This window comes from Novosphingobium sp. BL-S-34 (assembly GCF_056857015.1).
This window is the reverse complement of sequence record NZ_CM166472.1, coordinates 2862723-2918988: the sequence shown is the minus strand read 5'-3', so window position 1 is coordinate 2918988 and position 56266 is coordinate 2862723. Positions and strand designations below refer to the sequence as shown.

Annotated in this window: 50 protein-coding genes and 1 tRNA gene (2 of these 51 only partly in view); 18 read left to right on the top strand and 33 right to left on the bottom strand. The window is 66.4% G+C overall.

What is annotated here, in order from left to right; translation table 11 throughout:
• On the top strand, positions 1-1388 hold the 3' portion of the coding sequence (locus AC1VV3_RS13940; RefSeq protein WP_132261835.1) for a lytic transglycosylase domain-containing protein. Its footprint begins 589 nt before the window's first position; 1388 of the gene's 1977 nt are visible here — the last part of the coding sequence; its start codon lies off the left edge, out of view; its stop codon occupies positions 1386-1388.
• Positions 1389-1587: 199 nt separating this feature from the next.
• Here AC1VV3_RS13940 and AC1VV3_RS13935 read toward each other — a convergent pair whose 3' ends face one another.
• Positions 1588-2868 carry a glycoside hydrolase family 27 protein gene (locus AC1VV3_RS13935; protein ID WP_431568802.1) on the bottom strand — a complete coding sequence of 427 codons (1281 nt, stop codon included), beginning with the start codon at positions 2866-2868 and terminating at the stop codon, positions 1588-1590.
• 241 nt (positions 2869-3109) lie between these two features.
• Between AC1VV3_RS13935 and greB the strand changes: the two genes are divergently transcribed.
• Complete coding sequence (greB, locus tag AC1VV3_RS13930; protein ID WP_132261832.1) at positions 3110-3595, top strand: transcription elongation factor GreB; 486 nt, start codon at positions 3110-3112, stop codon at positions 3593-3595.
• 44 nt (positions 3596-3639) lie between these two features.
• On the top strand, positions 3640-4116 hold the full coding sequence (locus tag AC1VV3_RS13925; protein ID WP_431568705.1) for a hypothetical protein: 477 nt from the start codon (positions 3640-3642) through the stop codon (positions 4114-4116).
• Between the two features lie 126 nt (positions 4117-4242).
• Here AC1VV3_RS13925 and AC1VV3_RS13920 read toward each other — a convergent pair whose 3' ends face one another.
• Positions 4243-4911, bottom strand: a complete 669-nt coding sequence (locus AC1VV3_RS13920) for an outer membrane protein (RefSeq protein WP_314463685.1) — start codon at positions 4909-4911, stop codon at positions 4243-4245.
• A 268-nt stretch (positions 4912-5179) separates the two neighbouring features.
• Here AC1VV3_RS13920 and rlmN point away from each other — a divergent pair, with 268 nt between their 5' ends.
• On the top strand, positions 5180-6502 hold the full coding sequence (gene rlmN / locus AC1VV3_RS13915; RefSeq protein WP_314463686.1) for a 23S rRNA (adenine(2503)-C(2))-methyltransferase RlmN: 1323 nt from the start codon (positions 5180-5182) through the stop codon (positions 6500-6502).
• 200 nt (positions 6503-6702) lie between these two features.
• Positions 6703-7629 carry a formylglycine-generating enzyme family protein gene (locus tag AC1VV3_RS13910; protein WP_431568801.1) on the top strand — a complete coding sequence of 309 codons (927 nt, stop codon included), beginning with the start codon at positions 6703-6705 and terminating at the stop codon, positions 7627-7629.
• Positions 7630-7752: 123 nt separating this feature from the next.
• Here AC1VV3_RS13910 and AC1VV3_RS13905 read toward each other — a convergent pair whose 3' ends face one another.
• The 4 genes from AC1VV3_RS13905 to AC1VV3_RS13890 all read right to left on the bottom strand — a co-directional run bounded on the left by AC1VV3_RS13905 (position 7753) and on the right by AC1VV3_RS13890 (position 12560).
• Positions 7753-8493: a LuxR C-terminal-related transcriptional regulator gene (locus AC1VV3_RS13905; protein WP_132261827.1), complete on the bottom strand. Its 741-nt coding sequence runs from the start codon at positions 8491-8493 to the stop codon at positions 7753-7755.
• A 1135-nt stretch (positions 8494-9628) separates the two neighbouring features.
• Complete coding sequence (locus tag AC1VV3_RS13900) at positions 9629-10312, bottom strand: PIG-L deacetylase family protein (protein ID WP_132261826.1); 684 nt, start codon at positions 10310-10312, stop codon at positions 9629-9631.
• A 3-nt stretch (positions 10313-10315) separates the two neighbouring features.
• The gene (locus AC1VV3_RS13895) at positions 10316-11221 is read right to left on the bottom strand and encodes a methionyl-tRNA formyltransferase (protein WP_431568704.1); all 906 of its coding nucleotides are present in this window, start codon (positions 11219-11221) and stop codon (positions 10316-10318) included.
• A 97-nt stretch (positions 11222-11318) separates the two neighbouring features.
• Positions 11319-12560: a glycosyltransferase family 4 protein gene (locus tag AC1VV3_RS13890; protein ID WP_132261823.1), complete on the bottom strand. Its 1242-nt coding sequence runs from the start codon at positions 12558-12560 to the stop codon at positions 11319-11321.
• 485 nt (positions 12561-13045) lie between these two features.
• Between AC1VV3_RS13890 and AC1VV3_RS13885 the strand changes: the two genes are divergently transcribed.
• From AC1VV3_RS13885 to AC1VV3_RS13875, 3 genes are read left to right on the top strand one after another with little or no spacing between them, the layout of a single operon-like run.
• Complete coding sequence (locus tag AC1VV3_RS13885; protein ID WP_165921304.1) at positions 13046-15145, top strand: nucleoside-diphosphate sugar epimerase/dehydratase; 2100 nt, start codon at positions 13046-13048, stop codon at positions 15143-15145.
• A gap of 13 nt (positions 15146-15158) precedes the next feature.
• Positions 15159-16460, top strand: coding sequence for a DegT/DnrJ/EryC1/StrS family aminotransferase (locus AC1VV3_RS13880; protein WP_482961920.1), 1302 nt, complete (start codon positions 15159-15161; stop codon positions 16458-16460).
• Positions 16457-17305 carry a sulfotransferase family protein gene (locus AC1VV3_RS13875; protein WP_243654011.1) on the top strand — a complete coding sequence of 283 codons (849 nt, stop codon included), beginning with the start codon at positions 16457-16459 and terminating at the stop codon, positions 17303-17305. The genes AC1VV3_RS13880 and AC1VV3_RS13875 overlap by 4 nt, the downstream gene beginning before the upstream one ends.
• Before the next feature lie 49 nt (positions 17306-17354).
• Here the strand turns inward: AC1VV3_RS13875 and AC1VV3_RS13870 are convergent, their stop codons facing one another.
• The 3 genes from AC1VV3_RS13870 to AC1VV3_RS13860 all read right to left on the bottom strand — a co-directional run bounded on the left by AC1VV3_RS13870 (position 17355) and on the right by AC1VV3_RS13860 (position 22431).
• Entirely contained in the window at positions 17355-18725 is a 1371-nt protein-coding gene (locus AC1VV3_RS13870; protein WP_431568800.1) for an aromatic ring-hydroxylating oxygenase subunit alpha, read from the bottom strand.
• A gap of 272 nt (positions 18726-18997) precedes the next feature.
• Positions 18998-21466 carry a PhoX family protein gene (locus AC1VV3_RS13865; protein WP_482961919.1) on the bottom strand — a complete coding sequence of 823 codons (2469 nt, stop codon included), beginning with the start codon at positions 21464-21466 and terminating at the stop codon, positions 18998-19000.
• Positions 21467-21675: 209 nt separating this feature from the next.
• A complete protein-coding gene (locus AC1VV3_RS13860; RefSeq protein WP_243654009.1) occupies positions 21676-22431 on the bottom strand; it encodes a Crp/Fnr family transcriptional regulator in 756 nt (251 codons plus the stop codon).
• Between the two features lie 345 nt (positions 22432-22776).
• On the opposite strand from AC1VV3_RS13860, the gene AC1VV3_RS13855 reads away from it, so the two are divergent.
• Complete coding sequence (locus AC1VV3_RS13855) at positions 22777-23418, top strand: biliverdin-producing heme oxygenase (RefSeq protein ID WP_431568701.1); 642 nt, start codon at positions 22777-22779, stop codon at positions 23416-23418.
• The gene (locus AC1VV3_RS13850; protein WP_431568700.1) at positions 23405-25972 is read left to right on the top strand and encodes an HWE histidine kinase domain-containing protein; all 2568 of its coding nucleotides are present in this window, start codon (positions 23405-23407) and stop codon (positions 25970-25972) included. The genes AC1VV3_RS13855 and AC1VV3_RS13850 overlap by 14 nt, the downstream gene beginning before the upstream one ends.
• 54 nt (positions 25973-26026) lie before the next feature.
• On the opposite strand, the gene AC1VV3_RS13845 is transcribed toward AC1VV3_RS13850, so the two are convergent.
• A complete protein-coding gene (locus tag AC1VV3_RS13845; protein ID WP_431568699.1) occupies positions 26027-27034 on the bottom strand; it encodes a DNA topoisomerase IB in 1008 nt (335 codons plus the stop codon).
• Between the two features lie 180 nt (positions 27035-27214).
• On the opposite strand from AC1VV3_RS13845, the gene AC1VV3_RS13840 reads away from it, so the two are divergent.
• Together AC1VV3_RS13840 and AC1VV3_RS13835 are read left to right on the top strand one after the other, a co-directional pair.
• A complete protein-coding gene (locus AC1VV3_RS13840) occupies positions 27215-27697 on the top strand; it encodes a hemerythrin domain-containing protein (protein WP_431568698.1) in 483 nt (160 codons plus the stop codon).
• A 120-nt stretch (positions 27698-27817) separates the two neighbouring features.
• A complete protein-coding gene (locus AC1VV3_RS13835) occupies positions 27818-28282 on the top strand; it encodes a pyridoxamine 5'-phosphate oxidase family protein (protein WP_134095094.1) in 465 nt (154 codons plus the stop codon).
• A gap of 94 nt (positions 28283-28376) precedes the next feature.
• Here the strand turns inward: AC1VV3_RS13835 and AC1VV3_RS13830 are convergent, their stop codons facing one another.
• From AC1VV3_RS13830 to AC1VV3_RS13820, 3 genes are all read right to left on the bottom strand, one after another.
• Positions 28377-28763 carry a DUF2501 domain-containing protein gene (locus AC1VV3_RS13830; RefSeq protein WP_431568697.1) on the bottom strand — a complete coding sequence of 129 codons (387 nt, stop codon included), beginning with the start codon at positions 28761-28763 and terminating at the stop codon, positions 28377-28379.
• 95 nt (positions 28764-28858) lie between these two features.
• On the bottom strand, positions 28859-29266 hold the full coding sequence (locus AC1VV3_RS13825) for a response regulator (protein WP_134095096.1): 408 nt from the start codon (positions 29264-29266) through the stop codon (positions 28859-28861).
• A 108-nt stretch (positions 29267-29374) separates the two neighbouring features.
• Positions 29375-30040, bottom strand: a complete 666-nt coding sequence (locus AC1VV3_RS13820) for a sigma-70 family RNA polymerase sigma factor (protein ID WP_243654007.1) — start codon at positions 30038-30040, stop codon at positions 29375-29377.
• A 545-nt stretch (positions 30041-30585) separates the two neighbouring features.
• Between AC1VV3_RS13820 and AC1VV3_RS13815 the strand changes: the two genes are divergently transcribed.
• Entirely contained in the window at positions 30586-31380 is a 795-nt protein-coding gene (locus AC1VV3_RS13815; RefSeq protein ID WP_132261806.1) for a response regulator, read from the top strand.
• 146 nt (positions 31381-31526) lie between these two features.
• Here AC1VV3_RS13815 and AC1VV3_RS13810 read toward each other — a convergent pair whose 3' ends face one another.
• Complete coding sequence (locus tag AC1VV3_RS13810) at positions 31527-31904, bottom strand: PilZ domain-containing protein (protein ID WP_314463706.1); 378 nt, start codon at positions 31902-31904, stop codon at positions 31527-31529.
• Positions 31905-31999: 95 nt separating this feature from the next.
• Positions 32000-33661 carry a CHASE domain-containing protein gene (locus AC1VV3_RS13805; protein ID WP_134095098.1) on the bottom strand — a complete coding sequence of 554 codons (1662 nt, stop codon included), beginning with the start codon at positions 33659-33661 and terminating at the stop codon, positions 32000-32002.
• A 271-nt stretch (positions 33662-33932) separates the two neighbouring features.
• Here AC1VV3_RS13805 and AC1VV3_RS13800 point away from each other — a divergent pair, with 271 nt between their 5' ends.
• Together AC1VV3_RS13800 and AC1VV3_RS13795 are read left to right on the top strand one after the other, a co-directional pair.
• Entirely contained in the window at positions 33933-34145 is a 213-nt protein-coding gene (locus AC1VV3_RS13800; RefSeq protein ID WP_431568696.1) for a NepR family anti-sigma factor, read from the top strand.
• Positions 34138-34791: a sigma-70 family RNA polymerase sigma factor gene (locus tag AC1VV3_RS13795; protein ID WP_431568695.1), complete on the top strand. Its 654-nt coding sequence runs from the start codon at positions 34138-34140 to the stop codon at positions 34789-34791. Before AC1VV3_RS13800 ends, AC1VV3_RS13795 begins: the two co-directional genes overlap by 8 nt.
• Before the next feature lie 164 nt (positions 34792-34955).
• Here AC1VV3_RS13795 and AC1VV3_RS13790 read toward each other — a convergent pair whose 3' ends face one another.
• From AC1VV3_RS13790 to AC1VV3_RS13775, 4 genes are all read right to left on the bottom strand, one after another.
• Positions 34956-35822, bottom strand: coding sequence for an NAD(P)-dependent oxidoreductase (locus AC1VV3_RS13790; RefSeq protein ID WP_431568694.1), 867 nt, complete (start codon positions 35820-35822; stop codon positions 34956-34958).
• A 130-nt stretch (positions 35823-35952) separates the two neighbouring features.
• Entirely contained in the window at positions 35953-36555 is a 603-nt protein-coding gene (locus AC1VV3_RS13785) for a superoxide dismutase (RefSeq protein ID WP_132261797.1), read from the bottom strand.
• A 317-nt stretch (positions 36556-36872) separates the two neighbouring features.
• On the bottom strand, positions 36873-37160 hold the full coding sequence (locus tag AC1VV3_RS13780) for a hypothetical protein (RefSeq protein WP_132261795.1): 288 nt from the start codon (positions 37158-37160) through the stop codon (positions 36873-36875).
• A gap of 106 nt (positions 37161-37266) precedes the next feature.
• A complete protein-coding gene (locus AC1VV3_RS13775; protein WP_054439274.1) occupies positions 37267-37536 on the bottom strand; it encodes a GlsB/YeaQ/YmgE family stress response membrane protein in 270 nt (89 codons plus the stop codon).
• Positions 37537-37731: 195 nt separating this feature from the next.
• Between AC1VV3_RS13775 and AC1VV3_RS13770 the strand changes: the two genes are divergently transcribed.
• Both AC1VV3_RS13770 and fahA read left to right on the top strand, forming a co-directional pair.
• Entirely contained in the window at positions 37732-38484 is a 753-nt protein-coding gene (locus AC1VV3_RS13770) for a TonB family protein (protein WP_431568693.1), read from the top strand.
• An 85-nt stretch (positions 38485-38569) separates the two neighbouring features.
• Positions 38570-39886 carry a fumarylacetoacetase gene (fahA, locus tag AC1VV3_RS13765; protein ID WP_431568692.1) on the top strand — a complete coding sequence of 439 codons (1317 nt, stop codon included), beginning with the start codon at positions 38570-38572 and terminating at the stop codon, positions 39884-39886.
• Between the two features lie 69 nt (positions 39887-39955).
• On the opposite strand, the gene AC1VV3_RS13760 is transcribed toward fahA, so the two are convergent.
• The 3 genes from AC1VV3_RS13760 to AC1VV3_RS13750 form a co-directional block, all read right to left on the bottom strand.
• Positions 39956-40879 (bottom strand): NAD-dependent epimerase/dehydratase family protein, encoded by a 924-nt coding sequence (locus AC1VV3_RS13760; RefSeq protein WP_431568691.1) that lies wholly within the window; start codon positions 40877-40879, stop codon positions 39956-39958.
• Positions 40879-42009, bottom strand: coding sequence for a glutamate 5-kinase (gene proB / locus AC1VV3_RS13755; RefSeq protein WP_314463717.1), 1131 nt, complete (start codon positions 42007-42009; stop codon positions 40879-40881). The genes AC1VV3_RS13760 and proB overlap by 1 nt, the downstream gene beginning before the upstream one ends.
• Positions 42010-42140: 131 nt before the next feature.
• A complete protein-coding gene (locus AC1VV3_RS13750) occupies positions 42141-43157 on the bottom strand; it encodes a DMT family transporter (RefSeq protein WP_431568690.1) in 1017 nt (338 codons plus the stop codon).
• Positions 43158-43261: 104 nt separating this feature from the next.
• Between AC1VV3_RS13750 and AC1VV3_RS13745 the strand changes: the two genes are divergently transcribed.
• Positions 43262-44590 carry a family 1 glycosylhydrolase gene (locus AC1VV3_RS13745; protein WP_431568689.1) on the top strand — a complete coding sequence of 443 codons (1329 nt, stop codon included), beginning with the start codon at positions 43262-43264 and terminating at the stop codon, positions 44588-44590.
• A 10-nt stretch (positions 44591-44600) separates the two neighbouring features.
• On the opposite strand, the gene AC1VV3_RS13740 is transcribed toward AC1VV3_RS13745, so the two are convergent.
• From AC1VV3_RS13740 to AC1VV3_RS13690, 11 genes are all read right to left on the bottom strand, one after another.
• A complete protein-coding gene (locus AC1VV3_RS13740; protein WP_431568688.1) occupies positions 44601-45530 on the bottom strand; it encodes an alpha/beta hydrolase in 930 nt (309 codons plus the stop codon).
• Positions 45531-45673: 143 nt separating this feature from the next.
• Entirely contained in the window at positions 45674-46729 is a 1056-nt protein-coding gene (gene obgE, locus AC1VV3_RS13735) for a GTPase ObgE (RefSeq protein WP_132261783.1), read from the bottom strand.
• A gap of 161 nt (positions 46730-46890) precedes the next feature.
• Positions 46891-46966, bottom strand: a tRNA-Ala gene (locus AC1VV3_RS13730).
• 221 nt (positions 46967-47187) lie between these two features.
• A complete protein-coding gene (locus AC1VV3_RS13725) occupies positions 47188-47883 on the bottom strand; it encodes a hypothetical protein (RefSeq protein ID WP_132261781.1) in 696 nt (231 codons plus the stop codon).
• Between the two features lie 163 nt (positions 47884-48046).
• Positions 48047-48787: a Bax inhibitor-1/YccA family protein gene (locus AC1VV3_RS13720; protein ID WP_132261779.1), complete on the bottom strand. Its 741-nt coding sequence runs from the start codon at positions 48785-48787 to the stop codon at positions 48047-48049.
• A 147-nt stretch (positions 48788-48934) separates the two neighbouring features.
• Positions 48935-49744: a pyrroline-5-carboxylate reductase family protein gene (locus tag AC1VV3_RS13715; protein WP_132261777.1), complete on the bottom strand. Its 810-nt coding sequence runs from the start codon at positions 49742-49744 to the stop codon at positions 48935-48937.
• A gap of 282 nt (positions 49745-50026) precedes the next feature.
• Positions 50027-50545: a type III secretion system chaperone family protein gene (locus tag AC1VV3_RS13710; protein WP_132261776.1), complete on the bottom strand. Its 519-nt coding sequence runs from the start codon at positions 50543-50545 to the stop codon at positions 50027-50029.
• A gap of 223 nt (positions 50546-50768) precedes the next feature.
• Positions 50769-52835: an SPOR domain-containing protein gene (locus AC1VV3_RS13705; protein ID WP_431568687.1), complete on the bottom strand. Its 2067-nt coding sequence runs from the start codon at positions 52833-52835 to the stop codon at positions 50769-50771.
• A 150-nt stretch (positions 52836-52985) separates the two neighbouring features.
• Positions 52986-54536 carry a cell division protein FtsZ gene (gene ftsZ, locus AC1VV3_RS13700; RefSeq protein WP_431568686.1) on the bottom strand — a complete coding sequence of 517 codons (1551 nt, stop codon included), beginning with the start codon at positions 54534-54536 and terminating at the stop codon, positions 52986-52988.
• Positions 54537-54798: 262 nt separating this feature from the next.
• Positions 54799-56079, bottom strand: a complete 1281-nt coding sequence (ftsA, locus tag AC1VV3_RS13695; RefSeq protein WP_134095109.1) for a cell division protein FtsA — start codon at positions 56077-56079, stop codon at positions 54799-54801.
• Positions 56079-56266, bottom strand: the end of a protein-coding gene (locus tag AC1VV3_RS13690) for a cell division protein FtsQ/DivIB (RefSeq protein WP_132261769.1). It continues 778 nt past the right edge of the window; the window shows 188 of its 966 coding nt (coding positions 779-966); the start codon falls outside the window, past its right edge; its stop codon occupies positions 56079-56081. The genes ftsA and AC1VV3_RS13690 overlap by 1 nt, the downstream gene beginning before the upstream one ends.

Below are 56266 nucleotides of genomic sequence, written 5' to 3'. Positions count from 1 at the left end.
GCGCCCTGTTCATGGAGCGGCTGGCGATGTTGCAGGGCTCGCCCCCGGGCACGCTGGGCCTCGTGCTGACGCCGCAGATGAACGCCGATGCCGGCTATATCTACAGCCGCGCGGTCCAGGCACGGAAGAGCGGCAATCTGCCCGGCGAAATCGCCCTGCTCTCGAATCGCCCCACGCTGACCGCGCCGGTCCCCGAGCCGGAAAAGTGGGTGCGCGAACTGCTCACCGCCGCCAAGGGCGCGGGTGCCGATTCGGCGGTGCGCATCGCCGCCAGCATCGACGACGCCTTCGCGCCCGGCACTGACATCAGCCAGCTCTCCTTCCGCCTGCGCGACGACTATACGACGCTGGTCTGGCTGGGCGGCACCAAAGCCCTGTGGCAACTGGGCGACGCGCGCCGCGCAGCGCCGCTGTTCTATCGCTACGGCGCCGCGGCGCAGACGCCCGGCACCCGGTCCAAGGGCTTCTACTGGGCCGGCCGCGCCCTGGCCCGCGCCGGAGACACCGCCGGCGCCAACCGCTATTTCCAGATGGCCGCGGCCTATCCGCACTACTTCTACGGCCAGCTCGCGCTCGAACGGCTGGGCCGCCCCCTGCCCGACCTCGACACCCGCCCCCGCGCGGTGCCGACCCAGGCCGAGCGCTCCGCCTTCTTCGCCAAGCCGCTGACGAATGCCGTGCGCGATGTCGCCCGCGACGGCGACTGGCGTACGACGGTGCAGTTCTTCCGCGAAATCTCGGACCAGGCGCAGAGCGAATCCGACCATGTGCTCGTGGCCGAACTGGCGCGGCAGATCGGCCGCCGCGACCTTGCCGTCATCCTCGGCCAGAGCGCGCACGGCGACGGCTACCAGGACTTCGGCCAGATCGCCTACCCCCTGATCCCGATGCCGCCCGGCGCCGACTTCGCCATGGCGCATGCCCTCACCCGGCAGGAGAGCCAGTTCGCCCAGAACGCGCTGAGCCATGCCGGTGCGCGCGGCCTGATGCAGCTCATGCCCGCCACGGCGCGCGAGCAGGCAGGCAAGCTCGGCATGGCCTATGATGAGAGCGCCCTGATCAACGACGCCAGCTACAACATCCGCCTCGGCGATGCCTACTTCACCCGCATGCGCAATTACTTCGGCGGTTCGCTTCCGCTGGCGGTAGGCGCCTACAACGCGGGCGCGGGCAATGTGAACAAGTGGCTGCGCGCCAACGGCGATCCCCGCACCGGCGCGGTGGACTGGATCGACTGGCTGGAACAGATCCCGATCTACGAGACCAAGAACTACATCCAGCGCGTGCTGGAAAACGCCGTGGTCTACGAATCGATGTACCCGAAGGAGTCGGGTTATCGCGGGAACACGCCGCTTACGCAGCTGATCGGGAAGCGCAGTCCGGGGTAAAGGTCAAGGGAAGAAGCAGGGGAGCATAGCCCCCCTGCACCCCCATTACTGTCGAGGTCACGCGGACCAACCGCGTCGTGCGCCCATGGTCGCAGCGGGAGACTTATTGGCTGCGCCGCAGGGAGCGCACTACGGATAGGTGGCGCGCGGCGCCGACATTCCGAGGGTCCGGGGGATCATCCCCCGGGTCTTCCTCTTCTTAAATACCCTTCACCCTGAACAACCCCGCCCCGTGCGAAGCAAGCCGCGCCGAAACCCGCCCTTCGACCGGGGCAAGATCCTTGCCCTCCCACAAGTCCCGCACCGAAGCCTTCGCGCCCAAACCAAGCAGCGAAAGCGGAACACTTACGTCGCGCTCCTTGTCCGACACATTGAACAGCGCCACGTAGCGATCCTCGCTACCCTCGGCGCGCGCTGTCCAGACCTTGGTGCCGTCGTCGAGGAACAGCGGCGTATTGTCGGTGCTCGCCTGGTTCACCGCCAGCACTTCGCGGTTGGTGAGCAGCGCCAGCGTGGGCGCGTCGAGGTGGCGCAAGTCGCCGCCCATGATCAGCGGCGAGCGGGCGATCGACCAGAGCGTCATCAGCGTGCGCTGCTCGTCCGGGGTGAAGCGGGTATCGCGGTCGCCCAGGGCGAGGCGGCCGAGCGGCAGCATGTCGGCATCGGGCCAGGAGCCGGGACCGCGGAACGGCGTCCAGTTCTCCAGGCGGGTGAACTGCGCGTAGAGCTGCGCCCATTCGTCCCAGAAGTCGTCGGAGATGCGCCACATCTGCGCGTGCTGGCGAACGTGGGCGCCGCGCAGGACGGGGGTTTCGCCCGGCGAGAGGCTGAGCACGATGGGGCGGCCGCAGCGGGCGATGGCCTTGGCGGCCGCCTCGATCTCGGGCGCGTGTGCATCGTAGGGGCGGCTCATGTCGTCCATCTTGACGAAATCGACGCCCCACGAGGCATAGAGCTTGAAAATGCTGTCGTAGTAGTCCTGAGCGCCCGGCTTGCTCATGTCGACACCGTACATGTCCGGGTTCCACGAGCAGATGCTGGAGGTGTCGGCAATGTCCTGCGCGCGCAGCTTGGTGCCGAGCACCGGGAGGTTGAGCTTCACGGCGTGGCGCGGGATGCCGCGCATGACGTGGATGCCGAACTTCATGCCCATGGCGTGGACCTTGGCGGCGAGCGGCGTGAAGCCCTTGCCTCCCTTGGACGAGGGGAAGCGGTTGGGCGCGGGGATCATCCGGCCGTTGGCGTCCAGCGCCGGCACCGGGTTGGCGTTGTAGGTGTAGCTCTTGGCATCCGGTTCATACCACTGGATGTCGACGGTGAAGACATCGTAGCCGAAGGGCAGCAGCTTCTCGCGCATGATCGCGGCGGTTTCGAGGGCCTGTGCCTCGGTGATGGTGCCGGCGAAGCTGTTCCAGCTGTTCCAGCCCATCGGCGGGCGCGGCGCGAGCGCAGCGCCCGGTGCGGGCGCCAGGCCGGGCATCGGCGCGGCAGCGCCGACGACTGCCGGGCTTCCGGCCTCGGCTCCGGCCCTCGCGGCCAGCCCGAGCAACGGTGCGGAAGCGGCAGCGAACAGTGCGGCGCGGCGTGAAATGTCCATGACTATCCTCAAATCCCGTTAGATATTGCTCGCTCTTTTGTCGGACTAATAGGCGGCGCGCAAGCCGGTGACGAAGCGGATCAGGGACTTGGCCGGACCGGCAATGCTTTATAAGGATCGGGTCATGAAACCCGCCGGTCCTCCGATCTCGCCTTCAGGCATGGCCGCGCTGCGCGCCCGCTACGACCATCTGCTGGGCAAGGAGCGCCCGGAAATCGTCGAGATCGTGTCCTGGGCCGCGGGCAACGGCGACCGCTCCGAGAACGGCGACTACCTCTACGGCCGCAAGCGCATGCGCGAGATCGACCGCGAACTGGGCTATCTCGCCCGCCGCATGAAGGCACTGCGCGTGGTCGACCCGCGCGAGCAGACCGAGCGCGGCAAAGTGTTCTTCGGCGCCACGGTGACCCTCGCCGACGAGGACGACCTCCAGATGACCGTGACCATCGTCGGCGACGACGAGCAGGACGCCTCGAAAGGCCTGATCGGCTGGAGCGCCCCCATCACCCGCGCCCTGCGCGGCGCGGCCGTGGGAGACCTCCGCATGGTCCGCCTGCCATCGGGCGAGAAGGAATGGGAAGTGCTGGAGATCGGGTACCCGGCCCCGTGACGTCGCGATTGCGTGGGACTGCGCTGAACGTGGCGGCTCTGGCGATGGCAGGCCTCGCCCTGACGCTCTCGCCCGCGCCGGCACTCGCCCGGGAAAGCCTTGGGATCTACGCCGGCTGGGGCGCGTTCCGCGATCCGGTGATACCGCGGTGCTATGCCATCGCCATGGCCGAACCCAATGCTGCGGCGCGGGAGTACCAGCCTTTCGCGGCGGTCGGCACCTGGCCCCGGCGCGGGGCGCGCGGGCAAGTCCATTTCCGGCTGTCCCGGCGGATCGCGCAGGGCGCGCAAGTGACGCTGTCGCTCGGCGGGGAGCGCTTCGTGCTGACGGCCGGTGAAGGCGATGCCTGGGGGCGGGACGAGAAGGACAATGCCGCCATCGTCGCGGCCATGCGCTCGGCGCCGCGCATGACCGTGACGGCGCGCGACCGCCAGGGCCACCGCTTCGTCAATGCCTGGGCGCTCTCCGGCGCCGCTTCGGCCATGGACGCGGCGCTGATCGGCTGCGCGAAGCTGCAATAAGGGCGGTATGTCCGGGCTTTCCGCCCGGCTGTCCGCACTGACGGAAACCGGCCGCGCAACGGAAACGCGCCACGGAAAAGGGCGGGAACTCTCGCTCCCGCCCTCCCCCTGCAATCGCGTGTCGCCTTAGAAGCGGACGCCGACGCCGGCCATGACCTGGTGACGGTCGAGGTCCAGGTCGAAGCGCTGGCCGTCCGCGATGTCGCCGGTGTAGTCCATCTCGCCCTTCTCGTAGTTCGAATAGCGATATTCGAGCTTCACGAAGGCATTGTTGGTGATCGCCTGCTCGACACCGGCGCCGATGCGCCAGCCGTCGGCATCGATGTCGCGGTTGGTTTCCACGGTGCCGAACGTGCTGCGCACGTCGAACTTGGCGTTGGTGTAGCCGCCCTTGGCGTAGACCATCGTGGTCGGCGTGACGACATAGCCCACGCGCGCGCCGACATAGAGATCGCGGTTGGTCTTGACGTTGCCGAGGCCGAAGCCTTCGAAATCGCCATCGTCGAATTTGGTCTTGGCGGTCGACCAGGTCACTTCGGCTTCGGGACCGAAGACGAGGTTGCCCGACCGGAAGTCATAACCGGCGCCGACGCCATAGGCGAAGCCGTCGATCGACTGGTCGTTGTCGACATTGGCGTCGTCGTCGACGCTGCTGCCGGCCTTGGTCACGTCGTAACCGGCCAGCGCCTCGACGTGGAAGCCTTCGAAGGGCTGGGCCGGGCCGGTGTCCTGCGCCATGGCGGGGACGGAAGCGATAGCGGTGCCGAGGGCGAGGCAGGCGAGAATCTTCTTCATGGGATGCTCCATTCGTTGTTTTTTCCGACGGGCATCCGTTGGCGGCGACCGGCCCGTCTGGACTGGTCAAATGATCGTCATACGGGAGGAGTTTCCTGAACCTAACACAACGAAATTGCTGATGTTTTTGTGTCACACTTGATCGACGGAGCGAGGGCATCGAGCGCCAGGCGGCGGGAACCCGCGAAGCATTGCAGCGGTTCGCGCAGGCCTGCGCGAGCGCGCATCTTCCGTTTTGAGCGCGGATGCACTATATGCCCCCCCGATCATGACAGACGCGAACCAGACTCCTTCCGGCCCCTCCGGCGCCGGGCCGATGCCGATCCCGGGCCATATCGATCCCGTGCCGGTGCCCCGTCCCAACCTCGTGGAGGGGGTGACCCCGCGCGAGGACGGCCGCCTGGACCTGATCGGCCTGCCCAAGAAGCGCATCGCCGAAATGTTCGAAACGGCCGGGCTCGACGCCAAGGCCGCCAAGCTGCGCGCCAAGCAGGTCTACCACTGGCTCTACCACCGCGGCGTCACCGAGTTCGAGGCGATGACCGATATCGCCAAGACCATGCGCCCCTGGCTGGCCGAACGCTTCGTGATCGGCCGCCCCGAGATCGTCGAGGCCCAGCACTCCAGCGACGGCACCCGCAAATGGCTGCTGCGCACGGCCGACGCGCACGATTTCGAGATGGTGTTCATTCCCGACGCCGATCGCGGCACGCTCTGCGTCTCCTCGCAAGTCGGCTGCACGCTCAACTGCCGCTTCTGCCACACCGGCACCATGCGCCTGGTGCGCAACCTGACGGTGGGCGAGATCGTCGGCCAGGTCATGCTGGCGCGCGATGCGCTGGGCGAATGGCCCAAGGGCCGCATGGACTTCAGCTTCGGCGACGGCATCGACGGCGCGGATGTGGCCGACGACGAGGAGGAAGGCAGCTACACCTCGGACGGGCGCCTGCTCACCAACATCGTGATGATGGGCATGGGCGAGCCGCTCTATAATTTCGACAATGTGCGCGACGCGCTGAAGCTGGTCATGGACGGTGACGGCCTGGCGCTTTCCAAGCGCCGCATCACGCTCTCCACGTCGGGCGTGATCCCGCAGATGGCCCGCTGCGGCGAGGAAATCGGCGTGAACCTGGCGGTCTCGCTCCATGCCGTGACCAAGGATGTCCGTGACGAGATCGTGCCGGTCAACAAGAAGTACGGCATCGAGGATCTGCTCCAGGCCTGCGCCGACTATCCGGGCGCCTCGAACGCGCGCCGCATTACGTTCGAATACGTGATGCTCAAGGACAAGAACGACAGCGACGACGACGCGCGCGAACTGGTTCGCCTGCTCAAGAAGTACGACCTGCCCGCCAAGGTCAACCTGATCCCGTTCAACCCCTGGCCGGGCGCGCAATACGAATGCTCGACGCCGGAGCGGATCAAGTCGTTCTCGGAAATCGTGTTCAGGGGCGGCATCTCGGCCCCGGTGCGCACCCCGCGCGGGCGCGACATCGATGCCGCCTGCGGCCAGCTCAAGACCGCTGCCGAGAAGAAGAGCCGCGCCGAACTGGAGCGCCTCTATGCCGAGAAGGAAAAGGAACTCGGCTGAGCCTTTCGCGCGATCCACGTCCCCTCCCGAAACTTTCGGCCGGATGCTTTCGGCCGGACAGTTTCGGCATGACGCCGTGAACTCGGCATTTGGCGCGGGGCAAATCCGCCCCTAGACAGGGACGAGATCGACCGAGAGGACTTTGGATGACCGAAACCCTGCCCCCGACTTCGGCTGAAGGCGAAGAGCGCCTGCGCGGCATGGTCCGCCTGCCGGGCGGCACTTTCACGATGGGTTCGGAAAGCTTCTACCCCGAGGAAGCCCCGCTGCGGCGGGTGGCCGTCGATGCCTTCTGGATCGACGAGACGCCCGTCACCAATCGCGACTTCTCCCGCTTCGTGGAGGCCACCGGCCATACGACCGGGGCCGAGATCGCACCCGATCCGAAGGACTATCCGGGAATGCCGCCCGAGATGGCGCATGCCGGCTCGCTGGTCTTCCGCAAGAGCGCGACCCCGGTGGACACGTCCAACCCGGCCAACTGGTGGAATTTCGAATTCGGCGCATCGTGGCGCCATCCGCTCGGGCCGGGCAGCGACATCGATGCGCTGGACCTCTGGGATCATCCGGTGATCCACGTCGCTTATGCCGATGCCGAAGCCTACGCGACGTGGGCAGGCAAGGATCTTCCGACCGAGGCCGAGTTCGAATTCGCCGCCAAGGGCGGTCTCGATGATGCGGCCTATGCCTGGGGCGACGAACTCGCGCCCGAAGGCCGGATGATGGCCAATTACTGGCAGGGGCTGTTCCCTTTCGCGAACCAGTGCCTGGACGGCTGGGAACGCACTTCGCCGGTGCGCAGCTTCCCGGCCAACGGCTACGGGCTTTACGACATGATCGGCAATACCTGGGAATGGACGCGCGACTGGTGGTCGGAGCGGCCGGACGCCGGCAAGAAGCAGGGCGGCTCCTGCTGCGCGATCAGCAACCCCAAGGGCGCGAAGCTGAAGGACAGCTTCGATCCCGCGCAGCCGCAGATCCGTATCGGCCGCAAGGTCATCAAGGGCGGCTCGCATCTTTGCGCTGCGAATTACTGCCAGCGCTATCGCCCCGCCGCACGCCATCCCGAAATGATCGACACGGCGACGACGCACATCGGCTTTCGCTGCGTGGTCCGGGAAAAATAGAAATCCGATCAAGGCGCAGCGTGTAGGAAGCGGCGCTTTGGGAAGCAGCGGCCGGCCGATGGGATCGGCCGGCCAGCACTGTCATTCAGGTCCGTTGCGGCAAAATCGCGCTCGGGACGTTTCCTAGCGGGCGATGGCCAGGGCCACCGGCGCGCGGACCGTTTCCTCGACCGGCACGAAGTCCGGCGTTTCGCGGAAGTCGCCGCCGTGCGTGATGAGCCCCTGGTTCACGGCCCAGATCGCGGCCTGGGTACGGTTCTGGACCATGAGCTTGCGCAGAATGGCCTTGACGTGAACCTTGACCGTGGCCTCGCTGATGTCGAGACGATAGGCGATCACCTTGTTGGGATAGCCCATGACCAGGCAGCGCAGCGTATCGATTTCGCGATCGGAAAGCAGCTCGCTGAGCTGGACCTGCACTTCGGCCTTGCCCTCGGCAATGACCTGCTTCTGCGGCAGATGCTGCAGCAGCGCGCTGGGCAATACCTTTTCACCCTGATTAACCAATCGCAGGGATTCGATCAGGGGTTCGGAGCCGATTTCCTTCAACAGGAAGGCATGGGCGCCAAGCTGGAAGGCTTCCACCATCTGCCCGAACTCGAATTCGTCCGCCAGCAGGACCGCCCGCATGTGCGGATGGCGCTCCTTCATGGCCGGAAGGCATTCGAGCAGGTCTCCACACGTTCCCATGTCGAAAACGGTAAGACCAACGGTTGGTGAATCGCTGTCGCTGAGCACCGCGTCACAGTCCTTGAAGAACCGGGTGCACTTGAACTCGCACTTGTCGAGAATCTTGCAGATCCCTTCCCTCACGAGGGAGTTGAAACCGACAATGCTCACGCACACTTCATCAAAAGTCGACATCGTCTTTCTCTCCTGAATAACGGAAATACGGACGACCCAAGCGTATTATGATATTATTTTGGGACTGATCCTGACTCACCCAAGCGCAGGACGGAACAGTCAAAGAACTTCCCTTTCGGAAAATCCCAAATCAGAAAATCAACGACAATCGCTGGATGACCTTGCCAGAATGGCGAGCCCCCCCTTTGCATGCCCCCTATTTCCACCCACACCTTAGGTAGATCACCTTAGAACATATTGTCGTCTTCAAGTCGAGGGGGTGGTTAGGTTCTATTCGAGCCGTGAATGAGCATTCTAGGTGCCTTCGAATTCCCCCTATGATCAGTGGGATACCCCCCCTTTCCAAAAGTTCATTCTGGAGGGCAGGGAGTCAAACGTATAATTCTGGTACACTGTACCTCCAAAGAGGTAGTCTTTCGATAACTTACACCTTTTCAAGACGTTAACTTACAAAAGTTAACATACCTTCCCCTGCCAGGCACGGCTGGAGGGGATCCGCGCCAGCCTGCGGAACGGGTGCGAGCGAGGCGTCTTTTTCCGGAAGTCGAGGATTTCCGCCATGCGACTCGCGCTGCGACTGCCCAGTCGCTGCAATCCTCTGCAACCTCCTGGGATCAGGAGGTAGGGCCGGCGAATCGGTTGAGGCCCAGGGCGATTCTCTTCGCGGCTGCAGCACGAGTCTCGCGGCACTGCGGTGAGAAGCTACCGGCAACTACCTCCCCGGTTGTACAGTAAACTAACCGGGCGAATCGATTCGGAGATTTTTCGGGCTCGTTCGAGCCTTTTTACGATGCTCGATCGGGTCGGGGTGAAAGACCGCCCCAAACCGGCGTCACGACGCCGCGGCAAAGTATTCACCATCTATACATATTCGGATCGCGTCAGAAAAACCGAAGTATTCCCGCTTCAATAGCTGACGCGCAGGCCGCTTCTTGGCAAAGACCGGCCGCCCAACTGTAAAGAGCAGCTCCGCGGCGGCGGCTGGCGGCCGGCGATCCCGCCCTTGCCGGGACGGTGCGACGAGCCGCCCGCGTCTTGCGCCGGGCGGGACCCGAAGCGCGGTCACGGCTTTCAGCGTCAGGCGCGATCGAAAGATGACCTTTCGCGCGTGCCGGGAGTCGCGCCGGCCGTGGCCTCAGCGCTCTATGGCGCGAACCAGGACGAAGCCTTCGGCAGCCTCGGAAAACACGGTGGAACCCCGCAGCCGGGCCAGGGCCTCGATGGTGATGAGCGAGCGCTCGTCGGGAAAGTCGCGAACCTGGCTCTCGAACAGCGCGAAGGCATCGAGCTTGCGCTGCAGGGTGGCCGAGATGTCGATATGGACGTTGGGCACGAAAGGCGGCGTCATCGGCGCTGCGTACCAGTTGGTCTCGGACAGGGTCTCATAGGCCAGCACCCGCGTCGGCACGGTGCGGTCGCGCGGGCGAGCGGCGACCATCGCGGCCAGGAAGCTCAACTGGTGGTCCTGGTGAATGTCCCCCAGGAACGGCACGAAGAGCGTGTCCGGCGCGACTTCGCGCACCACGCGCCCGAGCGCCGCATTGAGTTCCGCAGCAGGCACCACGTCCAGCGAGGCGGCCGGAAAATCCAGCATGTGCACTTGGCTCACGCCGATATGATCGTGCGCGCGGCGCATCTCGGCCTGGACCCGCGCGACGCCGTCTTCCGAGAAGGCGGGAGGCCGCCCGCTGGTGACGACCACGACCTGCACGTCCATGCCCGCCGCCGCCATGCGCGCCATCGTGCCGCCGCAGCCGAGGATCTCGTCGTCGGGATGGGGCGCGACGACGAGGACCTTTCCATAGTGATCGAGAGCCAAGCGCTATCCTTTCAGCACGGCATGCAGGGCCGGTGGCTTGCCCTCGGCAAGCTCCCAGTCGGTCAGTTCGAGCAACCCGTCTCCGGTCTGCACGGTCAATATCCCGTCGCGGCTGGCCATGACCTGCCCCGCGATGGCGTGATGCCGGTCCGCGCCGCCCACGGGCCGCGTGGCCCAGACGGTCATCCTGCGTCCGGAAACATGCGTGAAAGCCCCCGGATAGGGCCGCCCCACGGCGCGGACGAGCCGGTCGATCCCGGCCGCGGAATCGCGCCAGTCGATCAGGCCGTCGGCCGGAGTGCGCTTGGTCGCCCAGGTCGCATAGCGCTCGTCCTGCACCTGCCTTGGCTGCTCGCCTTGCGCCAGGCGGGGCAGGAGCGCGCGCAACATCGTGCGCAGGGCATCCATGTGCTTGTCGTAGAGGCCCTGCGCCGTTTCATCGCGCGCAAGGTGGAAATAGTGCTGCCCCAGGATGTCGCCATCGTCGGTGCCCTCGGCGATCCAGAACAGGCTGGACGCGGAGATCGGCTCGTCCAGCAGGATCGTCCAGGGAATGGCGGCGCGCCCGCGCAGGCGCGGCAGCGGTGCGGGATGATAGCCGATCGCGCCTTTCGCGGCGATCGACAGGAATTCCGGACCGACGATCTGCGACCAGCCGACCACGAAGACGTAGTCGGGCCGCTCGGCGCGAACCATGTCCAGCACCTCGGCATCGTTGGTGCGCGCGATATGGGCGAGCCGCGCCCCTGCCCTTTCGGCGAATGGCGCCATGTCGACCAGGTCCGAGTGCCGCCCGTGCAGTTCGGGCGGCAAGGTGCCGACCAACGTGAGGTCCCAGCCCGGCGCCTCGGCCAGTTCTTCGACGAGCACCTGCGTGCTCCCCACGGCGCCGATCACGACAGCCCGCATTGCCTTGCCCCCGATCCTGACTTCAGAGCACTTTCGCATCGGTTAGGACACCGGATGACTCGGAAAATGCGAAAAACGAAAAACTGGAGTGACCGCTCTAACCCGCGATCGCCCGCGAAGGCCCTGCACTCTGGAGGCGCGGCCCGGCGGATTCGGGCGGCCGGTCGTCCGACGGCGCCGGTTCCGAGCGGATCGTCGCCGGCTCGTTCCAGGGTTCGCGCAGGAGATCCATCTCGTCGAGCAGCTGGTGGTTCACCTTGCGCACGTCGTAGATCTTCTCGGCCAGATCCCGTGAGCGCGCGGCCATGCTCGTCACCAGCGAGGGCGCCTCGATGAAGCGCTGCATCGCCGCCTTGAGCGCGCCCGCGTCGCGCGGTGCCACCAGGAAGCCGTTCTCGCCCTCGATGATCGGCTCGCGGCAGCCGGGCATGTCGGTGGTGATGATCGGACGGCCGGTGGCCATGGCTTCGAGGATCGTGCGCGGCAGGCCCTCGCGGTAGTAGGACGGCAGCACGAAGACCGAGCAGCTCGCGAGATAGGGCCGCACGTCGCTGGTGCCGGGGATGAACTGAACGGGGAACTGCCGCGCCAGCCGGGCGCATTCGACTTCGTCGATCCCGGTCGGATTGTCGCGCTCGTAATGGCCGAGCACGCAGAATTCGACTTCGGGATTGTCCAGCTTGAGCTGCCGGGCCGCCTCGACGAATTCGTAGATGCCCTTATCGCGCATCAGCCGGCCGACCAGCAGGAAGCGCAGGCGGTTGCGCGGCAGCGGCTCCAGCCGAAAGCGTTCGAGATCGATGCCCGAGCCTGGCACTTGCACCACGTTCTGGCGCGACGTGACGATACCGAGGTCGATCATGTCCTGCCGGTCGTCGGCATTGAACACGAAGACGCCCCGGGCGCGGCGAACCGCCTCGCGGTAAAGCCGGGTCACGGCCCAGCGCAGGCCCTTGCGGGCGCTGGAATCCTCGCTGAAGACGTAGCCCAGCCCCGACATCAGCGCGAAGAAGCGCGGCACGCAGAGCATGCGTGCGGCGATCCCGCCGTAGATGATCGGCTTCTGGGTATAGGCCAGGACCAGGTCCGGCTTTTCGGCCATCATCAACTTGACGTAAGCGGACAGCAGGGCCGCATCCTTGACCGGATTGGTGCCGGTGCGCGCCATCGGCACGATCCTGAAGCCTATGCCCCAGGCCGCGAGATCGCGTTCCACGGCGGCGTTCTGGTCAGGCGCCACGGCGACGACTTCATGCCCGTTCGCCTTCAATTCCCGCAGCAAGGCGCCCCGGAAATTGGTGAGCGAATAGGCAAGACTGGACAGGACGAGTATCTTCATTGCGTAATCGAGCCCCAGGCTGACGGATGGTGCCGCAAGGCAGCCCCCACGCCCCCGCGTGTGTGCCCCATCCCGATGTCGCCCTGAATGATGACCCTCGGACCGCCGATCGCAAGCGACTAATCGGCTGATAGCCCTTCGAGATGGCCCGCGGCGATTAAGGGATGGTTTCCGGCAAGGGCGCCCGCTCCCTTTGGATCACCCCCATGTCCGACAGTCGAAGGCGCGACCTATTCGCAAGAGAATCGGCAATTACGGCTGATGGCTTCATGCACAAGTGCGCGCCCTGAAATTGGTCAATAGATCATGAATCGATGAGGCCGGGTGCGGCCCCCCGAGCATTTTTCCGGTCCTGAAAAACGGCGCCGGAAAGAAGGAGCCGGAAAAGCCGGACCCTCGGAAACTGCCACGGGCACTGCTCCGGAACGCCGGGAGGCAGGATGCACCGGGGAAATTGGGCCCGAAAAGCTGAAAAGGTCGACGCGATGAGTCATACCGCCACGGGAAGCAGTGCCTCGACGATGAGCGTCGGCTCCGCAAACAGGTTCCTGCGCGTACGCAAGTTCGGATCGACGGGCGGGCGTTCGCGCTCTCCGTCCACGCAGTTCAGCCTGCGGCGGACTTTCCGCAATACCGTGCTGATGACGATCGACTTCATCGTGCTGTCGATCACGCTGGCGCTGGCCTTCACGCTGATCGGCAAGACCGGCTTCCCCAAGTCCGACGGCCACATGGGCGCCATCCTGGGCTTTGCCCTGGTGGTGATCGGCGTGTTCTACACCGCCGGGATCTATCGCCGCAGCTGGCGCTACTTCAGCTTCGCCCATGCCATCCAGCTGGCGATGCTGACGGTGCCGGCCTTCGCGCTGGCCTGGGTGGCGATCATGATCGTGCCCGGTGTGCGCGCCGAACGCGCGCAGCTGCTGGAGATCGCGCTGGCCCAGTGGCTCTTCGCGATGACCGCGCTGTTCTTCGTGCGCGGCGCCCGCCGTGCCCTGCGCGAGAAGATGACGCACACGGCCAAGATCCTGCCGGCGCATGTCGACAACAAGAACCTGCGCGGCGCGCTGCTGGTGGGATCGCCCGACTGGGCGCTCTCGATCATCGAGATGCTGCGCCGCGAGGCCACGCCCAGCTTCTTCGTCACCGGCGTCCTGCTTCCGGCCGACAACGATACCCTGCAGCAGATCGCCAGCGTACCGGTGCTCGGCAGCCACGACGATCTGGCCCATGCGGTGGAAACGCTGGAACTCCAGGGCCGCCGCCCTTCGCTGGTGATCGCCTGCGACGACGGCACCGACCTTTCCAACCGCGAGATGGCGCGGCTGACGTCGCGCGCGCGCAACCTCGGCCTCGAACTCTCGCGCATCCGCGACGGCTGGAGCCATATCCTCCAGCGCAACCACGGTGCCGCGCCCGACGAGCTTTCGGTGAAGGACCTGCTGGGCCGCAGCGAATTCACGCTGGAGGGCGAGCAGATCACCAGCCAGATCACCGGCAAGTGCGTGCTGGTGACCGGCGCGGGCGGCACGATCGGCGGCGAACTGTGCTGGCAGCTCGCCAGCTTCCGCCCCTCGCGCATCGTGCTGGTGGAGCATAGCGAATACCATCTCTATGCCATCGAGATGAAGCTGCGCGAGCAGTATCCCGATCTCGACGTCCAGCCCGAGCTTTGCAACATCCGCGAACGCGACGAAGTGCGCCGCGTGTTCGAGCGCCACCGGCCGGTCATCGTCTACCATGCCGCCGCGCTCAAGCATGTGCCCATCGTCGAGGCCAGCCCTTGCGCCGGGGTCCACACCAATATCCTGGGCACGCGCATCGTCGCTGACGCGGTCTGCGAATATTCCGCCAAGGCCATGGTCCAGGTCTCCACCGACAAGGCGGTGAACCCGGTGGGCATGATGGGCGCCACCAAGCGCGTGGGCGAGCTTTACAGCCAGGCGCTGGACATGTGCGGCGTGGACGATCCGGAAGCCCCGCGCTTCATGACCGTGCGCTTCGGCAACGTGCTGGGATCGAGCGGCTCCATCGTCCCGCTGTTCCACCGCCAGCTTCGCGAAGGCCGCGCGCTCACCGTCACCCATCCCGACATCGAGCGCTTCTTCATGACCGTGCGCGAAGCGGTGCAGCTGATCCTCCAGAGCAGCTCGGCCGCGCTCAGCCAGAACTCCCAGCGCGGCACGATCTTCGTGCTCGACATGGGCAAGGCGGTGCGCATCGTCGACCTCGCCTATCGCATGATCCGGCTCTACGGACTTCAGCCGGAGATCGACGTGCCGGTGGAATTCGTGGGCCTGCGCCCCGGCGAGAAGCTCTACGAGGAGCTGTTCGACATCTGCGAGGAACAGCTTCCCTCGGGCATCAAGGGCATCTTCGAGGCGCAGTCCAAGCCGATCCCCCTGCCCTTCATCTCGCGCAGCATCGACCGGCTCGCCCGCGCGGTGGAACTGGGCGACCACACCGAAGCGCGGCGGATCACGCACACCCTCGTCAAGGTGCCGAGCGGCAGTGCCGGGTTCGAAGTGGTCGAGAACCAGAGCATGATCCACCCGCACGGCACCGGCGAACCGGTCAAGGCTTGAGGAGAGCATTGTCGTGAACCTGGCTTCCCCGCCCGCCGTCGAGGATGCGTCCTCGCCGGCGGCAGACACCACCCGTCCTTTGCACGCCTCCGCGGTATCGGCCGCGACGACGACCGCGACCGAGCCGGTGCCGCCCCGGCCCGTGCGCAGCCTCTGGCCCCGCCACGAGGCCGACGAGATCGAGGCGGTCGCCCATGTCCTGCGCTCGGGCAAGGTCAATGCGCTCGTGCACGGCGGGGAGAACCGCGCCTTTGCCGCCGAGTTCGCCCGCTTCGTCGGCATGCCGGAAGGGATGTGCCTGGCCAATGGCACGCTGACGCTGGAAGTGGCGCTGCGCGCGCTTGGCGTCGGGCCGGGCCATGAAGTGATCGTCCCCGCCCGCAGCTTCTTCGCCACGGCCAGCTGCGTGCTGGCGGTGGGCGCACTGCCGGTCTTCGCGGATGTCGACCCGGTCAGCCAGAACATCGATCCGGCCTCGGTCGAGCGGCTGGTGACGCCGGCGACGCGCGCCGTGCTCTGCGTCCATCTGGCCGGCTGGCCCTGCGACATGGATGCGCTCGGCCGGATCTGCGAGGATCACCGCCTCCACCTCATCGAGGACTGCGCCCAGGCCCACGGCGCCACCTGGCGCGGCCGCCAGGTCGGCTCCTTCGGCGCGGCATCGTCCTTCTCGTTCTGCACCGACAAGATCATGTCCACCGGGGGCGAAGGCGGCCTGCTGCTGCTGCGCGACCATCAGGTCTGGCTGCGCGGCTGGGCCTTCAAGGACCACGGCAAGAGCTACCTCAAGGTCACTGACGGCGGCGGCACGCCCGGCGCCTTCCGCTATATCCACGACACGCCCGGCTCCAACTATCGCATGACCGAGATGCAGGCCGCGCTCGGCCGCTGCCAGCTCGGCAAGCTGCCGCGCTGGCTGGCCGCCCGCCGCCGCAATGCCGAGGCGCTGCTGGAAATGCTGGCCGATGTGCCCGGGCTGATCCTGCCCGAAGCGCCGGCGGAAGTGGGCCATGCCTGGTACAAGTTCTATGTCCGCCTGGAAGGCAGCGCCGACCGGGTGGAAGAGCGCCGCCGCGCGGTGCTGGCCGGTCTGCTGGCGCGCGGCATTCCCGCCGGAAGCGGATCGTGCCCCGACATGAGCCGCGAACATGCGCTCTCCGGACTGCCCGTCCGGCGCGACGGCGCGCTGGCGAATGCCGTGGACCTCGGCCGGCGAACCTTGATGTTCCCGGTCGATCACACGCTGGAACCGCAGGACATGGCAAGCATGGCCGAAGCCCTGCGCGAGGCGATGATGGAGACGACGGCACGATGATGACCCCCGAATGGCATCCCGGTTTCATCGTCATCGGCGCGGTCAAGGCAGCCACCACCTGGATCCAGGCGCGCCTTCAGGACAATCCGGCGATCTTCATGCCCGATGCCGAGCCGCACTACTTCAGTTCCGAATTCGATCGCGGCGAGGACTGGTATCGCGGCTTCTTCGCGAACCGCCCTGCGCAGGCCCAGGTGATCGGCGAGAAATCCGCCGACTATCTTGCCCATCCGCTGGCCGCGCATCGGATCGCCCGCGCGCTGCCGCAGGCGCGGCTGGTGCTGCAGCTGCGCAACCCGGTGGAGCGCGCTTATTCCGACTACAAGATGTTCTACCGCCGCGGCACCTTGAAAGGGCCCCCGGAAGAATACCTGCGCTCGATGGACAATCCCTACCCCCGCTTTCTGGAGGACGGGCTCTATGCACGCCATCTGGCGCGCTGGTACGACCTGTTTCCGCGCGAGCAGATCCTGATCTACCTCTATGACGACGTGACCGTGCAGCCCGAGCGAATCGTCGAGGCCGTGTCCGAACATATCGGCGTCTCGCCGGTCTATCGGCCGGAAGCCGCGCGGGAGCGCGCCAACAACAGCCGCGCCGCGATCCTGCCGCTGCCGCTGCGCAAGGCGCTGGCCCCGCTGAAAGACACGGTGCGCCCGCTACGCGGCACCCCGGTGTTCGAGAACGTCCGCTCGCTGCTGGCGCGGGAAATGACCTATCCCCCGCTCGCGCCGGGCCTGCGCGAACAGCTGCGCGATTTCTATGCGCGCGACGTGGAGACGCTGGAAGCGATCTGCGGGCTGGACCTTTCGCGCTGGAAAGTGACGGCGCGAACCGCCGCCTGAACGCGCAAAAAGCCCGTCGTCACCGTTCCGGCACGACGGGCTTTTTGGCTTACTCCAGTTCCAGCCGCGTCGGCGCGCCCATGCCGTCCATGAAATTGGCCAGGTTGCGGTGGAGGTTGATGACCTTCTGCTCCTGGTGCGGGTTGGGCAGCGGGCCGCGGAAGCCGCTGGACTTCATGCCCTTCTGCACGAACTGCATGTTCGAGAAGTCCTGCGCCAGCACCGAACCCCAGTTCTCGCCGATCGGGTCGGCATAAGTCCATTCGGTTTCCGGCGCCTCGCCATTAGGGAAGCGTTCGAGCGCGTAGCTTTCGAACACGCACTTGTCCGGGTCGTCGCCGTAAGGACGCACGCGGTAGCAGAGCGCGAACGTCTCGCCGTGCAGGATGTTCTGGTTGGGGAACAGGCCCCAGGCGAGACCGCCCTCCTTCTTGATCTCCGGCGGGACGTCCGGCCAGACCACCCCGCGCGCGGCATCGTCGGCACGGGCGGATTTCAGCCAGTGAGCGATGATCTCACCCGGCGTGGCGGTGTCGGGCAATTCGTCCACCAGGCGGCTGGCGGCATTCACCAGCGTTTCGGTGGAGGCGGAGTAGTTCACCGTCTCGTAGTTTTCGCGGATGAGTTCGTAGGTGGAGACGCGCGCGTCGTCGCCCTTGCCGGCGCGGGTGGTGCCGGCGCTTTCGCTCATCTGGAACTTGCTGTCGCGGGTGTCGTAGCTGGAGACCGAGTGCAGCCCGTACTGCTTCGACAGCGCGTAGTAGTCGCCATAAGCGAGCAGCTGCGTGTGGGTGCCGGCGACGTGGTAGGGTTCCAGGAACGCCTCGATTGCGGTCTTCCAGTTGCAGTCGTAGATCGCCCACTGGCGCCACTTGTAGTGCATGCCGGCCAGGTCGAAGTGATCCAGGATCTCGCCCGCGCGGCCCATCCATTCCTTCAGCGGCACCGCATCGGGGTCCATGCTGATGTAGATGTAGCCGCCCCAGGTATCGACCTGCACGTCCGACAGGCAGGTCATCTCCGGCGTCAGCTTGTTCTGCCAGTCCTGCGGGTCGAGGATGTAGGTGTTCTTGCCGTCCAGGTCGAACGTCCAGCCGTGGAAGCCGCAGACGAAGCTCTTGCGGTTGTTGCCGCGCACGTCGTGCACTTTGCCGGGCAGCATCGACGGCACCGAGACGAGCTGGCGGCCGCGGTGCGGGCAGACATTGTGGAAGGCGCGCAGGCTGCCGTCGTCCCCCCGCAGGACGATGATCGATTCGTCCGCGACGTCGTACGTCATCCAGTCGCCGGGATTCGGCAGGTCGCTCTCGCGCTCCACCATCTGCCAGACCTTCGGCCAGAGCAGTGTCTTTTCGGCTGCCAGGTAGTCCTTCGAAAGGAAGGCGGTGGTGGGGTAGGTGGCGAGACGTTCCTCGTCCATGTCCTGCGCGGTCAGCGTGGTCCTGGTGCTTGTTTGCCCGTTGCCATATTGCGGCTTGCCCGTCTCTTTCACGCGGCCTCTCCTGTTATCAACAGGACTGTTCATTAAGCCATCGCGGGCACCAGTTCCAGCGGCAGTATCCCCTCGGCGCAACGCCGGGGCGATACGACCGACGCGCCCCTGAACGAAAAGAGGAGGAGACGCGCTGCGTCCCCTCCTCCTTCGATCGCTAAAGGATTTCCGTCAGAGCGCGATAACGCCCCCATCATCGCTCACAGAGCGATAACGCCTCCGTCATCCTTGGTGATCGCAACGATCGCCGAGCGCGGACGCACGGTGGCAGCCGCCGCGCCCGTCTGGCTGTCGGGCCAGTGGCTCGACGGTGCGGCCGGGGTGCCGTCCTCGCCCGGGTGCTGGATGCCGACGAAGAGCGTGCGGCCGTCCGGCGTCATGTCGATGCCGGTGATCTCGCACTGGACCGGTCCGACGAGGAAGCGGCGCAGGTTCGCTGCGGTCGCTGCCGCGCCAACGATGGTCGCCTGGGTGGCGGTGGCGCCGGTGGAGCCGGTGTTGGTGATCGTCCTGGCGCCGCCGTCTCCGACATGGCCGGGAATGGCCGCCAGCAGCATGCAGTTGGTGCGATCGGTCATCGCGCCGTCGTCCGTTTCGATCCAGAGCACCGGATTGAACTGGCCTGCCGCATTGGTTGCGCGCGAGAAGTAGCAACCGTCCGGGCTGGAGAAGTCGTTGTCGGCAGTCAGGCCCGAGATGTTGACGTTGGCCCCAGCATCGGCGGCATCCGCGCCGAACAGGTAGATATCCCACTTGAAGGTGAGCGCGGCCGTGGTGTCGCCGTCTTCGCGCAGGCGGACGATGTGGCCGTTGGGGTTGCCGTACTGCGCGGTGTTCGACGAACCCTTGGGGTCGTTGTAGTGGCGCGGGTTGGCAGCGTCGGTGCCGGTGAGCGGACGGCCGGCGGCATTGTTGTTGGTGAGGGTGAGGTAGATCTCACCGGTCACCGGGTTGCCGGCCGTCCATTCCGGACGGTCCATCGGCGTGGCGCCGAGCGCGTCGGCGGCCAGGCGGGTGTTGACGAGAATGTCGGCCTGGTCGGCGAAGACATATTCCGGGGTCGTGCCCACGGCCGCACGGTTCGGCACCGAACCGAAGACCATGGGCAGCCACTGGCCGGAACCGTCGGCATTGAACTTGGCGACGTAGAGCGTGCCGGCGTCAAGGTACTTGTCGCCCATGGCCAGGCGGCTGGTCGTGGCGGCATCGGCTGCGGCGTAAGTGGCCGAGGACACGAACTTGTAGAGGTATTCGCGGCGCGAGTCGTCGCCCATGTAGACGCCCAGCTTCTGGCCATCGACGGCGCGAACGAAGGCGCCTTCATGGCCGCAGCGGCCCAGTGCCGTGCGCTTGCGCGGGGTCGATTTGGGATCGTAGGGATCGATCTCGACCACCCAGCCGTACTGGTTGGGCTCGTTGCGATAATCTTCGGCCGCACTGGCGCCGATGATGGTCGCATTCCACTTGGTGTAGATCGAGTCGGCCGAATCGGCGAACGACCAGGCATAGCTGCCGGTGCGGCTGGTGACGCCGAAACGGGCAAGCGCGGTCATTTCGCGAACGCTGCGCTTGGCGTCGTCCGCTGCGTCGCGGCGGAAGTAGCCGGCCCAGTTTTCCTCGCACGTGAGGTTGGTGGCCCAGGGCGTGATGCCGTTGGCGCAGTTGTTGATGGTGCCGCGGCCGATCGACCCATTGGTCGAGTAAGCCGTGACCAGCATCGCCGAACCGGCTGCCGGACCGTGGAAGCTCATCGGCGTGTTCGGGGTGATGCGGCGATTGAAGCTGCCGGTGGGCACGTAGGACCACTTGCGGCTTCCGGCATCGACATATTCCGACACCGAGACGCCGTGGGCCTCGATTTCCTTGAGCGCTTCGGCAGCCGGGCGCGGGCCGGTGGAAACGTTCGTGGGGCCGTTCGGGTGGAGGTACTGGACGTTCAGGTTCTCGTGGTTCTGCACCATGAGGCCGCGGGTCGAGCTGGCATCGTCGCGTCCGCCGGCGGCCGAGAGGCCGAAGAAGTGCAGCGCGTCGCCGTGATCGCCGATGCGCTGGGCGAAGTTGCTGTCCGAACCGTCGTTGGCATAAGCCGAAATACCGGTGGCGACCGGGTCGCCAAGGCGGGTCATCACGGTGACCGAATAGCCCGAGGGCACCTTGACGCTGTCTTCCAGGCTATGAGCGACGGCGGCAAAGCCGAGCACCGCCGGCGAGACGCGCACGGTGGTGGTGGCGGTGCGCACTTCGCCGGTCACGCTGGTGGCCGAGAACGTGAAGACCAGATCGCTGGCGGCGCTCACGGCCGGGGCGAGGAAGCTGACGGTGGAGCCGGTGCCGGTGAGGGTCGCGGCGGTGCCGGACGTCTGGGCCCAGCCGGTGGCATAGCCGCCGAAGCCGTTCTCGGGCGTGCCGGTCAGCGTGACGACGCGGCCGGCGCTGGTCGCGGCATTGGCGCCGGCGCTGACCGAAACGGTGTTTTCGTTGTCGTCATCGCCGCAGGCGGCCAGCAGGGCCGTGCCCATGAAGGCCATGGTCGTGGCGCCGGCGCCGCGGAACAGGGCCTGGCGGCGCGAGTAACGCTCCGCGGCCATGCTCTCCAGCGAGCGCTCGGTAGTTGGATTCGTATCGACATCGCCATCGGTATAGCCGTTGGCGGGAAGCCCTTCAGTCATGGTGTGCCCCTGTTCTTGTGACATTCGCACAGGGGTAGCTAAGAGCGCTTCATGGCAATTGAGCGCAAATTCGATGTCACTTCGATGTCTATTTCACGACATCACTCCGTGTTGCAGCAGAACGCCGGCAACTTTGCTCGATTACGGAGGCGATTGCGGTATTTCTTGGGGGATCACCGGCGCGGCGGACACGCCATTCTCTTTCGCGCTCAGTCCTCTTTCGGGTAGACGCCGCCCAGCACTTTCTCGAAATGCGCGGCAACGTGCTCGTTGCACGAACAGGCCTTCTCGCTCAGGCTTTCACGGTCCGCGACATGGATCCCGCCGCGCCGGGTCCGCACCAGCCCCTCGCGCTTGAAGCGCTGGAGCACGCGGCTGGCATAGCTGCGCCCGATCCCCATCATCGAGGCGAGCTGTTCCTGGGTCATCGTCACGTCGTTGCGGCCGATCCGGTCCACCGCGGCGATCAGCCACTTGGCCGCGCGTTCCTCGATGGTATGGACCGCGTTGCAGGCGATCGACTGGAACACTTGCGCCATGACGCAGTCCGCATAGCGCGCGAACAGGCTGGCGACCGACGGGGAGCGGCTTTTCACGTCATCGAGCTGGCGCGTGGGGATGCGCCAGAACAGGCCGCCATGAAGCACGTTGGCGCGCGCATATGCCGGCAGGCTGCCGTGGCTCACCACCCCGCCCAGCGCGCCTTCGCGGCCCACCAGGATCGTCTCCACCGAGATGCCGCTGTCGAGTTCGACGAAATAGGAGCAGATCGCGCCGCCGCGCGGCAGGAAGCAGTAATCGACCGGGTCCCCCGGCTGGTAGATCACTTCGCCGGGCCGCATCTGCACTTCGGCCAGGTGGGGTTCGAGCAGGGCAAAATCCGCCGGCCTCAGGGCAGCGAGAAGATCGCTCTGCTCGTGGCCCGACTGGACGGCCATTTTCATCGGCTCCCTGATATAACTCACCATATTCTCCCGCGCCTTAAGGCCAGTAATGCGGCTGGCCGCTTGCGGTTCCCTTGGGCCGCGTACAGAAGTGAACAGACGCAGGGGTGCCGGGCCGTTAAAGCGTTACGGAGGAACATTTCTCCGGCGCCGGAGTTGTGATGCCTCGCAAGATGTGCGGGGCACGGGGTGTTGGGACGGGATGTGCCAGAACAAAAGGGCGGGGCAAAAGCGCGAGGCGCACAAATGCTGGCGCGTCGGGGCATCCTTGTGCTTAAGCACGTCCCGTATGCGGGCGCGCCCGGGCAACGCCCGCGCATCCTGAACCAAGTGCTTGTAGATATTTCCTTTTAGGCGAACGAATTGATGCGGACCGAGGACCTGACTGCCCAAGAAGCCGACCTGCTGGCTGCCCTGCGCGGCGCCACCGCTCCGGCTCACGAAGGGCTCGACAGTGCTTTCGGCTCGCTCGACCTGAGCCGCCGCGAAGCGCAGGCGCGCTTCCTGGCCGCCCATGCCATCGGCCTTGCGCCGCTGTTCCCCATCGTCCGCCACTTCGCGGAGACGGTGCTGGGCCAGTCCATCCCGGACTATCCCGCCATGCTGCGGGCCGACCTTGCCGAACTGGGCATGGATGCCGCGCGCCTTGCGGCGCTCCCCATGCCTGACGACGCGGCGCGCGGTGCGCCAGCCCCTGATGCCGGAGCCACCGATGCCGGAGCCGCAGGCACCTGCTACGTCGTCGCCGGTTCGCGGCTGGGCATGACGGTGATCCGCCGCGAAGGCTACTGGGGCCGCGCCCATGGCACGCCCTCGCGCTACATGGAGGACGAGGCAGGCCACGGCCTGTGGAAGGCGCTGGTGCCCTGGCTCAAGGCGCAGCGCGCCGGGAACCTGGAGGGCCAGGCGGCGGTCTCGGCCGCCCGCAGTGCCTTCGCCACTTTCGCACAGGCCTTCGATCTTGCGCAAGGCGAGGCTCCGGCACCGGAAGGCGATGTTCGTGGCTGACGACATGCCCCAGGTCGACCTCACCACCTGCGATCTCGAACCGATCCACGTCATCGGCCGTATCCAGAGCTTCGGATGGCTCCTGTCGTTCTCCAGCGACTGGATCATCAACCACGTCTCGCTCAACTGCGCGGAGCTGTTCGGCATCGCGCCGCGTGAACTGGTCGGTCTGCCGGCCATGCAGTTCCTGTCCCCCGCCGCCATGCACGACATCCGCTCGCGACTGCAGGTACTGGGCGGGGCGAGCGCGGTGGAGCGCGTCTTCGAGGTGGACCTGCGCGGCGATGGCCGCCTGTTCGACATGGCGATCCATGTCTCCGGCCGGTCCTACGTGCTGGAGATCGAGCGGCACGAAGGCGGCCGCCGCCGCGACTTCGTGAGCTATGTGCGCCCGATGATCGACCGGTTGCGCCAGGCCACCTCCATCGAGCAGCTCTGCACCAACGCCGCCCGCCACTTGCGCGGGCTGACCGGGTTCGACCGGGTGATGGTCTACCGTTTCGAGAACGACGGCGCCGGCGAAGTGATCGCCGAAAGCCTGAACGGCATGGTCGACAGCTTCAAAGGCCAGCACTTCCCCGCGTCCGACATTCCCGCGCAGGCACGCCGGCTCTACACCCGCAACCTGCTGCGCATCATCAGCGACATCGACGATCCCACCGTGGCGATCCATCCGGTGACCGACCCGAATGGCGACCCGCTCGACTTGTCCATGTCGGGCCTGCGCGCGGTTTCGCCGATCCACATCGAATACCTGCGCAACATGGGCGTGAAGGCATCGATGTCGGTTTCGATCATGCGGCGCGGCAAGCTCTGGGGGCTGATGGCCTGCCATCACTATTCGCCGCTGCGTCTGTCCTACTCCGTCCGCACCGCCAGCGAGCTGTTCGGCGAGTTCTTCGCCTATCTGCTGGAGCAGAAGGAAACCGACTTCGCGCTGGAACAGCGCGCAGCCTCGATGCGGCTTCACGACGAGATGATGTCGCGGGTCGCGGGTGGCGGGTCGCTGCTGGAGGCTTTCGAGGACTTCTCGGAATCGATCGGCCGCGTGATCCCCTTCGACGGCGCGATCGGCTGGGTGGACGGACGCTTCATGAGCCACGGCGCCGCGCCCAGCGAGCAGCAGTTCGCCGAACTCGCCCGCTTTCTCAACACCGCCGGCGCCAGCACGATCTGGTCCACCGATTCCATCGGCGCGGTCTTCGAGCCTGCCCGCGAATGGCTGGACAAGGCCGCGGGCCTGCTGGCGCTGCCGGTCAGCCGCTCCCCGCGCGACTACATCGTCCTGTTCCGCCAGGAGCAGGTACGCGAAGTCAAATGGGCCGGAAATCCGGAAAAGGCGGTCGAGCTTGGTCCCAACGGGGCGCGCCTGACGCCCCGCAAGAGCTTCGAGATCTGGAAGGAGGAACGCCGCGGCTTCTCCCTGCCCTGGGCCGAGGAAGAAGTTCTCGCCGCCGAAGCCTTGCGCATCACCCTGCTCGAAGTCGTGCTGCGTCTGTCCGACGCCGCCCATGTCGAGCGTGAGCAGGCCACTCGCCAGCAGGACATGCTGATCGCGGAGCTGAACCACCGCGTGCGCAATATCCTCAACCTGATCCGCGGCCTGGTGGCGCAGAGCAAGGAGGGCGCCGCGACCATCGACGAATTCGCCGATATCGTCGGCAGCCGCATCCACGCCCTCGCCCGCGCGCACGACCAGGTGACGCAGAAGGACTGGACGCCGTCCTCGATCTACGACCTCATTCGTACCGAGACCGCCGCTTATGCCAGCGACAGCGCCGACCGCGTGGTGATCGACGGCCCCGACGCGCTGGTCGCGCCCAGCGCCTTCACGACGCTGGCGCTGGTGTTCCATGAGCTGATGACCAATTCGTGCAAGTACGGCGCCCTGTCGGATCCGCGCGGGACCGTGACGGTCACGCTCGACCGCGGCGACGACGGCTCGCTGGAGATCGACTGGCGCGAAGCCGGTGGTCCGCCCGTTGCCACGCCCACCCGGCGCGGCTTCGGCTCCACCATCATCGAGCGCACTATCCCGCACGAACTGGGTGGATCCGCCTCGGTGATCTACCCCAGGGAGGGGATGAAGGCGCTGTTCCTCCTGCCCGCGGACCATGTCGCCAGCTTCGAGACGCCCAGCCCGTCCGAACTGCGCCCCGCGCCCGCACCTGCGGACGGCGCGGACCTCACCGGCGCGCTCCAGAACGGCATCGCCCTGGTGGTGGAAGACAACATCATCATCGCCATGGAAGCGGAGGACCTGCTGCGCGACATAGGCTTCCAGGACTGCCGCGTGGCCGGTTCGATCCAGCCGGCCATGGCGCTGATCGAGACCGGGGAAGTCTCCTTCGCCATGCTCGACGTCAACCTCGGCCGGGAAACCAGCGAGCCGGTGGCTCAGGCACTTGCGGAGCGCGGCGTGCCCTTCATCTTCGCCAGCGGCTATGGCGAGCGATCGCTGATGTCCGGCCTGTTCAAGGGCGTGCCCGTGGTCACCAAGCCTTACGGCGAACGCGAAGTGCGCGCGGCCATCGCCCGGCTGCACGAAGGGTAAGGGGATCGGGCCAAGGCACTTGCCCCGTCTCTCCAGACCTGACCTTTTCGGGCACTAACCCCAGCTTGCCGCCGGCGGCGCGGCTTCGAGAAAGGCCATCAATCCCCGTTCCTCGCGCGCGAGCCACCGGGTTCGGCGCGGGAGTTCGGACGGCAGCTTCGGCACCGGATCGCTTGCGCGCACGAAAGCGATCAGCGCTGGATGGACGTAGGACTTGCGGGCGATCGCCGGCGTATTGCCGAGATGCTCCGCCACGTCCTCCAGCAAGCCCTTGAGTGTCACGTCCGGCTCCTGCCAGATCCGGGTAAAGGCCAGGGCACTGGCAGCGAACGTGCGGAAATCCTTGGCCGAAAAATCATCGCCCATGGTTTCGTGCAGGTAATCGTTCACATCCTGCGAACCCACGGGACAGGCGCAGCCCTCCTCATCGAGATACTGGAACAGATGCTGCCCCGGCAGGTCCTGCATCTTGCGCACGCAGGCCACCACCGCGCGGTCGCTGGACATGACCTCGCGCAGCTTGCCGTGCTTGGCGCGGAACCGCAGCTTCAGCGTGCGCCCCTTCACCGTCGCGTGCCGACCCCGCAGCGTCGTCGCGCCGAAACTGCGGTTCTGTTCGGCGTAGCGCTCGTTGCCGATGCGGATCGCCGCACTGTCCAGCAAGGCCACGACCGAGGCGATCGCCCGCTCCCGGCAGAGGCGCGACAGGGCGAGATCCTCGGCCACGCGCTGGCGCAGGCCGGGCAGCGCCTCGCCGAAAACGGCGCAGCGGTCGAACTTGCGCGCGTCCCGGTCGGCGCGCCAGTCGGGATGGTAGCGATATTGCTTGCGCCCCCGCGCATCGAAGCCGGTCGCCAGGAGATGCGCCTCGGGATCGGCGGAGAACCAGCAGTCGACATAAGCGGGCGGCAGGGCGATGCGATTGAGCCGGTCGATCTCGTCCCGGTCCTTGATGCGGTCTCCATCGGGGTCGAAATAGGCCCATCTGACGATCTTGCCGCCCTTCACCGGCTTGCGGCTGATGCCGGGCTCCGTTTCTTCGGCAAATGTCAGACGGGGCATCGATCTATCCTGTGGTCGCGATATCGGTCAGCCTCGGGGCGGTTCGGCCTGCGGGCATCTCCACCAGGAAAACGCACGATATGGCGCGAGGTTGTCGGCCACCGGTCAGCGCTGCGGAACCGCAACGCGGGGGCGCCCGTTCCTTCGGCAACACGAATTGCCCCAGGAAGGAGCGACACCATGGCCGATGCCCGTATTTTCAAGGATCTCAAGGCGGACCACGACCGCCACCGCGACATGCTGGCCCGTCTGGGCGACACCCAAGGCGACAGCCCCCAACGCCGCGAACTGTTCGAAGCGCTGCGCCAGGAACTCCAGGCCCATGCCGCCGCCGAGGAAGAGTCCCTCTATGCGACGATGCTGGCCTGCCCCGACCTTCGCGACGAAGCGCGCCACTCCGTTTCGGAGCACAAGGAGATCGACGATTTCCTGGGCGAGCTGCTGGACATCGACATGAGTTCCAGCGCCTGGCTCATGAAGTTCAAGGACATGCGCCACCGCTACCTGCATCACATCGACGAGGAAGAGGAAGAGATGTTCCCCTCGGCCGCGAAGACACTCTCCGCGGACGCCGAAAGGACGATGGCGAAGACTTTCGAGAACCGCAAACCCAAGGAACTCCAGCTGGCGGCGGAACAGAAGCCGGGCGATGAGCGCGAATAGCCGGCCCAGCCCCGCCGCGCCGTTCGGTGCGTTTGCGAACGCGCCGAACGCGCCATGCGGTACGGGAACATCCGGGGCTTTGGCGGCGTTGCTTCGTTAACAACCAGGAGGAGACCTGCCATGGAAAGCCACGTCCGCGAGAGGTTCTGGAAAGCCTTCGCCGCCAGCCCGTTCATGATGATCAAGCTCGATGCCGCACATGGCCATGCCGAGCCGATGACCGCCCTGCTCGACAAGGAAGCGCACCACGCCGTGTGGTTCTTCTGCAAGCGGGACAACCGCATCGGCGCCGGCGGCCGCGCGATGGGCCAGGTCATGACCAAGGGCCACGATGTATTCGCCTGCGTTTCCGGCACACTGGTCGAGGAAACCGACCGCGCCGTGCGCGACAAGCATTGGAGCAATGCCGTGGAGGCATGGTTCCCCAACGGCAAGGACGATCCCTCCATCGTCATGCTGCGTTTCGAGGTCGACGATGCCGAAGTCTGGACTTCGGACGTCGGGATCACCGGCCTGTTCAAGCTGGCGACCGGCGGTACGATCGATCCGTCAAAGGCTGGCGAGCACGAGGTAGGCGCGGTCTGAATCCCTCGTCGATCGCGCGACCGAGTGCTCCCGGGGGGCGCGAAGGCCAGCCCCTTCGCGCCCCTTCTCGTGTCCGGCCGTAAGGGTCAGGGCGTCAGAGGAAGGATCGGGACTGCTTGAGCACCATGTTGCACACGGTCTTGCGAACGGACTTGGGCGCCTTGTCCAGAGAATAAGGCGCCTTGCCTGCGCTGATGAGGTTGCCCGAAGTGCCGGACTGGTAGTCCTCCGATTGCTGGGACACCTCCGGCTTCTTGGAAAGCTGGCCGAAGACGGAATTGCCCTCCACCGAATCCACCAGCTTCTGCTTCATGCAATAGCTCAGAACACCCGCGGCATTGCCTGCGCCGGTGGAAGCGACATCGGGCAAGGCCGAGCTGCCGATGGCGCCAGGATTGATCTGGCTGGGGATTTGCGCCTGCGCGGTGCCAGTCAGCACGGCGAGTGCGATGAGGGGGAAAGTGTAGCGGCGAAGCGTCATGGTCGGCTCCCTGCAAAAGGCCTGGGACCGAAACGGTCCCAAGCCTTGCGGCCATACCATACCCTATCCCCGCCGTCAGGCAGGAAGCATCCCCATCAGGCGCGAAGCAGCGGTTCCAGTTCGGCGGGACGGGCGTGGTCCGGGCAGTCTTCCATCGCGTAAGCGATGGCGGAGAGGATAGCCTGCCGGGAAAACGGCTTCTGGACGATGCCCACCGCGGTCTGGGCCGGCTTGTCGATCTGGCCGGGATTGGCGGTCACGTAGATCACGCGGGCGCCGAAGCGCAGGGCGAGATCGCGCGCCACGGCCGGGCCGGTGAGCCCGTCGCGCAAGTTGAGATCGACCAGCGCAACATCCGGGGCTTCCCCGAATGCCGCCACGGAGGCGGCATCGGGGAAAGTGCCCAGGACGGCGTGGCCGCCGTCCGAAAGGATGTCTTCGAGTTGTAGCGCCACCAGAAACTCATCTTCGACGATGAGGATCTTGGCGGCTGCCTGTATCATCGCGCCCAAGACACTGTTCCCAAAGACTCAGGCCGTGAAAGCGAGGGCCTTGAAAGCGAGGGCCTCGAAAGCAAGCGCGTTGTAAGCGACCGGGGGGCCGCTGCGGCGTCAGGCTGCGATGGCATCCCGTTCGTCCACGTTGGCGATCTTCACCAGTTCGGCGAAGAAGGCGTCGATTGCTTCGCCGGTGAGGACGAAGTTGTGGCGGAAATCGGGAAGCTGGCCCGACTCGATCACCTTCGACAGCATCGCGCGGGCGCGGCAGATGCGGCTCTTCACGGTACCCAGGGCAATGCCGCAGATACGCGCGATTTCCTCGTAGGAAAGATTGCCGGCAGCCACGAGGATCAGGGCCTCGCGATAGGTTTCCGGAATGGCGGTGAGTGCACGAAGCACGTCCGCCAGTTCGACAGCGCTTTCCTGGCTGGCTTCGGCGCGCAGGATGCGTTCCGCCGCCAGTTCGTCGTACTCGCCGTGGAAGCGGGCGCGGCGGGCTTCGCTATAGAAGTGGTTGCGCAGGATCGTGAAGGTCCAGGCCTTGAAGTTGGTGCCCGCTGCATAACGCTCGCGTGCGGCCCATGCGCGCAGCATGGCTTCCTGGGCGAGATCGTCGGCACGATCGCGGCAGCCGCAGAGGCCGCGGGCGAATGCACGAAGATGCGGCGCCACTTCGGCAAGCGCGCGCTTGAAATCCCGGTCGCTGAGGGCTGCCACTGGCACGGCCACGGCCTTCACTGTTTCGGTGCCGGCGCTGGTTTCGGTTGCTGCGGACATTGCGTTCCCTCCTTGGCTGACCACCGTTTCATGGTCCGTCGAATTGGCAAACGCGACTAATGCACACAAAGTTCCCGAAGAGTTCCGCAGACACGCAGCAGCGACGGTTTTCTACGTTCGATACAAGACAGAACGAGCCGGATGCGCGATCTTCAGTGAAACCCGCGAGTTGGCAGCCTCGATGGTCCAGGCTCGGCAACTCGCAACCGCAGGTCACATCCACGGCAGCCAGTGCAATTTTTTTCGTTCATCTTGGGAACATCGCCGGCCCGTAAACTTTGAGGCCTCCGTCCACTCGAAAGTGAACGAAGGCCTCCGGGATCGGGTCACCACCGGTTTGCGGGGGGTGGGGGAGCCAGTGGTGATACCGAGCAAACGAGCGACCCTCGACTTGGTTCCCGCGAATGCTGGCTTTCGGAGAAAAATTTTGAGGTTGCCCTGCACCCCTTGCGGCGTCAGAAATCGATGACTGGTCGGGAGGGGCGCGGGCCACCGATACGATGAAGAACACAGGAAGATGACTTCCCACGATCCGAGGAATTTCAATGTCCGTCTCTGATCAGATCGCCATGCAGCTGCCCTATCTGCGCCGTTACGCACGCGCGCTGACCGGCTCGCAGCAGTCGGGCGATACTTACGTTCGCGCCACTCTGGAAGCGGCCCTGGCCGACAAGCTGCTGCGCGAGGATATCGCCCGCAGCCGCGCCGCGCTCTACGCCGCCTTTACCCGCATCTGGGCGACCGGCCATGTCGAGGAGCCCGGCCTTTCGGGCGAGAGCGGCCAGCACGAACAGGCGGCGCAGACCCGCCTCGCCACGATTGCGCCCACCCATCGCCAGGCCCTGCTGCTGACCACGGTGGAAGAATTCTCGCGTGAGGATACTGCCCGCATTCTTGCGGTTTCGCCCGAAGAGGTCGATGCCCTGGTTGCCCAGGCGATCCTCGAGATCGAGAGCGAAAGCACCACCGACGTTCTCATCATCGAGGACGAGCCGCTGATCTCCATGCAGCTCGAAGGCCTCGTCAGCGAACTGGGCCACCGCGTGGTCGGCACTGCCGCCACCCATGCCCAGGCGCTCGACATCTTCGAACGCTCGCCTGCCGGACTGGTGCTGGCCGATATCCAGCTGGCCGATGGCAGCTCGGGCATCGAAGCGGTGGAAGACCTGCTCAAGTTCGGCGACGTGCCGGTGATCTTCATCACCGCCTATCCCGAACGCCTGCTCACCGGCGAGCGTCCGGAGCCGACTTACCTCGTCACCAAGCCCTTCCAGGAAGCGACCGTGCGCGCGGCGATCAGCCAGGCGCTGTTCTTCGGTTCGAGCAAGCCGCTCGGCTGAACCTGTTCCAGACTTCGGCGTCGCGCCCGGCCCAGCGGCCGGCGCGGCGCTGACGCGTTCAGGCCGCTGATACGGGCTCGACGCATGAAACATACCGGCGCGGGTGAAGGGCAGTCGCCCTCCCGCCCCCGCCGCTTATCCGCTCGTCACACCCGAGGCGCGCTTCTGCGCTCCCCTGCGTCCAGCGGCGGCAAAGTCCGGCCGAAACGGTCGCGCGGGGTCTGCTCGTCGAACGAGAGCGGCGGCGGCTGGAAACCGAGGTGGCGCACGACCGCCTCGTGGATCGGCGCCAGGAACCGCACGCCGGCGCATCCCCCCACTTGCCAGACGACTTCCCCCGGCACGAGCTGGTCGCGGCAGAGATCCAGCTCCAGCCGCGTTCCCCTGCCGGGTCCGTCCTTCGGAAATTCCAGCATGCAGCCACCGGCCGACAGGTCGTAGAGGAAAGCGCTCCCCACCGTTTCCCCGTCCCGGCATTCGATCTTCTTTTCGACGATGTGTCGATCCCAGCTACGCGCGTCCATGTCCCACCTCCCGGATGAACGATTGTTCATCCTAATCGGCATTCACCTAAGTTTTGGTGAAAATGCCGAAAGACGACATGGAGTACCGGCGCGCGCTATTTGCGGTCGGTCCTCAGCGCGAATTCGCGGCTGGCGCGCACCGGCACCTTGAGGCGGCATTCGACGCCTTCCGGCTTGAAGCGAAGATCCACTTCGGACTTGAGTTCGTGCGCGACGATCTTCTCGATGAGGTCGCGGCCGAACCCGCGCTTGACGGGTTCGCGCACGGGCGGACCGCCCTCCTCGCGCCAATCGAGTTCGGCCAGATCCGGGCTGACCAGCACCCAGTTGACGTGAATACGCCCGCCGCTGCTGCTGAGCGCGCCGTACTTGGCGGCATTGGTCGCCAGCTCGTGAATGGCCAGGCCCAGCGACATCGCGTCGTTGGGGGCCAGGCGGATCTCCGGGCCGGACAGCTCGACGTGGCTTTCGTTGCCCTCCATGTAAGGCGCCAGTTCGGAGCGGACGACGTCGCCCAGGATCGCGTGAGTCCAGTCGGACTGCGAGAGCAAGTCGTGCGTGGCCGAAAGCGCCCGGATGCGGGCGGTGAGGCTCTCGGTGAAATCGTCGATGTCCGAGGCCCGCCGCCGGGTGAGCGCGGCGATCGACAGCACGTTGGCAAGGGTATTCTTGACGCGGTGGTTAAGCTCGCGCGTCAGCGAATTGCGGATCGCGGCCTGGCTCTGCAGCCATTCCAGCACCATGCGGTCTTCCGCCGCACGCCGCGTGATCAGCCGGCCGATCGCCATGACCATCAGCGAGGCCAGCGCGCCGAAGAACAGGGTGATGCGCGAGGCGGTCGACAGCACGCCGCTCTTGCGGTCGCTGATGACGACCACCCAGGTATGGCTGCCGAGATCGATCCGGCGCTCCATCTGCGGCCCCGAGGAACCCTCGGTGCGCCGTTCGGCCAGGAGTTTTTCCGGCTCCACCGCGCCGTCATAGACGCCGAGGTCGATATTGTTGTTGCGGTAGAGTTCGCTGGCGGATTCCAGGAAAGTCTCGGCGCGAAACGGGCTGAACACGAAGCCCTTCACCTGCCCGCCGGAGCGCGGCGCGATGACGGGCATGTAGATGAGGAAGCCCGGCGTCTGCTTCCTGTCGCTGACGTCCTGGACCAGGTGGACTTTGCCCGAGGCAACCGGCTTGCCCAGCTTGATCGCCCGCTCCATCGCCGCGCGGCGAACGTCCTCCGACAGCATGTCGTAGCCCAGCGCGGCACGGTTCGTGCCGTCGTCGGGTTCGAGATAGACGATTGGCGCCAGATTGCGCCGCGAAACGTCGGGACGGGGATAGACCAGGAAGTCCGGTCGGTCGCTGCCCTGGATCGACAGTTCCAGGTTCGAAAGGCGGTCGGCCGGCACCAGCGGTGCCCAGCCCATGCCCAGCGAGCCGTAGAGATCGCCCTTGCCCTGAAGGTCCTCCGCGAAAGAGCGGAACTGATCGGCACTGACGTTTTCCTGAGTCGCGAAGAGCGCGGCCCCGGCGCGTAGCAACGCAATGTTCTCCGTGGCGCGGCGCTGCAACGCCGAAGCGATCTCGGTAAGATTGCGGTCCAGTTCGACCTGCCGCGTCTGGCGATCGGCCCGCTCGATGGCCATGACCGAAACCGCCGTAGTGATCGAGGCGATCACGAACAGCAGGAACGGCCAGCCGCGTGGGTACTTGTGGAACCACGCCTGTTTCTGAACCCTGTCCAGCAGGGCTTGGTCAATCACCGGAAATCCACGCCATTTCAGCCGAGCCGAATCACTTCTCAAGAGCATTGCCATGCTCCGGACCATTCGCAAGCCAGCCCAGGACAAGACTTCATAGCAGAGGGAACCAAGACAGGCCTCGATTGTTCCAACGAAAACGACGTTCGGTTGCCTTGCCGGCGATAGGACAGCGATCAGGTGTGCCATCGACGGCGTTGCAACGCGGTTGCAGCATGACTCTTGACCCGCTCCCCGCCAGCAAGCAAGTGTTCAGGTTGCGATGGAGTCAAAGTTGAATCAATCCGAAGGACATGGCGCCGACCGCCGCGTCGCCCCTGGAGGGGGTGATACGGCAACGCCTGGGCTACCGCCGGAACTCCGCAAGGACGGCGAACCGGGCTGGGCCGGAGGGTTGAGGAAGCTTTACAACTCCGTGGTGGACGAACCGCTTCCGGACAGCTTCAAGGATCTTCTCAAGAAGCTGGACGGGGCGGACGATGCCTGACGCCAAGGCTTCCTTGCCCGGCCGGTCAGGCGCCGAAAGCCCACCCCACTCCCCCACCCCGCCCGAACCGACGAGCACCGCAAAGGAACCCGCGGCAACGCGCGTCGATCCCAGCATTCCCCGGCCCGAGGACGATGAGTTCCGCCGCGAACTCCTGACCGTGCTGCCGCATTTGCGCGCCTTCGCCCGCGGCTTGTCCGGCCGTCCGGATTTCGCGGACGACCTCGTGCAGGAGGCCGCGATCAAGGCCTGGACCGCGCGCGACCGCTACACGGCAGGCACCAACATGCGCGCCTGGACTTTCGCGATCCTGCGCAACCACTACTTGTCCGAGCTGCGCAAGAGCAAGCGCCAGACCGACCTCGACGAAGGCGCGGTGGAGCGGATGCTGGTGATGGAGGCCGATCAGGAAGGCCCGCTGCATCTCGGCGACATGGAGACAGCCCTGCAGAAGCTGGCCCCCGAGCGGCGCGAGGCCGTGCTGCTGGTCGGCGCCTCGGGGTTCAGCTACGAGGAAGCGGCCCAGATCGCCTGTTGCCCCATCGGCACGATGAAAAGCCGCGTCGCTCGCGCTCGCGCCGACCTGGCCCGCATGCTGGATGGCGAGGCCGACCTGCTGGAAGTGGGCGAGCGCCGCAAGGGCTGACGGCCCCATCGGCCGGACTGGCCGAGATTGCTCCAACCCATGTCGTGCCTGGGGCTCGCTGGCCGCGAAAGTTCCGTTGAACGTCCACCGCAATGATCTGGCTCGGCAGCCGCGAGGGGGCCAATCGCTCTCCCTCGCGGTGCCGTCTCGCCTTGCCGGAAGCCTCAGCCCCGGGCGGTGTCGATGGTGTGTTCGGCCATGACGGCCCAATCGCGGTCCGCATGGCCGGCCGCAATGGCCTCCCCCATGCGCGCGTGCACGGCATCGAGCATCGGCAGGCTGCCTTGCGTGCCCGGAGCGGTTTCCGCCGCCAGTTCTCGCGCCAGGCGAAGGTCCTTGAGGCCGAGCACGGCCTTGAAGCCCGGTTCGTATTCGCGCGCGGAAATGATGCCCGAATAGTTCTGATAGACCCGGCTGCCGAACAGGGTGCCCAGGATCAGCTCGAAGAACTTCTCGCGCGGGAGGCCCTTGCCTTCGGTCAGCACGACGGCTTCAGCCATGCCCTCGATGGCCATGGTGATCATCATGTTGCAAGCGATCTTGGCGGCATTGGCCACCGTGGCGTCCTCGCCCATGTCCCAGACCTTGCCGGCGATCGCCGCGAAGACCGGCTCCAGCCGCGCGGCATGTTCGGCGGGACCGCCGAGGATCACGTTGAGCTGGCCCGCCGCCGCCACATCGGGACGGCCGAGCACCGGCGCCGAAAGATAGCCCACGCCCGCCGCCGCATGACGCTCCACCAGTTCGCGCGCGAAAGCGACCGAGATCGTGGAGCACACGAGGTGGATGACGCTTTTCGGCGCTGCATCCAGCACACCGCTGTCCAGCAGGACCTGCCGGATGGCCCCGTCCTCGGAGAGCATGGTCAGCACCGCGTCGCCGGTGAAGGCCTCTGCCGGGGTGGCAACCATCTCGACGCCGTCCACCGCGCCGCCCGAACGATTCCACGCCCGCACCCGGTGCCCTGCCGCCGCCAGGTTGCGCGCCATGGCGCTGCCCATCGCGCCCAGACCGATGAAGCCGATGTCCATATTCAATTCCCGAAAAAAGGAGGAAACAGGTGTGCCGGACATGCTGCGGGCCGGATCGCGCCTTTCAGCGGCGACCCGGCCCGTTTCAGCATGTCATGTCACCCCGCGCATCGCTGCGCGAAGCGAGAAATCAGGCCGGATAGGTCCAGGCCGTGCCGCGGTCGAAGTTGTCCGACGCGAACTTCCAGTTGATGAGGTTCTCCAGAACCGTCTTCACGTAGGCCGGGCGCTTGTTCATCTGGTCGATGTAGTAGGCGTGCTCCCAGACATCGATGGTGATGAGCGGGTTGACGTCGGTGGTGATCGGCGTGCCCGCATCATGGGTCGAGATGACCTTGAGCTTGCCACCGTCCACGACGAGCCATGCCCAGCCCGAAGCGAAGTGATTGACGGCTTCGTTCGAGAGCGCTTCGAGCAGCGCGTCCAGCGAACCGAAGTCGTTGGTGATCGCGGCCAGCAGGCTTTCGCTCGGCGCGGTCTTTTCCGGGCTCAGCGAGTGCCAGTAGAAACCGTGGTTCCAGGTCTGGGCGGCATTGTTGAACAGCGGGCCCGAAGCGAGCTTGGCGATTTCCTCGACCGACTTGTCGGCGTTGTCCGTGCCTTCGACGGCAGCGTTCAGCTTGTCGACGTACGTCTTGTGGTGAGCGCCGTGGTGAATTTCGAGCGTCTTGGCCGAGATATGCGGTTCGAGCGCGTCCTGCGCGTAGGGCAGCGGCATCAGCTGAATGGTCATGGCTGTCTTCCTGTTTCAGGTTGTCAAAGGCTTGGACCTGCACGCCCACCTTGGCAGGGTTGGACGGCACGTCATATGGGACGTCGAACTTTCGGGGGCTATGTCTGCCCTCTTGCCCGACAATTCAAGCATCTATTGGCGGCATTTTGATTGCACGGCCGGATAGTTTCGCTTCGCACCGGGTGCCTGTGCCTTCCCCTTGCCCAGGAAAGGCGACACCGGGAAATGGGCCTGACGAAAGGAGCCGGCCCAACGAAAGAAGGATGGCGGAACCCGCCATCCTTCCTGTCTTCTTGCGATGAGGGTCGCGGAACGGATCAGTGCTGTTCCTTGATCCGGTCTGCCTTTTCTTCCAGCGCGTCCGACTTGGCCTCGCCTGCCGCCTGGACGGCATCGGCCTTTTCATCCACGGCCTCGGAAGCAGCGCCGGTCATCTGGTCCGCCTGGTCGCGCATGGCGTCTGCGGCGGAGTCGGACGACTGCTCGACCGCGTCGGCCTGCTGCTCGGTGGCATCGTCCGCCTTGTTGTTGCAGGCCGCGAGGCCCAGCGAACCGGCAGCGACGACAGCGATCATGGCAAGACGCGAAGTGTTGATGGCTTTCATGTCAGGCTTCCTTATCCCTGTTGAAAAGGGCGCGTTCGGGGTTGGAGGACGCGCCAGCCTCCTTGGCGACTTATGAGAGTCGCAACCTACCGTTTAGCCGCCAATCTTAGCGAATGGAACCGCGACGGAAGAGGTTCACGATCGCCAGAAGGACAACCGCACCCAGGAACGAAGCGAACAGCGACATGATGTCGAACGCACCGCTGGTGATGGGCGCACCGCCGATCAGCGGGGTGATGATGAGGCCCGCGATCAGGGCGCCGACGACACCGACGACCACGTTGAGGAAGACGCCCTGCTGCGCATCGGTGCGCATGAGGATCGAAGCGAGCCAGCCGATGACGCCACCGACCAGGAGAATAAGAAGTAGAGTCATTGTTGCTTCTCCGAAATTGTCTCGTTGGCGGAATAACGATGATGTCGAGCCATGGTTCCGCAACATGTGATCGTCCTGCCGCAGCACAGGCGATTCGTCGGCACCGTTCGCCACTTGCGGGACCTTTCGCAGGCGCGACTTGTTTTCCCGGCACCGGGGTTGGCCCGGTGGGTCTCGACGGGGAAGGAGCAGGTCTTGCACGCACCGCGACGCGACAGGTGGGTTTCCGCACTGGCATCGGCCACCGTCGTCGGTGCCGGGCTGGCCGCCCTGGCGTTCGGGCTGGGCGTGGACCTGCCGCAGCTTCCTGACCGCGCTGCGCTGACGGCCATGGTGACCGTGCCGGATCGGCCGCCTCCCACGCCCACACCGACGCCCACCCCCTCACCGCGCAAGCAAGAGTCCGCCGCAGCGCCCAAGGCCGCCCCTGCGCCCGAGGGACGCAGGGCCAGGGCCGTGCCCCTGGTCGTGCCGCCGCCGCGGATCGTCCTGCCCGTTGCCCCGCCGATCATCGCCGCGCCGCGCCCCGGACAGGGCGCGCAATCGTCCCAGGGCACGGGAAACAGCGGATCCGGCCCCGGTGCGGGCGGCGCCGGGAGAGGCAACGGCGGCGGCGGCCAAGGCGGCGAGGGATCGGGCGCGAATGCCGGCGTGGCGCAATTCCCCCGCCAGACCTCCGGACGCCTCCACTACTCCGACCTGCCGCCCGACTTGCGCAAGTCCCGCAGCGGCGGCGACATCACGGTACGCTACCGGATCGGGACGGACGGCCGGGTCAGCGGCTGCACCGTGGTTTCCTCCAGCGGCCGACCGGACCTCGACGCCGGCACCTGCCAGCGCATCACCGAACGCTTTCGGTTCCGCCCGGCCCGCGACGCCCGCGGCGATCCGGTGCCTTTCGTCATGACCGAGACCCATGGATGGGACGATGTCCAGGAAGGCCCGTGACGCGGCCTGTGCGACCGGCTAGTGAAGCGCTCCCATCGAGAAACGCGCGTCACGGACGCCCAGCACCAACGGAAGAGGTAAGACCATGGCCACGATCGACGAAACCCATGACCGCGCTCTGCGCTCCTGGGTCGAAAGCGCGAACGGCCACGGCGATTTTCCGATCCAGAACCTGCCCCTCGGCGTCTTCTCGCGCCGCGATGAAGCTGCCCGGGGCGGCATCGCCATCGGGGACATGATCCTCGACCTCGGCGCGCTGGCCGCCACGACCCTGCTCGAAGGCGATGCGCTGGACGCCGCCCGCGCCGGAGCCGGCGAAACGCTCAATCCCCTGCTGGCCCTGGGTGCCGGCCCGCGCCGCGCGCTGCGCCGCCGTGTCTCCGCGCTCCTGGCCGAAGGCGCGGCCGAGCGCGCGCAAGTCGAAGCGCTGCTGGTGCCGATGGCCGAAGCCACGCTGCACCTGCCCGCGCGCATCGCGGACTACACCGATTTCTACGTCGGCATCCATCACGCCACCAATATCGGCAAACTGTTCCGCCCCGACAATCCGCTGCTGCCCAACTACAAGCACGTTCCCATCGGCTATCACGGCCGTGCCTCCACCGTACGGGCGAGCGGCGCCCCGGTGATCCGCCCCAACGGCCAGACCAAGGCGCCCGATGCCGAAGCGCCTGCGTTCGGCCCCATCGGACGGCTGGATTACGAATTGGAACTCGGCGTGTGGATGGCGCAGGGCAACACGCTCGGCCAGCCCATCGCCATCGACGCGGCGCTCGACCATGTCGCCGGACTGACCCTGCTCAACGACTGGTCGGCGCGCGATGTCCAGGCCTGGGAATATCAGCCGCTCGGGCCGTTCCTCGCCAAGAACTTCCTCACCACCGTCTCGCCCTGGATCGTGACCATGGAAGCGCTCGCCCCGTTCCGCATGGCCCAGCCCGCGCGGCCCGAAGGCGACCCGCGCCCCCTGCCCTATCTCTGGAACGAGGCCGACCAGCGCGAGGGCGCGCTTGCGCTGGACCTCGAAGTCAGCCTCAGCACCCGGACGATGCGCGACCAGGGCCTGCCCGCCCAGCGCCTCAGCCGCGGCCCGGCCTGCAACATGTACTGGACGATCGCGCAGATGGTGACGCACCATGCATCGAACGGCTGCGAGATGAACCCGGGCGATCTGCTGGGCACCGGCACGATCTCCGGCCCCGAGGACGGCTCGCAGGGCAGCCTCATGGAGATCACCCGCTCCGGCCGGGAAGCCCTGACCCTGCCCACCGGCGAAACGCGCACCTTCCTTCAGGACGGCGACGAACTGGCGCTGTCCGGCCGCTTCGTGGCGGAAGGCGCCGTGTCGATCGGGTTCGGGGCCTGCACCGGGGTGGTGCAGCCGGCGATGGCCCTGAACTAGTGCGGCAGGGTTTGCCGGGGTAGCGCCACAACCGGACTACCTCGGCGCCGTTCGATTACCGGGATCCGCTCAAAGCCAGTCGTTCGCGCGGTACCACTCGGCCGTGGCGCGCAGACCGTCGCGCGTATCGATACGCGGCTCCCAGATCGAGGCCGGCACCCCCGCCCCCGCGCTGACCACCCAGTCCGGGTGGCTGAAATAGGCCGCGCGGTCGGCGGTCATCTTCGCCCCGTCGCCGCGCAGGAACTGGTCCACCTTCGCCGCCTTGCGCAGCGCTCCGGCGGAAAGCGACAGTACGCGCGCACGGCGGCCGACGGCTGCACCGATGGCGCGGGCCATCTCGGCATTGTCCCAGCCGTGGACTTTGCCGTCGTCCGGTTCGAACAGCTTGCCGGTCACGTCCTCGCCGCCCGGAACCAGCGCCACCAGCAGGCGGGCAAGGTCCTCGACATGGATCATCGAGGCGCTGCCGCCCTTGGGCACCGGCACGAGGCCCCAGCGCGCCGCGCGGAACAGCTCGAACATTTCCTTGTCGCGCGGGCCGTAGATCGCGGGCGGGCGCACGATGGTCCAATCGAGCGGGCTGGCGCGCAAGAGCTTCTCGGCCTTGGCCTTGGAGGCCCCGTAGGCGGAGAGCTGCGGTTCGCGCGCGGAGAGCGAGGAGACGAATACGAAGCGCCGGATGCCCTTGGCCACGGCCGTCTCGATCAGGTTCAGCGTCCCGGCGACATTGCCCGCTTCGTATCCGGCCGGGTCGGGCGCATTGACCACGCCGGCAACGTGGAGGATCGCCTCCGCCCCGCGCGTCAGTTCGGAAAGGGAGCCGGTGTCGCGCAGTTCGCCGCGCACCCAGGTGACGTTCGGGCGCGGCTCCTGTTCGCGGCGGGCGAGCGCGCGGACATCGTATCCGGCGGCAACGGCCTCATCGAGCAGGCTCTGGCCAACGAAGCCGGTGGCGCCGGTCAGCGCGATGGTGGGGCGGTCGAGTTCCATTACTTCAAGACAAGCTGATCGCGATGCACGACGGATGAACGGGGCGCATAACCGAGCACTTCGGCCTGCTCGCTGGAGTGCAGCCCGCGGATCGCGGTGCATTCGCCAGCGTGATATTCGGAAAGGCCATGGGCCAGGACCCGTGCCTCGGGGTCGACGATGGCTACCGGGTCGCCGCGTTCGAAGGCTCCCTCCACGCGCGTCACGCCCTTGGCCAGCAAGCTCGATCCCCGCAGCAGGGCAGCGGCTGCCCCGGCATCGACGTGGATGCTGCCCTTCAGCCGCAGCCGTCCGCCAAGCCAGGCCTTGCGCGCGCCGGCCCGGCGGCGCGGCAGGAACAGTGTGCCGATGCCCTCGCCGATGATCCGCGCGACCGGGCGTTCATGCTGGCCATTGCCGATGACGAGGCAGATTCCGGCCAGTTCCGCGATCTCTGCGGCCTGCAGCTTCGAAACCATCCCGCCCGAGCCCATGCCCGAATTCGATTCGGTACTGGCCATGGCGTGGACCTCGCCGGTCACGCCTTCGACCACCGGGATCATCCTGGCACCCGGCTCCCGCGGATGGCGATCGTAGAGCCCGTCGATATCGGAGAGCAGCAGCACGGCGCTGGCCTGCGCGGCCTGGGCGACGCGCGCGGCAAGGCGGTCGTTGTCGCCGAAGCGGATTTCCTGCGTGGCGACCGAATCGTTCTCGTTGATCACCGGCACGGCCCCCGCATCGAGCAGCCGCGTGAGCGTGGCCGTGACGTTGAGGTAGCGGCGGCGGTCTTCAAGGTCTTCCAGCGTCAGCAGCATCTGCGCGGCAGTGAGGCCGTGGCTGCCGAGCAATTCCGCCCAGAGGCCGGAAAGCGCGATCTGACCGACGGCGGCCGCCGCCTGGGCATCGGCCAGCGAGCCGCGCCCGCCCTTTTCCAGGCCGAGCGTGGCCGCGCCAAGGGCGATCGCGCCGGAGGAAACCACGATCACATCCTGCCCGCGTGCGCGCGCCTCGGCGATTTCCGCCACCAGCGCCGTCAGCCACGCGCGCCTTACGCCCTCTTTGCCGACGAGCAGCGCCGAGCCCACCTTGATGACGAGGCGGGGGGCAAGGGCTCTGTCGGAGAGATCGGAAAGACGCGATACAGGCATGGAGGCAGTGCCTCTAGGACAGTTGCCGCCCGCTGGAAAGCGCTCGCTTGCGAAAGGCGCTACGCCCCGTCCCGCCACGGGAACGGCGAGACGCCCGGATCAATCAGGCCGGATCGGTCAGGACGGGTCGATCAGGCCGGGTCGATAAGCACCGTCTGCGCCCGCCGCGCCTTTCGGGCCTTGAAGATTTCGTGACCGCTGACCAGCAGGATGCCCGCCAGGACCATCAGCGCACCGGCGATGAAGGCCGCGTCCAGTCGTTCGCCCAGCAGAACGACCCCGAACAGCACGCCGAACAGCGGCGTCATGAACGAGAGCACGCCCAGTCGCGAGGCCAGGTAGACGCGCAGGAGTCCGAACCAGACGAGCAGGCTGATCAGCGACATGAAGACCACCTGGAACACCATGCTCACGCCCAGCAGCACGGTCGGCCGCGCATATGTCTGCCCGGTGCCGACCGCCAGCAGCCCCAGCAGCACGAAAGCGCCGAGCAGCTGGTAGAGCGTGGTGACCGAACTGGGCGCCTGCGAGAGCCGGGAGAATCGCAGCGTCAGCGTCGTCGCGCCCCAGGCGGCGCCTGCGCCGATGCCCATGAGGTCCCCGATCCAGGCCGAATCGCGCCGCGGGCCGTCTGCTCCGCCGCCCAGGAACGAGACCGCGACGCCGCTGAAAGCCGCGGCGATGCCCAGCCATTGCAGCGGGCTCAGGCGTTCCTCGGGCACCCGAAAATGCAGGCCGAGCGCGGTGAAGATCGGGGCGGTGTAGAGGAAGATGCCCATGTGCGAGGCGCTGGTGAAGCGCAGCCCCTCGCCCATGAACAGATATTCGAGCGCAAAGAGCGCGCCGATCGCCAGCCCCGCCTTCCATGTCCCGCCGCGCAGGGCATGTCCTTCCTTCCGCATGAACACCAGCGCGGCGATGAACAGGGCCGCGATGCCCGAGCGCAAGGAAATCTGAAGCACCGGCGCTATGTCCGGAGCCGCTGCCTTCAGCGCCGTCTGCTGCATGCCCCAGATCGCGCAGAGGCCGACCATGAGCAGGGCCGCACGGCCGTCCACGGGTTTGCGCGAAAGAGGCTGGTCGATGTCCATGATCCGGCCCTTAGCGCCCGCGCCGGGGTGGCGGCAGTCCCTTTTTGTCGCGGCCATTCTCTCAGGTCCGACGATGCGGGTTCCATTTTAGATTTATGGTTCTAATTTTACATTTTTGGCCGATTCGAAACGAAACCGGCGCGAACAGGGAGAAGAACCGCGTGATCGACCGCCGAACCATGCTGGCCGCCACGGCCGCCGGGGCCACGCTTGTGAGCACCTCCACCCTGGCGCGCACGGCCAGGCCCGTCGATCCCAAGTTCCCGGACGGCTTCCTCTGGGGCGCGGCAACGGCGGCGCACCAGATCGAAGGCAACAACGTCAACAGCGATGTCTGGGCCATGGAGCACGCCAATCCCACGGTCTACATGGAACCCTCCGGCGACGCCGCGAACAGCCTGGCGCTCTGGCCGGTGGACCTCGACCTGGTGAAGGGCCTTGGGCTCAACACGTATCGCTTCAGCCTGGAATGGGCGCGCATCGAGCCTGCCAAGGGCCAGTTCTCGATCGCCATGCTCGATCATTACAAGGCCATGATCGAGGGCTGCAACGCGCGCGGCCTCAAGGCGATGGTGACGTTCAACCACTTCACCACGCCCGCCTGGTTCGCAGCGCAGGGCGGATGGTCCCATGCCGAGGCCCCTGCCCTTTTCGCCCGCTATTGCGATCGCGCAGCCCGCCATCTCGCCGCGGGGATCAGCCATGCCACCACCTTGAACGAGCCCAATCTCAGCGGCTTGCTGGACGTTGTGCTTCCCGGCGACATCGGGCCGCGCCTGCTCGGCGCGGACAAGGCCATGCAGGAAGCCGCCGCCCGCGAGCATGCCGTCGCCCGCTTCCTGCCCGGCAATCCGCTCTACGTCGCTGACCCGGAAGTGGTGCAGGGCAACCTCCTGGCCGGCCACAAGGCCGGGCGCGCGGCGATCAAGGCCGTGCGGAGCGACCTGCCGGTCGGGGTCAGCCTTGCCGTGATCGACGATCAGGCCGCCGGCCGCAACAGCCTGCGCGATGCCATGCGCGCCAAGCTCTACCTGCCCTGGCTGGAGGCCGCGCGCGGCAACGACTTCGTCGGTGTGCAGAACTACGAGCGGACCGTCTGGAACGACAAGGGCCGCCTGCCCCCGCCCAGCGGCGCGGAAACCAACGACGCCGGCTCCGAAATCTACCCGGCATCCCTCGCCGGCGCGGTGCGCTATGCCCATGCGGTCAGCGGCGTGCCGGTGGTCGTTACCGAGCACGGCATCAATTCGGCCGACGACACCAAGCGCGCGCGGCTGATCCCGGCAGCGCTGGGCGAACTCAAGCGCGCCATGGACGATGGCGTGCCCGTGCTCGGCTATATGCACTGGTCGCTGGTCGACAATTACGAATGGGTTTTCGGTTACAAGCCGCAGTTCGGCCTGCACACGCTCGATCGCACGACCTTCAAGCGCACACCCAAGCCCAGCGCTGCCGTGCTGGCCGCCATCGCCCGGCGCAATTCGCTCTGAGGAAGAGGCCTCAGCCCGCGGGCGTGGTGGGCGAAGGTGGTGGAGGCGACGGTGGTGGGGGCTGGGCCCCCTCGATCATGAACCACGGCGTCCCCCCGCCTTCATAGGGCGGCGCGGGATAGAGCCAGCGCAGCGCGTCCTCCGCCGCATGGTGATAGACGGTGGCATGCGAAGCGCTCTTGCTGAAATCGTCGTAGCGCAAGGTGACGCGGTCCGCCGGCTGGCTCTCGAGGAATGTGCGCAGCCGATCGATCCCGTCCTGCATGGTCCCACCCTCGTCGCCCACCGCCAGATAGAGGCGGGCCTTGGCAAGCCCCTTCACGCCGGCCGTCCGGTCGAGGTGAGCGAGCGGCCGGCGGTCGTCCCACCAGAGGCTGGGGCTGATCGCCACATAGTCGGCGAAAAGCGCGGGTTCGTTGAGCAGGGTATCGACCACGAAGAGGCCGGCCAGCGATTCACCCATGATCGCGCGGCGCTCTCCGGTGCGGAAGCGTGCTTCCACGAAGGGGATCACCTCCTGGCGCAGGAAGCGGCGAAAGCGATCCGCCCCGCCGCTTTCGGGAAATGCGGAGAGGTAGCGGGGATCTGTGGGCCGCGACGTCAGTTCCGCGCGGCGGTTCCTGGTTTGCACGCCGACCACGATCATCGGGCCATAGGTCCAGCTCAGCGAAGCAAGGTTGGCGAGGCCCGCGATATGCTGGAAGTCCTGATCGAGCGCGCCGTCCAGCAGGTAGACCACCGGATAGCGATCGTGCGACGCCGCGTAGCCGGTCGGCAGCCAGACGTTCACTTCGCGCGTGTCGCCCAGCACCGTCGAAGGGAGGCTGTAGCTCGTGCCGATCTCGATCGGACGGCTGGCGACCGGAGCGGGCTCTGCCGCAGCGGCGCGAAGGGGCGACAGGAACAAGCCCGCCGCCAGTGCCATGTGCATGATCTTCATGGCAAAGCTGTAGCCGGAGCGAGGCCCGGCGCCAACTCAAACCGTCACGGCGAACGACCCGGTGCCTCCGGGTCGGATCGCCGAAATCACGGCGCCGCCGTTAATATGCGGGCCGTCAATATGGGGGCGTCAAATAGCCGAGATCAAATCGGCGACCAGGGCTTGTCGTCGGATTCCTCGCGCTCGCCTTCGGGACGCTCGGTAACGGTGGCCGCGGGAAGGTAGTCGATCACCGCGTCCAGCAGCTTCGACATGCCCTTGCCGGTCGCGCCGGAGATCGGGAAGACTTCGTCCGCCCCGGCCTTCAGCAGTTCCTTGGCATAGGCCGCGGCCAGATCGTCGTCCACGAGGTCGATCTTGTTCAGCGCGACCAGGCGCGGCTTGTTCTCGAGATCGCCGCCATAGGCCGCCAGCTCTTCCTCGACGACATGCATCGCTTCCACCGGATCGGTGTTCGAGATGTCGATGAGGTGGACGAGCACACGGCAGCGTTCGATATGACCCAGGAAGCGGTCACCGATGCCCGCACCATCGGCGGCGCCAGCGATCAGGCCCGGAATGTCGGCCAGCACGAATTCGCGATTCTTGTGCATGACGACGCCAAGCTGCGGGCGCAGCGTGGTGAAGGCATAGTCGCCGACTTTCGCCTTGGCGTTCGACAGCTTGTTGATGAACGTGGACTTGCCTGCGTTCGGCATGCCGACCAGGCCGACGTCGGCCAGCAGCTTCAGGCGCAGCCATACCCACATTTCCTGTGCGGGAATGCCGGGCTGGTGCTGGCGCGGAGCGCGGTTGGTGGAGGTCTTGTAGCTGGCATTGCCGCGACCGCCCATGCCGCCTTCCATCAGCGTCACGCGCTGGCCGGCCTCGGTCAGGTCGGCCAGGACCGTTTCGCGATCCTCGTCGTCGACGATCTGGGTGCCGACGGGAACCTTGATGACCAGGTCCTTGCCGGCCGCGCCATTGCGGTTCTTGCCCATGCCGTGGCCGCCGCGGGGAGCCTTGAAATGCTGGGTGTAGCGGAAATCGATCAGGGTATTGAGGCCCGCAACCGCCTCGAACACGATGTCCGCGCCCTTCCCGCCATTGCCGCCGTCGGGTCCGCCGTACTCGACGTACTTCTCGCGCCGGAACGAAACCGCGCCGGGGCCGCCTCCGCCCGAACGGATGTAGATCTTGGCCTGGTCGAGAAAGTGCATCTTGTATGTTTCCGGCGCGTTCAAAGACGTTCAAAGGCGAAGGGACAGCGGCAGAGCCTTATCCGTCCATCGCAGATAAACAAAAAACCCGGCCATGTCGCGTCAAACGCCTCATGCCGGGGTAGACCCGGGCAGACCCGGATCGCTTCAGAATTTCATACTGGTGGAGCCGAGGGGGATCGAACCCCTGACCTCGTCATTGCGAACGACGCGCTCTCCCATCTGAGCTACGGCCCCGTTCCAGTATTTTCGCTGGGACGACAAGCGCCTTCGCGAGGCGTCCCCTTAGCGAAGTGCTCTTCCGCATGAAAGAGCAAAAATGCACCGGGCCGAGATTCGATTCCCGAGATCTGGCACCCGAGACTCGCCCTGAATTCGGCCGGAGAACTGGCCCTGTCAGGTTCGGAGCGAGGCAGGATCGCGGCCTTGCGCGCCCCTGCCCGCTCGTCCCTTCGGGCTTACCGCGAGTAGGCCTGCTGGCTCACCGTGGGCGCTGCCGCCACCGGCGTCGTGCCCGAAGGCGCGCTGGCCGAGGCGCCCGCGCCGTAGCGCGCTTCCCAGGCGGCCAGATCGGCGCGGTACTGGTCGTAGCTGTTGAAGAACTCCTTGAAGGGAGCCTCCGCCTTGGCAAGCCCGCTCACCGCGAAACCGTCAAGCTGACCGGCCGGCACGGCCTGGAGGTCGACCGCGAGACCCATCGCCGCGTTGCAGAGCGCGGGAACGACGGGGGGCAGCGCGAAGAAGTTGTAGACCTGGGTCTGATAGGCTTCGCGCTCGCGGACGGACTTGGCGCCGAACCGCGACTTGAATTCCTTGTCGAGTTCCTTGTTGGCCGCCGTCAGGCTCTTGACGTGCTTCTTCAGGAAGTCCTTGTAGCCCGCCAGGATCGGCTCGTACTGCGGCCCGACGCAGTTCAGCGCCGCGACGTTGTAGGCAGAGCGCAGGTTCCACAGGGACTGGGCAGCCGAGATGCCCGAATTCACCGTGCGGCGCGAACCGTCCACGGCCAAGACCGGCACGATCATGTTCGGCGCGGCGCCCAGCGGCGGCATCGGCCGCGGCGGGATCACCACCACGGGCGGCGGCGGCGGCGGCGCAACGGCAACCTCCTTGGGTCCGCAACCGGACAGCATGGCGACGAGCGAGCCCGTCATAATGGCAAGGCCGCGCAAAAGGCCTTTTTTCTTCAGGTTTACCACCCCGGACACTCCAGTTCTCACGATGGCCGGGATTCTATCTCGTCTTGACTCCAATGAAAATGCCCGGTGCGACGAATCGCACCGGGCATGATCGTTTCATCCGTCAAAAAACGGTGGATTAACGGCGATCGCCCAGGAAGCTCAGCAGGAACTGGAACATGTTGATGAAGTCCAGGTAAAGGCTGAGCGCGCCCATCACCACGGCCTTGCCGAGGAACTCGGTGCCGCGAAGCTGTGCGTACTGGTTCTTGAGCATCTGCGTGTCATAGGCGGTGAGGCCGGCGAAGATCAGCACGCCAAGCACCGAGATCGCCAGCTGCAGCACCGTCGAACCCACGAAGATGTTGATCAGCATCGCGATCAGAATGCCGAACAGGCCCATGATCAGGAACGTGCCGAAGCCCGAAAGGTCCTTCTTGGTGGTATAGCCCACCAGGCTCAGACCCGCGAAGGCCGCAGCCGTTGCGAAGAAGGTGGTGGCGATCGACGTGGCGGTGAAGGCCAGGAAGATCGTCGACAGCGACAGACCCATGACCACGCAGAAGCCCCAATAGAGCATCTGGAGGGTCGAGGTCTTCATACGGTTCAGGCCGAAGTTCATCGCCATCACGAAGCCCAGCGGGGCGAGCATGATGACCCAACGCAGCGGGGTGGTCAGCACCTGCATCGCCATGCCGGAGGAAGCGAACAACAGCGCCACGATGCCCGACAGCAGCACGCCCGAGGCCATGTAGTTGTAGATGGACAGCATGTAGCTGCGCAGGCCCGCGTCATACGTGGCCCGGCCGGCTTCGCGTCCGTCAAGGCTCGGAGACGCACCGAAGCCCGTGCCGGGCTGGGGGTCGTTCCAATTCGCCATTTCAAACTCCCTTTCACAGGCGCTTGCGAAATGCGGCACCCGTACAGGCACGAATATCTGCTGTCCGGCCTCCGAATTCAAGGAAAACCGGCGGATCGACTTTGTGTCAAAATGTAAAGACTGTCGGAACCCGCCGGAATACGGCGATCAGGCCTTGCGGGCCTCCGCGGCCATTTCGGCATTACGGTCGCGCGAGGCCGCCATCGTGGCCGCAATCAGGCGCGTCAGGGCGTCGTCCGCATCGAGCACGTTCATGCCGGCGCGGGTCGACCCACCGGGGCTGGCCACCTTGTCCGCCAGTTCGCCGGCCGAGAACGGCGAGGCGGCCGCGAGCTGCGCCGCCCCTTCGACCATGGCCAGGGCAAGCCGCTGCGACTGCGCCTCGTCCAGCCCGAGCGACACGGCCCCTGCCGTCAGCGCGTCGATGAAACGGTAGACGAAGGCGGGGCCGCAGCCTGCCAGCGCCGTGACGGAATCGAACAGCGCCTCTTCCGCCAGCCACTCCGGGGTGCCGAGATGGGCCATCATCGCCGTGACCGCTGCGCGCCCCGTCTCATCGAGACCACGCGAATCCAGCGCGATCGGCGACTTGCCGATGGCGGCGGCAAGGTTGGGCATGATCCGCACGACGGCGCCCGCCGCGGGGAACCGCGCGGCAAGGCTCTCGAACTCCACACCTGCAAGAATCGAGAAGAGCGTCGTCTCGCGCCCGACCAGCGCGCCGATCGCCGGGGCGGCCTCATCCAGGCCCTGAGGCTTGATACCCAGCATGACCACGTCGAAGCGACCTTCGCGCGGCAGTTCGCCGAGCAGGGTCACGCCCTCGGGCGCTTCGGTGCGCTTGGGATCGACGATGGTGAAACGCGATGCGGCGATGCCGCCCTTCAGCCAGCCCTCCAGCATGGCGCCGGCCATATTGCCGCAGCCGACGAGAAGGATGTTCTGAAACCGCTCCATGTCATTCCCCTTGCGCGAGACCTTGCGACGTCCCGGCGCCTAGAGCGTTTGCCAAGCAGATGGGATCACCTGATTGCTCGGAAAACGCGGCAAACCAAAAACCTGCGGCGACAGGGCCGACGCAGCAGGATCGGATCCCGCTCTAAGGGAGCGACGGCACACTGCCAAGGGCCAAAGCCCGACAGACGGGCCATCCACGCCGAACCTGCACTGACCGGCGCCGGCATGGCAGTCCCGCCCCCATATCCTTGCGCCAGCGCTGTCAGCGCCGGCGCAGCGGGGTCAGGCCTCTCCCGCCGCGTCGATCATGGCTGCAGCGAGCGCCTCGGTCGGGGTCTTGTCGCCCCAGAGGATGAACTGGAACACCGGATAGAAGCGGTCGCATTCCTCGATCGCCGCCTCCACCACGGTCTGCGCCTGGCCCGGACCGAGCAGGCCTTCCTCGCCCAGCATCAGCCCGTGGCGATAGAGCACCACGCCGCTGCTGGACCAGGTGTCGAAATGGCCGACCCAGAGCTGCTCGTTGATGAGAGCCAGGGCCTCGAACATGGCCTGCCGCTTGCTGTCGGCGATGCGAATGTCCGGCAGGCAGAGCAATTGCAGCACACGGTCTTCCGCGCGCCAGATCGCCTGGATCTGATAGGTCGCCCAGGCGCCCTTCACTTCGGCGGAGATCTCATCCTCGCCCGAGTGCTCGAACGCCCAGTCGCGCGCTTCGAACAGCGACGCCAGCATCTCGATCGGGGCGGACTCGTCCTCCCGGCTGATGTCGTCCTGTACCTGCCTCATGATTTCCGACATTTGCCCTCCGCGACGCGACGAGCCATGGATGCTTTGCCTGGGGGGGCAAGCACAATCCGGGGCATGCGATCGCCTGAGCAAAACTGCACAAGCCTGTTCACAGGATGTGGATAAGGCCCGCCGCCCCGCCATTAGGACAGTTCGAAGTCACCCGGATTTGCTGGACGCGGCCCTCAGGCCCGCTTTACGCATAGGGAAACGGGCCGCCTCCGCGACCCGCCCGTCACTTCGCCGAAAGCGCGTCGACGACCTGCCCCGCCGGACTCGTCCAGGGAAGCGCGTCGTTGAAGCCCTGCTTCTTCGCATCGGCGATGAAGCTGCCGGCCGCCTTCTGCGTCTCGAACGGACCCACGAGGATGCGGTTGGTCCGCCCCATGTCGCTGACATAGGGTTCGTGGCCCTTGAACAGCGCGGGCGACTGCTTGAGGTAGCGGCGCCAGTCGAAAGCGATGGCAGCCTTGTCGCGGCCCACGCCGATCTGCACCCAGATCCGGCTGGGATGCGACGGCGGCGCAGGCTTCTTGGCCTTGGCGGCGGCATCGGCCTTGGCCTTCGCGGCAGCCTTGGTCTTGGCAGAGGCCTTGTCGTCTTCCGCCTTGTCATCGGGCTTGGTCTTGGGGTCGAGCTTGGCCTTGGGGTCTGCCTTGGCTTTCGGCTCGGGCACCTTGGGTGCTTCCGGTTCCGGCTTGGGAAGGTCGATCTTGGGCGGCGCCGGACGTGCGGGCTCTATCTGCCGCATGTCGACCGCGCCCGAGGCCGGCATGATCTGCATGGTTGGCTTGCCCAGATCCGCGAAGATCTGCTCCAGCGAAAGCTGCTGGGCGTTCGGTTCCGGCGGCGCTTCCGCCACGGGCGGCTTGGCCGGCGTGGCGGCGAGCGGCGCAACTGGCGCACTCGGCGTGGCGGCGAGCCCGGGCGCGGGTGTCGCGGGTTTGGAGACAACGGGCGACGTCGAGGGCGCCGCGGCAGGCTGACCCGCCGGAACCCGGGCAAGGTCGAAACCGGGGCTTGCGGCGGCCGTAGGCGGCGCAGAGCTACTCCGCGCAGCCAGCGAGGCGGCAGCCCATTCGCGCGTCACCGAGGTCGAGGCAGGCGCGGCCGTTGTCGTCGCGGGCGGCTTGGCGCTGACCGGGGCGGGTTGCTCCGCCTTCGGCTTCACGGGCGGCAGTTCGCCCGTCGGCGTATCGGCGCGCTCGATGGTCGGCATCGGTTCGGGCGGTGCGACCCGTGCCGGCTCTGCCGCCGCAGCGGGCGCCGTGCGCGTGGAGGTCGTCCGCCCGCCGCCGATGCGATAGGGATCCGCCGCGGCCACCGATGTGCCGCCGGTCCGCGGGCCGGCCTTTGCCGGTTTCGTGCTGGCCTTGGCCGTGCGGGACGTGCGGGTAGCCGCAGTGCTGCCGCTGCCCAGGGCCTCGCCGCGCGGAACGAGATTCGCGTCCGCGCTGGCAAGCCGCGTCGGCGTGTAGGCCGCGATCCGGGCATCGTCATGCCCGATTTCCGAAGCGCGCGGGAACTTGCCGAGATTGGCCGCCGCCGCCTGCTGCGCGCGGGTGAGACGCGGCATGTAGCGCAAGTAAGGCGCGATGTTCTGGGCCAGTTGCGGGGGCAGGATCGTGTTCGAGACTTCCACCGCCTGCTTGGCGTCGCCCGCGATCGCCAGCGAGAAGGCGCGCGTACGCCAGCCCGGTTTGTCCTGCTTGCGCAGCAGGGGCATGATCGTCGTTTCCGATGCCTGGGCATCGCCGGAAATCGCCTGGCTGATCGCCAGTCGCATGCGGACATCCTCGTCATTGGCACCGCCGAGCGCCAAGGCGTAGTAGCGCTGCGCGGCGGCGTTGTCGCCGACGAGGTCGTAGGCAAGGCCGCGGTCTGCCGCCAGCTGCGTGGGGCTGGCGCCCGCCTTCTCCGCCTCGGCGAACAGCGGCAGCGCGGCAACGGGATCGCCGCTCTGCGCCAGTGAGGCGGCGAGCCCCGCCTTGACCCGCGCATTGCCGGGCGAAATTTCGTCGGCGCGGCGATAGAAGCCGATGGCGGCGTCGAAATCGCCCAGCTTGCGCGCCGCATCGCCCGCGTCGAGCAAGGCGGAGGTGTCCCGCGGATCGCGCGCCAGTCGCGACAGCGCGGCGTTGAGCTTCAACTGGTCGGCGCTCGGCAGCGCTTGCACCACCGGCGCAGCGATGGCTGCGGCCGGGAGGACGGCGAACGAGAGGGACGCAGCGGGAACGACCAGCGCTACATGCACGGCGGCCGAGGCCAGCCACTTGCTCGAAACCCTCTGACGTACCCGCAAGACCCGAAAAACCTCTCAAAACGCGCAAAGGCCCGACTGGAATCGGGCCTTTGCTGGAAACCGATCGGCCGCGTCTATGTCGTCCGATTCATGAACCTTGCGAAAACGGGAGGCGACGGCCGCAAACCGGCCGCCGCCCGCCCATTTTCATTACTGGTTGTTCTGGCGCCCCAGGAAACGGGGGATGCTGATCGAGCCGCCATCATCGTCATCGCCCGCCGGTTCGGCCGGGGCCGCCTTGGGACGCGAAAGGCTGGTCATGCGCTCGAACAAAGTGCTGCCACCGCCGACCGGGCGCGCCGGTGCGGGATCGGCCGGACGCGCGCGGGCGGGTTCAGCGGCTTGCGGCTGCCCGCCGCCCAGCAGGAGTTCGTCCTGCTGGCGCTGGCTGGCGGCCTGCGGAGCCGGCTGATGCGGGGGCTGGGCCTGCGCCATCGCGCCGAGATCGAGCGGTTCGGGACGCGCGCTGCGAAGGCCGGTGTAAGCGGCCGGGGCCTCCTGCTCGACTTCCTCGCTGGCGCCGAGTTCCAGTTCGAACGGCTGGTCGGCCGACTCGGCAGCCGGCGTCGACAGTTCGAAGGGCTCGGAAGCCGGAGCGACCGGCGCTGCGGCGGCCGGAGCGGGCGTGACGAGCGGCGTCGGTGCGCTGGGCACCGGGCGCGACACCATCGGACGCACCGGGCCGCGCGAGGCGCTGAGGTTCAGCGGACGCGAGGCGATCTCGGCCATTTCCGTGGTCTGCTCGATGCCGGTGGCCACTACCGAAACGCGGATCTTGCCCTGAAGGTCGGGGTTGAAGGCCGAGCCCCAGATGATGTTGGCGTCAGGGTCGACCAGTTCGCGAATGTGGTTCGCGGCTTCGTCGACTTCGAGCAGCTTCATGTCGTCGCCGCCGATGATCGAGATGATCACGCCCTTGGCGCCCTGCATCGACACGCCGTCGAGCAGCGGGTTCGCTATGGCGCGTTCGGCCGCTTCGAGTGCGCGGTTCGGGCCTTCGCCCTCTCCGGTGCCCATCATCGCCTTGCCCATTTCGCCCATGACCGAGCGGACGTCCGCGAAGTCGAGGTTGATGAGGCCCGGCATGATCATCAGGTCGGTGATCGAGCGAACGCCCTGCTGAAGCACTTCGTCGGCAAGCTGGAAGGCTTCCTTGAACGTGGTTTCCGCCTTGGCGACCAGGAACAGGTTCTGGTTCGGGATGACGATCAGGGTATCGACGTGCTTCTGCAGCTCCTCGATGCCCGAGTCCGCCGAACGCATGCGGCGCGTGCCTTCGAACATGAAGGGCTTGGAAACCACGCCCACCGTCAGCACGCCCTTTGCGCGCGCGGCCTGCGCGATGATCGGCGCCGCACCCGTGCCGGTGCCGCCGCCCATGCCGGCGGCGATGAAGACCATGTGGACGCCGTCAAGCAGACGTTCGATCTCTTCGATCGTCTCTTCCGCCGCAGCGCGGCCCACTTCCGGACGCGCACCGGCGCCGAGGCCCTGCGTGATTTCCGGGCCGAGCTGGATGCGGGTTTCGGCGATCGCGTTGTTGAGCGCCTGCGCGTCGGTATTGGCGACGACGAAGTCCACGCCCTCGATCTGGGCCTGGATCATGTTGGCGATGGCGTTGCCGCCTGCTCCGCCAACGCCGATGACGACAATACGCGGACGAAGCTCTTCGATCGCCGGCGGTCCGATGTTGATGCTCATTTCGATCTCCTGGCAGGCACGTGCGCGAAGAAATTTACCTTGACTAGCCTGATTGCACGGCAGCCTCCGTCAAGGCAAAGCGTGCAGCCTTGTTGTCCACAGCCGAAACCGCGAATTCCAGCCAATCGTGCCGTTCCCGTCGCAGGGAATGCACGACTGACCAAAGGGCTTTGAGTCGGTTTGGAAATTCGCGGACAGGAATTCAGCGGCACCGGCCCTCGCCCCCACTAAATGCCCTGACGGGCATCTTCCAAACAGTTGCTCAAAAGTACTCTTTCAATGCTCTATAGACGCGGTTGACCACGCCAAGACCGCTGTAACTCACTGTACCTTGGCGGTTCTTGCCGAAGGTGCGAATGTCGATCGGGTCCGCGGCGGCATAGAGAACCAGTCCCGCAAGCGTGGAGAAGCCCGGTTTTACGTGGGCTTCGGCCAGTCCCGAAAGGTGCGGCACGCGGCCGATGCGCACCGGCTTGCCCAGCGCCGCCTGCGCATAGTCGGCCAATCCCACCAGTTCCGCGCCGCCCCCGGTGAAGACCACCTGCTTGCCGCGCTGCGCGTTGAAGCGCATCAACTTCAGCGCCTTGTTTATTTCTTCCATCAGGATGCCGAGCTGGCCGGTAATCACACCGATCAGTTCGGCGCGCGGGATCCGGTTCTTGTCATCGGCATGGCGGGCGATCGGGCCGGTGCCTTCCTCGCCCGGCGCATTGACGGGAATCATCTCGCGGTGATCGTGCGGGCTGGCGATGGCGGAGCCGTTCACGCACTTGAGCCGCTCGGCCTGGAACCGGCGAATGCCGAAGGCCGAGGCGACGGCGTCGGTGATGTCGGCCGAGCCCATCGGGATCGAGATCATGTCGATCAGCAGCCCATGCGAATAGACCGCGACATTGGTGACTTCCGCGCCGAATTCCACCAGCGCCACGCCCAGGTCACGCTCCTCGGGCGAGAGGCACGCCTGCCCCGCCGCGATGGGCGAGCCGACCACGGCCTCCACTTCGAGATGCGCGCATTGCACCGCTTCGGTCAGGTTGCGGATCGGAGCGCCGTCGGCCAGGACTATGTGGATGTCGACGCCAAGCCGCTCGGCATGGAGCCCCTTGGGATTGCCCACGCCGTGCGCACCGTCCAGGCGATATTGCGCCGGCTGGGCATGGAGCACCATGCGCCCGTCGGGCTGGATCACTTCGCGCGCCGAGATCAGGAGCTGATCGATATCCTCCTGCTCGATGCGGCGGCCGCCGATCTCGGCATCGAACTGGTCGATGCGGCTGGCGAGCCCCGCCCCCGAGCAGCCGATCCAGACTTTGGTGACGCTGGTGTCGGCCATCTTCTCCGCCCGGTCGATGGCATCGCGGACGGCATAAGTGGCGGCGGCCATGTCAGTGACGAAGCCGCGCTTGATGCCCTGGCTGGCGCGGTGGCCCGAGCCGAGCACGATCATGTCCCCCATCTCGGACATGCCCGCGACAATGGCGGAAATGCGGAAGGACCCGATGTTGACCGCGCCGAACACCCGGGTGATGCGTGGGGGTGCCATCACTGTTCCTCCGCTGCGGCGGCACTCTGGCTGCTCGCTTCGACGCTCGTATGGGGGACTGCGCCCGCCTTCATCGCCAGTTCCTGTCCTTCGGCGTCCGGGACCCGCAAGTAGATGCGGTCCTTCGCGCGCATGTCGATAGCCGTGACTTTGCCGCCGATCAGCCGGTTGGTGCCGTCAAGCCGGG

What these genes read in the sequence shown, in the direction of transcription:
- AC1VV3_RS13910 (WP_431568801.1), top strand. Translation starts at nt 6,703, where the DNA reads ATGGTCCGCCTGCCGGGCGGCACTTTCACGATGGGTTCGGAAAGCTTC.
- AC1VV3_RS13825 (WP_134095096.1), bottom strand. Translation starts at nt 29,266, where the DNA reads ATGATACAGGCAGCCGCCAAGATCCTCATCGTCGAAGATGAGTTTCTG.
- AC1VV3_RS13870 (WP_431568800.1), bottom strand. Translation starts at nt 18,725, where the DNA reads ATGGACGAGGAACGTCTCGCCACCTACCCCACCACCGCCTTCCTTTCG.
- AC1VV3_RS13710 (WP_132261776.1), bottom strand. Translation starts at nt 50,545, where the DNA reads ATGTCGGAAATCATGAGGCAGGTACAGGACGACATCAGCCGGGAGGAC.
- AC1VV3_RS13760 (WP_431568691.1), bottom strand. Translation starts at nt 40,879, where the DNA reads ATGGAACTCGACCGCCCCACCATCGCGCTGACCGGCGCCACCGGCTTC.
- AC1VV3_RS13780 (WP_132261795.1), bottom strand. Translation starts at nt 37,160, where the DNA reads ATGAAAGCCATCAACACTTCGCGTCTTGCCATGATCGCTGTCGTCGCT.
- AC1VV3_RS13715 (WP_132261777.1), bottom strand. Translation starts at nt 49,744, where the DNA reads ATGGAGCGGTTTCAGAACATCCTTCTCGTCGGCTGCGGCAATATGGCC.
- AC1VV3_RS13740 (WP_431568688.1), bottom strand. Translation starts at nt 45,530, where the DNA reads ATGAAGATCATGCACATGGCACTGGCGGCGGGCTTGTTCCTGTCGCCC.
- AC1VV3_RS13815 (WP_132261806.1), top strand. Translation starts at nt 30,586, where the DNA reads ATGTCCGTCTCTGATCAGATCGCCATGCAGCTGCCCTATCTGCGCCGT.
- AC1VV3_RS13720 (WP_132261779.1), bottom strand. Translation starts at nt 48,787, where the DNA reads ATGGCGAATTGGAACGACCCCCAGCCCGGCACGGGCTTCGGTGCGTCT.
- ftsA (WP_134095109.1), bottom strand. Translation starts at nt 56,079, where the DNA reads ATGGCACCCCCACGCATCACCCGGGTGTTCGGCGCGGTCAACATCGGG.
- AC1VV3_RS13920 (WP_314463685.1), bottom strand. Translation starts at nt 4,911, where the DNA reads ATGAAGAAGATTCTCGCCTGCCTCGCCCTCGGCACCGCTATCGCTTCC.
- AC1VV3_RS13935 (WP_431568802.1), bottom strand. Translation starts at nt 2,868, where the DNA reads ATGCCCGGCCTGGCGCCCGCACCGGGCGCTGCGCTCGCGCCGCGCCCG.
- AC1VV3_RS13875 (WP_243654011.1), top strand. Translation starts at nt 16,457, where the DNA reads ATGATGACCCCCGAATGGCATCCCGGTTTCATCGTCATCGGCGCGGTC.
- AC1VV3_RS13895 (WP_431568704.1), bottom strand. Translation starts at nt 11,221, where the DNA reads ATGCGGGCTGTCGTGATCGGCGCCGTGGGGAGCACGCAGGTGCTCGTC.
- AC1VV3_RS13725 (WP_132261781.1), bottom strand. Translation starts at nt 47,883, where the DNA reads ATGACGGGCTCGCTCGTCGCCATGCTGTCCGGTTGCGGACCCAAGGAG.
- AC1VV3_RS13790 (WP_431568694.1), bottom strand. Translation starts at nt 35,822, where the DNA reads ATGGACATCGGCTTCATCGGTCTGGGCGCGATGGGCAGCGCCATGGCG.
- AC1VV3_RS13820 (WP_243654007.1), bottom strand. Translation starts at nt 30,040, where the DNA reads ATGTCCGCAGCAACCGAAACCAGCGCCGGCACCGAAACAGTGAAGGCC.
- AC1VV3_RS13845 (WP_431568699.1), bottom strand. Translation starts at nt 27,034, where the DNA reads ATGCCCCGTCTGACATTTGCCGAAGAAACGGAGCCCGGCATCAGCCGC.
- obgE (WP_132261783.1), bottom strand. Translation starts at nt 46,729, where the DNA reads ATGCACTTTCTCGACCAGGCCAAGATCTACATCCGTTCGGGCGGAGGC.
- AC1VV3_RS13830 (WP_431568697.1), bottom strand. Translation starts at nt 28,763, where the DNA reads ATGACGCTTCGCCGCTACACTTTCCCCCTCATCGCACTCGCCGTGCTG.
- AC1VV3_RS13905 (WP_132261827.1), bottom strand. Translation starts at nt 8,493, where the DNA reads ATGTCGACTTTTGATGAAGTGTGCGTGAGCATTGTCGGTTTCAACTCC.
- AC1VV3_RS13775 (WP_054439274.1), bottom strand. Translation starts at nt 37,536, where the DNA reads ATGACTCTACTTCTTATTCTCCTGGTCGGTGGCGTCATCGGCTGGCTC.
- AC1VV3_RS13850 (WP_431568700.1), top strand. Translation starts at nt 23,405, where the DNA reads ATGTTCGTGGCTGACGACATGCCCCAGGTCGACCTCACCACCTGCGAT.
- rlmN (WP_314463686.1), top strand. Translation starts at nt 5,180, where the DNA reads ATGACAGACGCGAACCAGACTCCTTCCGGCCCCTCCGGCGCCGGGCCG.
- AC1VV3_RS13925 (WP_431568705.1), top strand. Translation starts at nt 3,640, where the DNA reads ATGGCAGGCCTCGCCCTGACGCTCTCGCCCGCGCCGGCACTCGCCCGG.
- AC1VV3_RS13840 (WP_431568698.1), top strand. Translation starts at nt 27,215, where the DNA reads ATGGCCGATGCCCGTATTTTCAAGGATCTCAAGGCGGACCACGACCGC.
- AC1VV3_RS13885 (WP_165921304.1), top strand. Translation starts at nt 13,046, where the DNA reads ATGAGTCATACCGCCACGGGAAGCAGTGCCTCGACGATGAGCGTCGGC.
- AC1VV3_RS13855 (WP_431568701.1), top strand. Translation starts at nt 22,777, where the DNA reads ATGCGGACCGAGGACCTGACTGCCCAAGAAGCCGACCTGCTGGCTGCC.
- AC1VV3_RS13835 (WP_134095094.1), top strand. Translation starts at nt 27,818, where the DNA reads ATGGAAAGCCACGTCCGCGAGAGGTTCTGGAAAGCCTTCGCCGCCAGC.
- greB (WP_132261832.1), top strand. Translation starts at nt 3,110, where the DNA reads ATGAAACCCGCCGGTCCTCCGATCTCGCCTTCAGGCATGGCCGCGCTG.
- AC1VV3_RS13865 (WP_482961919.1), bottom strand. Translation starts at nt 21,466, where the DNA reads ATGACTGAAGGGCTTCCCGCCAACGGCTATACCGATGGCGATGTCGAT.
- ftsZ (WP_431568686.1), bottom strand. Translation starts at nt 54,536, where the DNA reads ATGAGCATCAACATCGGACCGCCGGCGATCGAAGAGCTTCGTCCGCGT.
- fahA (WP_431568692.1), top strand. Translation starts at nt 38,570, where the DNA reads ATGGCCACGATCGACGAAACCCATGACCGCGCTCTGCGCTCCTGGGTC.
- AC1VV3_RS13795 (WP_431568695.1), top strand. Translation starts at nt 34,138, where the DNA reads ATGCCTGACGCCAAGGCTTCCTTGCCCGGCCGGTCAGGCGCCGAAAGC.
- AC1VV3_RS13750 (WP_431568690.1), bottom strand. Translation starts at nt 43,157, where the DNA reads ATGGCCGCGACAAAAAGGGACTGCCGCCACCCCGGCGCGGGCGCTAAG.
- AC1VV3_RS13810 (WP_314463706.1), bottom strand. Translation starts at nt 31,904, where the DNA reads ATGGACGCGCGTAGCTGGGATCGACACATCGTCGAAAAGAAGATCGAA.
- AC1VV3_RS13890 (WP_132261823.1), bottom strand. Translation starts at nt 12,560, where the DNA reads ATGAAGATACTCGTCCTGTCCAGTCTTGCCTATTCGCTCACCAATTTC.
- AC1VV3_RS13785 (WP_132261797.1), bottom strand. Translation starts at nt 36,555, where the DNA reads ATGACCATTCAGCTGATGCCGCTGCCCTACGCGCAGGACGCGCTCGAA.
- proB (WP_314463717.1), bottom strand. Translation starts at nt 42,009, where the DNA reads ATGCCTGTATCGCGTCTTTCCGATCTCTCCGACAGAGCCCTTGCCCCC.